56 protein-coding genes, 3 tRNA genes and 1 other RNA gene (1 of these 60 only partly in view) are annotated in these 55,533 nt (G+C 62.5%); 29 read left to right on the top strand and 31 right to left on the bottom strand.

What is annotated here, in order from left to right; all coding sequences use genetic code 11:
• The 5 genes from IV500_RS06805 to IV500_RS06785 all read left to right on the top strand — a co-directional run.
• Window positions 1-797, top strand: the 3' portion of a protein-coding gene (locus IV500_RS06805; RefSeq protein ID WP_196396153.1) for an NAD-dependent protein deacetylase. Its footprint begins 91 nt before the window's first position; only the last 797 of its 888 coding nucleotides appear in the window; its start codon lies beyond the left edge, outside the window; it ends in the stop codon at window positions 795-797.
• A 133-nt stretch (window positions 798-930) separates the two neighbouring features.
• Window positions 931-1,003: transfer RNA gene (locus tag IV500_RS06800), tRNA-Val, on the top strand.
• 387 nt (window positions 1,004-1,390) lie between these two features.
• Complete coding sequence (locus IV500_RS06795) at window positions 1,391-1,675, top strand: hypothetical protein (protein WP_196396053.1); 285 nt, start codon at window positions 1,391-1,393, stop codon at window positions 1,673-1,675.
• A gap of 544 nt (window positions 1,676-2,219) precedes the next feature.
• The gene (locus IV500_RS06790) at window positions 2,220-3,017 is read left to right on the top strand and encodes an IclR family transcriptional regulator (protein ID WP_196396052.1); all 798 of its coding nucleotides are present in this window, start codon (window positions 2,220-2,222) and stop codon (window positions 3,015-3,017) included.
• 208 nt (window positions 3,018-3,225) lie between these two features.
• Complete coding sequence (locus IV500_RS06785; protein ID WP_230854620.1) at window positions 3,226-4,509, top strand: MFS transporter; 1,284 nt, start codon at window positions 3,226-3,228, stop codon at window positions 4,507-4,509.
• A gap of 126 nt (window positions 4,510-4,635) precedes the next feature.
• Here IV500_RS06785 and IV500_RS06780 read toward each other — a convergent pair whose 3' ends face one another.
• Window positions 4,636-5,703 (bottom strand): D-2-hydroxyacid dehydrogenase, encoded by a 1,068-nt coding sequence (locus tag IV500_RS06780; RefSeq protein ID WP_196396051.1) that lies wholly within the window; start codon window positions 5,701-5,703, stop codon window positions 4,636-4,638.
• A gap of 67 nt (window positions 5,704-5,770) precedes the next feature.
• Between IV500_RS06780 and IV500_RS06775 the strand changes: the two genes are divergently transcribed.
• From IV500_RS06775 to gnd, 4 genes are all read left to right on the top strand, one after another.
• Window positions 5,771-6,799, top strand: a complete 1,029-nt coding sequence (locus IV500_RS06775) for an NAD(P)-dependent oxidoreductase (protein ID WP_312875846.1) — start codon at window positions 5,771-5,773, stop codon at window positions 6,797-6,799.
• Window positions 6,796-7,566, top strand: a complete 771-nt coding sequence (locus tag IV500_RS06770; protein WP_196396050.1) for an SDR family oxidoreductase — start codon at window positions 6,796-6,798, stop codon at window positions 7,564-7,566. The genes IV500_RS06775 and IV500_RS06770 overlap by 4 nt, the downstream gene beginning before the upstream one ends.
• A 1-nt stretch (window position 7,567) precedes the next feature.
• A complete protein-coding gene (locus tag IV500_RS06765) occupies window positions 7,568-8,623 on the top strand; it encodes an L-idonate 5-dehydrogenase (RefSeq protein WP_196396049.1) in 1,056 nt (351 codons plus the stop codon).
• A gap of 113 nt (window positions 8,624-8,736) precedes the next feature.
• Window positions 8,737-10,173: an NADP-dependent phosphogluconate dehydrogenase gene (gnd, locus tag IV500_RS06760; RefSeq protein WP_196396048.1), complete on the top strand. Its 1,437-nt coding sequence runs from the start codon at window positions 8,737-8,739 to the stop codon at window positions 10,171-10,173.
• A 120-nt stretch (window positions 10,174-10,293) separates the two neighbouring features.
• On the opposite strand, the gene IV500_RS06755 is transcribed toward gnd, so the two are convergent.
• Genes IV500_RS06755 through IV500_RS21915 form a run of 3 tightly spaced genes read right to left on the bottom strand, consistent with a single transcriptional unit; the run spans window position 10,294 to window position 11,603 of the window.
• Window positions 10,294-10,539, bottom strand: coding sequence for a hypothetical protein (locus tag IV500_RS06755; RefSeq protein ID WP_196396047.1), 246 nt, complete (start codon window positions 10,537-10,539; stop codon window positions 10,294-10,296).
• 39 nt (window positions 10,540-10,578) lie between these two features.
• A complete protein-coding gene (locus IV500_RS21920; protein ID WP_196396046.1) occupies window positions 10,579-11,109 on the bottom strand; it encodes an MFS transporter in 531 nt (176 codons plus the stop codon).
• The gene (locus IV500_RS21915) at window positions 11,067-11,603 is read right to left on the bottom strand and encodes an MFS transporter (RefSeq protein WP_196396045.1); all 537 of its coding nucleotides are present in this window, start codon (window positions 11,601-11,603) and stop codon (window positions 11,067-11,069) included. The genes IV500_RS21920 and IV500_RS21915 overlap by 43 nt, the downstream gene beginning before the upstream one ends.
• A gap of 159 nt (window positions 11,604-11,762) precedes the next feature.
• Between IV500_RS21915 and IV500_RS22485 the strand changes: the two genes are divergently transcribed.
• From IV500_RS22485 to IV500_RS06735, 3 genes are all read left to right on the top strand, one after another.
• Window positions 11,763-11,918 carry a metallophosphoesterase gene (locus IV500_RS22485; RefSeq protein WP_512699634.1) on the top strand — a complete coding sequence of 52 codons (156 nt, stop codon included), beginning with the start codon at window positions 11,763-11,765 and terminating at the stop codon, window positions 11,916-11,918.
• Entirely contained in the window at window positions 11,848-12,339 is a 492-nt protein-coding gene (locus tag IV500_RS06740) for a metallophosphoesterase family protein (protein WP_312875845.1), read from the top strand. The genes IV500_RS22485 and IV500_RS06740 overlap by 71 nt, the downstream gene beginning before the upstream one ends.
• 104 nt (window positions 12,340-12,443) lie before the next feature.
• Window positions 12,444-12,632, top strand: a complete 189-nt coding sequence (locus IV500_RS06735; RefSeq protein ID WP_196396044.1) for a YciI family protein — start codon at window positions 12,444-12,446, stop codon at window positions 12,630-12,632.
• An 80-nt stretch (window positions 12,633-12,712) separates the two neighbouring features.
• On the opposite strand, the gene epsC is transcribed toward IV500_RS06735, so the two are convergent.
• The 3 genes from epsC to msrA form a co-directional block, all read right to left on the bottom strand.
• Window positions 12,713-13,300: a serine O-acetyltransferase EpsC gene (epsC, locus tag IV500_RS06730; protein WP_196396150.1), complete on the bottom strand. Its 588-nt coding sequence runs from the start codon at window positions 13,298-13,300 to the stop codon at window positions 12,713-12,715.
• A gap of 62 nt (window positions 13,301-13,362) precedes the next feature.
• Window positions 13,363-14,298, bottom strand: a complete 936-nt coding sequence (gene cysK / locus IV500_RS06725; protein ID WP_196396043.1) for a cysteine synthase A — start codon at window positions 14,296-14,298, stop codon at window positions 13,363-13,365.
• A gap of 108 nt (window positions 14,299-14,406) precedes the next feature.
• Window positions 14,407-14,931: a peptide-methionine (S)-S-oxide reductase MsrA gene (msrA, locus tag IV500_RS06720; protein ID WP_196396149.1), complete on the bottom strand. Its 525-nt coding sequence runs from the start codon at window positions 14,929-14,931 to the stop codon at window positions 14,407-14,409.
• 131 nt (window positions 14,932-15,062) lie between these two features.
• Between msrA and IV500_RS06715 the strand changes: the two genes are divergently transcribed.
• The 3 genes from IV500_RS06715 (at window position 15,063) to IV500_RS06705 (ending at window position 17,247) form a co-directional block, all read left to right on the top strand.
• Complete coding sequence (locus IV500_RS06715) at window positions 15,063-16,007, top strand: Nif3-like dinuclear metal center hexameric protein (protein ID WP_196396042.1); 945 nt, start codon at window positions 15,063-15,065, stop codon at window positions 16,005-16,007.
• 58 nt (window positions 16,008-16,065) lie between these two features.
• On the top strand, window positions 16,066-16,803 hold the full coding sequence (locus tag IV500_RS06710; protein ID WP_196396041.1) for a zinc ribbon domain-containing protein: 738 nt from the start codon (window positions 16,066-16,068) through the stop codon (window positions 16,801-16,803).
• Between the two features lie 114 nt (window positions 16,804-16,917).
• Window positions 16,918-17,247 (top strand): VOC family protein, encoded by a 330-nt coding sequence (locus IV500_RS06705; protein ID WP_230854603.1) that lies wholly within the window; start codon window positions 16,918-16,920, stop codon window positions 17,245-17,247.
• Between the two features lie 202 nt (window positions 17,248-17,449).
• Here the strand turns inward: IV500_RS06705 and IV500_RS06700 are convergent, their stop codons facing one another.
• Entirely contained in the window at window positions 17,450-18,226 is a 777-nt protein-coding gene (locus tag IV500_RS06700) for a YaaA family protein (RefSeq protein ID WP_196396040.1), read from the bottom strand.
• A 276-nt stretch (window positions 18,227-18,502) separates the two neighbouring features.
• Between IV500_RS06700 and IV500_RS06695 the strand changes: the two genes are divergently transcribed.
• The 4 genes from IV500_RS06695 (at window position 18,503) to IV500_RS06680 (ending at window position 22,002) form a co-directional block, all read left to right on the top strand.
• A complete protein-coding gene (locus tag IV500_RS06695; RefSeq protein WP_196396039.1) occupies window positions 18,503-19,981 on the top strand; it encodes a glyceraldehyde-3-phosphate dehydrogenase in 1,479 nt (492 codons plus the stop codon).
• Between the two features lie 246 nt (window positions 19,982-20,227).
• Window positions 20,228-20,617: RNase P RNA component class A (gene rnpB / locus IV500_RS06690), an RNA gene on the top strand.
• Window positions 20,618-20,794: 177 nt separating this feature from the next.
• Window positions 20,795-21,679: an HNH endonuclease family protein gene (locus IV500_RS06685; RefSeq protein ID WP_312875844.1), complete on the top strand. Its 885-nt coding sequence runs from the start codon at window positions 20,795-20,797 to the stop codon at window positions 21,677-21,679.
• A 134-nt stretch (window positions 21,680-21,813) separates the two neighbouring features.
• Window positions 21,814-22,002: a hypothetical protein gene (locus IV500_RS06680; RefSeq protein ID WP_196396038.1), complete on the top strand. Its 189-nt coding sequence runs from the start codon at window positions 21,814-21,816 to the stop codon at window positions 22,000-22,002.
• An 81-nt stretch (window positions 22,003-22,083) separates the two neighbouring features.
• Here the strand turns inward: IV500_RS06680 and IV500_RS06675 are convergent, their stop codons facing one another.
• The 6 genes from IV500_RS06675 to orn form a co-directional block, all read right to left on the bottom strand.
• Complete coding sequence (locus IV500_RS06675) at window positions 22,084-23,724, bottom strand: peptide chain release factor 3 (protein WP_196396037.1); 1,641 nt, start codon at window positions 23,722-23,724, stop codon at window positions 22,084-22,086.
• A 101-nt stretch (window positions 23,725-23,825) separates the two neighbouring features.
• Window positions 23,826-24,689, bottom strand: coding sequence for an acyltransferase domain-containing protein (locus tag IV500_RS06670; protein WP_230854602.1), 864 nt, complete (start codon window positions 24,687-24,689; stop codon window positions 23,826-23,828).
• 49 nt (window positions 24,690-24,738) lie between these two features.
• On the bottom strand, window positions 24,739-25,311 hold the full coding sequence (gene def, locus IV500_RS06665; RefSeq protein WP_196396036.1) for a peptide deformylase: 573 nt from the start codon (window positions 25,309-25,311) through the stop codon (window positions 24,739-24,741).
• Window positions 25,308-26,462, bottom strand: coding sequence for an acyl-CoA dehydrogenase family protein (locus tag IV500_RS06660; RefSeq protein WP_196396035.1), 1,155 nt, complete (start codon window positions 26,460-26,462; stop codon window positions 25,308-25,310). The genes def and IV500_RS06660 overlap by 4 nt, the downstream gene beginning before the upstream one ends.
• Before the next feature lie 124 nt (window positions 26,463-26,586).
• Window positions 26,587-26,659: transfer RNA gene (locus IV500_RS06655), tRNA-His, on the bottom strand.
• Between the two features lie 169 nt (window positions 26,660-26,828).
• Window positions 26,829-27,431 (bottom strand): oligoribonuclease, encoded by a 603-nt coding sequence (gene orn, locus IV500_RS06650; RefSeq protein ID WP_196396034.1) that lies wholly within the window; start codon window positions 27,429-27,431, stop codon window positions 26,829-26,831.
• Between the two features lie 181 nt (window positions 27,432-27,612).
• Here orn and mptB (IV500_RS06645) point away from each other — a divergent pair, with 181 nt between their 5' ends.
• Window positions 27,613-29,415, top strand: a complete 1,803-nt coding sequence (gene mptB, locus IV500_RS06645; RefSeq protein ID WP_196396033.1) for a polyprenol phosphomannose-dependent alpha 1,6 mannosyltransferase MptB — start codon at window positions 27,613-27,615, stop codon at window positions 29,413-29,415.
• A 172-nt stretch (window positions 29,416-29,587) separates the two neighbouring features.
• On the opposite strand, the gene IV500_RS06640 is transcribed toward mptB (IV500_RS06645), so the two are convergent.
• Both IV500_RS06640 and IV500_RS06635 read right to left on the bottom strand, forming a co-directional pair.
• Window positions 29,588-30,748, bottom strand: coding sequence for a glycosyltransferase 87 family protein (locus IV500_RS06640; RefSeq protein ID WP_230854600.1), 1,161 nt, complete (start codon window positions 30,746-30,748; stop codon window positions 29,588-29,590).
• Window positions 30,749-30,884: 136 nt separating this feature from the next.
• On the bottom strand, window positions 30,885-32,177 hold the full coding sequence (locus tag IV500_RS06635) for a glycosyltransferase 87 family protein (RefSeq protein ID WP_230854599.1): 1,293 nt from the start codon (window positions 32,175-32,177) through the stop codon (window positions 30,885-30,887).
• Window positions 32,178-32,496: 319 nt separating this feature from the next.
• Between IV500_RS06635 and mptB (IV500_RS06630) the strand changes: the two genes are divergently transcribed.
• From mptB (IV500_RS06630) to IV500_RS06620, 3 genes are all read left to right on the top strand, one after another.
• Window positions 32,497-34,083, top strand: coding sequence for a polyprenol phosphomannose-dependent alpha 1,6 mannosyltransferase MptB (gene mptB, locus IV500_RS06630; RefSeq protein ID WP_196396030.1), 1,587 nt, complete (start codon window positions 32,497-32,499; stop codon window positions 34,081-34,083).
• Window positions 34,084-34,228: 145 nt separating this feature from the next.
• A complete protein-coding gene (locus IV500_RS06625) occupies window positions 34,229-34,432 on the top strand; it encodes a hypothetical protein (RefSeq protein WP_196396029.1) in 204 nt (67 codons plus the stop codon).
• 54 nt (window positions 34,433-34,486) lie between these two features.
• Window positions 34,487-35,461 (top strand): NAD-dependent epimerase/dehydratase family protein, encoded by a 975-nt coding sequence (locus IV500_RS06620; protein WP_196396028.1) that lies wholly within the window; start codon window positions 34,487-34,489, stop codon window positions 35,459-35,461.
• Between the two features lie 67 nt (window positions 35,462-35,528).
• Here IV500_RS06620 and IV500_RS06615 read toward each other — a convergent pair whose 3' ends face one another.
• Window positions 35,529-36,389, bottom strand: coding sequence for an NAD-dependent epimerase/dehydratase family protein (locus IV500_RS06615; protein ID WP_196396027.1), 861 nt, complete (start codon window positions 36,387-36,389; stop codon window positions 35,529-35,531).
• Between the two features lie 115 nt (window positions 36,390-36,504).
• Between IV500_RS06615 and IV500_RS06610 the strand changes: the two genes are divergently transcribed.
• Window positions 36,505-37,038 (top strand): SRPBCC family protein, encoded by a 534-nt coding sequence (locus IV500_RS06610; RefSeq protein ID WP_196396026.1) that lies wholly within the window; start codon window positions 36,505-36,507, stop codon window positions 37,036-37,038.
• Between the two features lie 13 nt (window positions 37,039-37,051).
• On the opposite strand, the gene IV500_RS06605 is transcribed toward IV500_RS06610, so the two are convergent.
• Window positions 37,052-38,149, bottom strand: a complete 1,098-nt coding sequence (locus IV500_RS06605; RefSeq protein ID WP_196396025.1) for an SGNH/GDSL hydrolase family protein — start codon at window positions 38,147-38,149, stop codon at window positions 37,052-37,054.
• 127 nt (window positions 38,150-38,276) lie between these two features.
• On the opposite strand from IV500_RS06605, the gene IV500_RS06600 reads away from it, so the two are divergent.
• Window positions 38,277-38,870, top strand: coding sequence for a GNAT family N-acetyltransferase (locus tag IV500_RS06600; protein ID WP_196396024.1), 594 nt, complete (start codon window positions 38,277-38,279; stop codon window positions 38,868-38,870).
• Here the strand turns inward: IV500_RS06600 and IV500_RS06595 are convergent.
• Window positions 38,845-39,060: a hypothetical protein gene (locus IV500_RS06595; RefSeq protein ID WP_196396023.1), complete on the bottom strand. Its 216-nt coding sequence runs from the start codon at window positions 39,058-39,060 to the stop codon at window positions 38,845-38,847. The two genes, IV500_RS06600 and IV500_RS06595, sit on opposite strands and share 26 nt — an antisense overlap.
• Before the next feature lie 284 nt (window positions 39,061-39,344).
• Window positions 39,345-39,998, bottom strand: a complete 654-nt coding sequence (locus IV500_RS06590) for an SDR family oxidoreductase (RefSeq protein WP_196396146.1) — start codon at window positions 39,996-39,998, stop codon at window positions 39,345-39,347.
• 156 nt (window positions 39,999-40,154) lie between these two features.
• Between IV500_RS06590 and malQ the strand changes: the two genes are divergently transcribed.
• Both malQ and IV500_RS06580 read left to right on the top strand, forming a co-directional pair.
• Window positions 40,155-42,338 (top strand): 4-alpha-glucanotransferase, encoded by a 2,184-nt coding sequence (gene malQ, locus IV500_RS06585; protein WP_196396022.1) that lies wholly within the window; start codon window positions 40,155-40,157, stop codon window positions 42,336-42,338.
• A gap of 35 nt (window positions 42,339-42,373) precedes the next feature.
• Entirely contained in the window at window positions 42,374-43,549 is a 1,176-nt protein-coding gene (locus tag IV500_RS06580; protein WP_196396021.1) for a zinc-dependent alcohol dehydrogenase, read from the top strand.
• Window positions 43,550-43,640: 91 nt separating this feature from the next.
• Here IV500_RS06580 and IV500_RS06575 read toward each other — a convergent pair whose 3' ends face one another.
• From IV500_RS06575 to IV500_RS06550, 6 genes are all read right to left on the bottom strand, one after another.
• Entirely contained in the window at window positions 43,641-44,216 is a 576-nt protein-coding gene (locus tag IV500_RS06575) for a DUF3618 domain-containing protein (RefSeq protein WP_196396020.1), read from the bottom strand.
• A 2-nt stretch (window positions 44,217-44,218) separates the two neighbouring features.
• Entirely contained in the window at window positions 44,219-44,701 is a 483-nt protein-coding gene (locus IV500_RS06570; RefSeq protein WP_196396019.1) for a phage holin family protein, read from the bottom strand.
• Window positions 44,698-45,549 carry a hypothetical protein gene (locus IV500_RS06565; protein ID WP_196396018.1) on the bottom strand — a complete coding sequence of 284 codons (852 nt, stop codon included), beginning with the start codon at window positions 45,547-45,549 and terminating at the stop codon, window positions 44,698-44,700. The genes IV500_RS06570 and IV500_RS06565 overlap by 4 nt, the downstream gene beginning before the upstream one ends.
• A gap of 189 nt (window positions 45,550-45,738) precedes the next feature.
• Window positions 45,739-46,860, bottom strand: coding sequence for a YihY/virulence factor BrkB family protein (locus IV500_RS06560; RefSeq protein ID WP_196396017.1), 1,122 nt, complete (start codon window positions 46,858-46,860; stop codon window positions 45,739-45,741).
• A 128-nt stretch (window positions 46,861-46,988) separates the two neighbouring features.
• Window positions 46,989-47,447, bottom strand: coding sequence for a hypothetical protein (locus tag IV500_RS06555; RefSeq protein ID WP_196396016.1), 459 nt, complete (start codon window positions 47,445-47,447; stop codon window positions 46,989-46,991).
• Entirely contained in the window at window positions 47,444-50,128 is a 2,685-nt protein-coding gene (locus IV500_RS06550; RefSeq protein ID WP_196396015.1) for a molybdopterin oxidoreductase family protein, read from the bottom strand. Before IV500_RS06550 ends, IV500_RS06555 begins: the two co-directional genes overlap by 4 nt.
• Before the next feature lie 291 nt (window positions 50,129-50,419).
• Here IV500_RS06550 and IV500_RS06545 point away from each other — a divergent pair, with 291 nt between their 5' ends.
• On the top strand, window positions 50,420-52,564 hold the full coding sequence (locus IV500_RS06545; RefSeq protein ID WP_196396014.1) for a catalase: 2,145 nt from the start codon (window positions 50,420-50,422) through the stop codon (window positions 52,562-52,564).
• A gap of 180 nt (window positions 52,565-52,744) precedes the next feature.
• On the opposite strand, the gene IV500_RS06540 is transcribed toward IV500_RS06545, so the two are convergent.
• The 5 genes from IV500_RS06540 to IV500_RS06520 are packed head-to-tail and all read right to left on the bottom strand — an operon-like array spanning window position 52,745 to window position 55,107.
• On the bottom strand, window positions 52,745-53,395 hold the full coding sequence (locus IV500_RS06540; protein ID WP_196396013.1) for a hypothetical protein: 651 nt from the start codon (window positions 53,393-53,395) through the stop codon (window positions 52,745-52,747).
• Window positions 53,392-53,973: a DUF6286 domain-containing protein gene (locus tag IV500_RS06535; RefSeq protein ID WP_196396012.1), complete on the bottom strand. Its 582-nt coding sequence runs from the start codon at window positions 53,971-53,973 to the stop codon at window positions 53,392-53,394. Before IV500_RS06535 ends, IV500_RS06540 begins: the two co-directional genes overlap by 4 nt.
• Window positions 53,970-54,389 (bottom strand): hypothetical protein, encoded by a 420-nt coding sequence (locus IV500_RS06530; RefSeq protein WP_196396011.1) that lies wholly within the window; start codon window positions 54,387-54,389, stop codon window positions 53,970-53,972. Before IV500_RS06530 ends, IV500_RS06535 begins: the two co-directional genes overlap by 4 nt.
• Window positions 54,386-54,577: a DUF2273 domain-containing protein gene (locus IV500_RS06525; protein WP_196396010.1), complete on the bottom strand. Its 192-nt coding sequence runs from the start codon at window positions 54,575-54,577 to the stop codon at window positions 54,386-54,388. Before IV500_RS06525 ends, IV500_RS06530 begins: the two co-directional genes overlap by 4 nt.
• Window positions 54,574-55,107, bottom strand: coding sequence for an Asp23/Gls24 family envelope stress response protein (locus tag IV500_RS06520; RefSeq protein ID WP_230854597.1), 534 nt, complete (start codon window positions 55,105-55,107; stop codon window positions 54,574-54,576). The genes IV500_RS06525 and IV500_RS06520 overlap by 4 nt, the downstream gene beginning before the upstream one ends.
• Window positions 55,108-55,293: 186 nt before the next feature.
• On the opposite strand from IV500_RS06520, the gene IV500_RS06515 reads away from it, so the two are divergent.
• A tRNA-Arg gene (locus IV500_RS06515) sits at window positions 55,294-55,366 on the top strand.
• Window positions 55,367-55,533 lie beyond the last annotated feature (167 nt).

The following is a 55,533-nucleotide window of genomic DNA, read 5'->3' as shown; positions in this document are numbered from 1 at the left end:
TGCAGGGCGCGAAGCTCGCCGTTTTAACGGGGGCAGGGCTCAGTACCGATTCCGGCATTCCGGATTACCGCGGTCCCGGTTCTGTCCCGCGCACGCCGATGACCTATCAGGAGTTCGTTGGCGACGGTGCCCTGCGTCAACGGTACTGGGCCAGAAACCACCTTGGCTGGCGGCACCTGCGCCACGCAGATCCGAACGCCGGGCATTATGCCGTGGCCGCTCTGGAGCGCCAGGGCCTGACCAGCGGGATCATCACGCAGAACGTGGACCGGCTGCACGAAGACGCCGGCGCGGTGGACGTGGTGGACCTGCACGGGCGTTTCGACCGCGTTGTTTGCCTGAACTGCCGCACCGTCATCAGCCGCAGCCACCTCGCCGACGGGCTCGAAGGCCTCAATCCCGGCTTCGTGGAGCTGGTTGAAGCCGAAGGCCCTATTGCAGCAGCTCCGGATGCGGACGCCGAACTGTCGCAGGAGGAACAAATAGCGCGATTTATTATTGCTGAATGTGAAGTGTGCGGTGGCATGCTTAAGCCGGATTTTGTCTTCTTTGGCGAGAACGTCCCGAAAGACCGTGTCGAACGCTCCTACGCCATAGTGGATGCGGCCGATGCTCTGCTGGTGGCCGGCTCCTCCTTGACGGTCATGAGCGGGCTGCGGTTTCCGCGCTACGCCAAAAAAACAGGTAAACCCGTTGTCATCATCAACCGCGGGCCGACCCGCGGGGATGACACGGCCAGCATCAAGTTGGACGCCGGTGTGAGCCCCGGCCTGCAGTATCTGGCCACACGGCTGTAGGACGTTGCCGGATCCGGAAATAAGCCGGTCAGACGGGTGTCGGTTAGCACCAAGAGCAATGTTTCGGGTACAGTTATTCCTCGTTGGCTGACGCAGGAAATCCAAGTTGGATGGCCAAGCGGCGCTACAAAAGGGGCCTTTAGCTCAGCTGGTAGAGCGCCACGTTTACACCGTGGATGTCATCGGTTCGATCCCGGTAGGGCCCACAGCAAAATCCCCTGACCACCCAAACGGTGGTCAGGGGATTACTTTTTTGTCCGCTTTCAGTGCCGGCCCGTTGAGGTGCTGCCCTGTTTGGGGTGCTGGCCTGTTTGGGTGCTGCCCATGCTGTGGGCCTGGCGTACGCTCAGCGTCACTACGAGTCCGCAGCGCCGGTCATAGTCTCATTCTCCTCGGGGCTCTCGCATGTCAGCAGATCAAGTCCAATCCATCTGCTGACCATCCTAAGAAGCGTTCTCATACCTCACGATAAGCGGCTTGGCCGGGAACTTCATGACGGCTTGCTGCTTTTTACCTGAGTGAGCTTCCGTATCTTTTGCCTCAGGGCCGAACTGAACCGACGATGTCAGACTCTGCGCATATCGTTCAGAACTATGGAACATGTAGTGGTGCGGATGACGACGGCCGGGATGCCTTTGGCGGTGCAGCGGGCCGGGCGCGAGTGGCTGATAGGTGCGGAACCGGTGCGCTGGTACGAGCGGGTGAACTGGTGGGAAAGCAAGCGAAGGATGCCCAAAGGTCTCAGCCGCGTCGATGTGGAGGTATGGCGCGTGCAGGCGCGGTTGGGCAGGAATGCGCGCAGCGATCTCACTACGATGGAGCTGCTCCGGGACCAGCAGGGAGGCGGATGGAAGCTTCGTTCTGAGTCAGCGGCTTGAACTGCGGATGTATTACGTAGGAGCCGACAGTAGCCCTCCCCGGAGTTGCCGACGCAAAAGGCTCTGCACCATCGCTATTGGGGGGTGATGGTGCCGAGCCCGTACGTGAAGATAGCGGCTCCTCGATGAGAGCGCAAGCACCTGGGGCCGATGACTGTCTCCGGTGCAATCGGAACAATCTCGAGGGGGAAGGGGAGGAGCGGCGGGCCAGGATTTAAAGTGGAAAGCCCTCCGCTGCGGCTATTGGGGGATGCAGCAGTGGAGGGCCTGGATCAAATATACATGGCTCCCGGTGGAATTGTAAAAAGGGAGGTTTCACGCCCTCCGGCAGCTCGTGGAAAGACGATGTGCCACTGCGCCGAAGGCGGTGTGTTTCTTGGCTGAAGGCGGTGTGGTTCCGCGCTGAAGGCGGTGTGGCAGGTGCTTCCTCGGTTGGACCGCGCGCTGACCCAAAGAGCCGGGCCGCCGGTAGGGAGTGAATAGGCTGCCTGTGGACAGTATGATGATTTCTGTTCATCAGGATGAACCGAAACAAAGGACCGCCATGACCGAAGCCCGACTCGCCCGCACCGCTGATGGCCGCAGCGGGACTTCTTCGGCGCCTGCGGTCACGCGGGCCGCCGCCGTCCTTGAAGCCTTAGCCGGAGCGCCCGCAGGAGAACTGACACTCAGTGATCTGGCTCGTGAACTAGGCATTCCCAAATCCTCGACCTCCAATTTGTTGCTTGCTTTGGAGGAAGCCCGGTTGATTAGCCGGCACGGATCCGGGTTTTCGCTTGGACGAAAACTGGTGGAACTCGGTGCGGCATACTTGAGTCGATTGGACGAGGTTCAAGAGTTTTACCGCTACTGCGGGCAGGCTCCGACCCTCTCCGGCGAGACGGTCCGGATTGCCATGCTGGACGGCGCGGAGGTAATTTATCTTGCCCGCTATGAAGGACATCCAGCGGTGCGGCTGACGTCCAATATTGGCGACAAGATGCCGGTCTCGCTGTGCGCAGTAGGTAAGGCCCTGATCGCCCGCTTGCATGAGAACGACATCGCGCAGATGTTTCCCGACGATCTGCAGTTGCCGGTGATGACTCCCCAGTCCCTGCGAACCGGCGCGGAGCTGAAGGCCCAGCTGCAGACGATCCGGGAGCAGGGCTTCGCCTTTGAGGACGAGGAGTCAACCACCGGGGTTCTTTGCTTGGGGGTCGCGGTGCCCACACGTGGAGCCCACGGTCCCAGCCTTGGAGTTTCCGTCACTGCGCTGAAAGCGACCTATACCGCGGCGCAGGGCGCCTCTATGGTGGCGGAGTTAAAGGAGCTGGCCCACTCCTTGGGTAATCCAATGGGCTGAACAAGGCGACAAAAATGAGTGCCTCTTTGCGTAACGTTCACTAGACTGTACGCTGTTCACCATAGTGACCAGCATTCCAGTGCTGGCACGGTCAGCCGCGACCAACGAGGGTCGGGCATATTTTGAGGGAGCCTCAGTGACAAGCCACTCCAAGTCAGGCCCAGCAGGACGGCTGCGCCCCGCTGACGACGTTGTCGATCCGGTCCAACTGCGGCGGGCAACGCTGGCCAGTTCCGTCGGTTCGGCCCTTGAGTATTACGACTTCTACATTTATGGACTCGCATCGGCGCTGATTTTCAGTCCGCTCTTTTTTACGCCCCTGGGCGCCAGTGGCGGACTGATCGCTTCCTTCGCCACTTACGGCGTCGGATTCGCGGCACGTCCCTTCGGCGGCCTGATCTTCGGCTACATCGGTGATCGTTTCGGACGCAAGCCGGTACTTCTGCTGACCATCGGTCTGATGGGCACAGCCAGTTTTGCGATTGGTCTGCTGCCCACCTTCAGCCAGGCAGGCCTCCTCGGCGCGGTCCTGCTGGTGATCCTGCGTATCCTCCAAGGGCTTGGTGCCGGCGCCGAGCAGGCGGGTGCAACGACGCTGATCTCCGAGGTCGCCCCGGTCCGCCGCCGCGGATTCTTCGCTGCGCTGCCGTTTGTCGGCATTCAGGTGGGAACTTTGCTGGGCGCGGGGACATTCGCGCTCATTGCCTTGGCGGACAAAAATATTCTGCAGGGTTGGCTCTGGCGGATTCCCTTCCTGGCGGGCCTGTTGCTCGTGGTGGTAGCGGTTTTCATCCGGCTTCGACTCAACGAAACACCTGTCTTCAAGGAACTGGAAAAGCACAAAAACGTCGTCAAGAACCCGATTGGAGAGCTCTGGAGGACCTCGAAGAAGAACGTTCTGATCGGCATTGGGCTACGGATGGGGGAGAATGGCAATTCTTCCCTCTATTCCACGTTGCTGGTAGCCTTCATGAGCGCAAAGATGGGGGTCTTCCCTGGGGACAAGTTCATTGGACCCGCCGGCTTGCTCATCGCCGCCGGATTCTCGGCGGTGCTTGTGGTGCTCTTCGGTGCCCTGTCCGACAGATTCGGACGGGTTCCCGTCTACCGCTATGGCGCCTTGTTCCAGGCTGTGATTGCACTGCCGGCGTTCTACCTGGTCGCGCTGGGGAACGTCGCGCTCATCTGGCTGGTCATGAGCGTGGGCATCGGTCTCGGAGTCCAGGCCATGCTCGGGCCGCAGTGTGCGCTCCTTCCCGAACTGTTCGGTTCCCGGCACCGCTTCACCGGGGTCGCCATGAGCCGTGAGCTTTCGGCCGTGGTGGCCGGCGGTCTGGTTCCAATAGTTGGGGCAGTCCTGCTGGCCATGACAGGAAATTCCTGGCTGGTGCTGGGCATTTACTCACTGGTACTGGCCCTGATTTCCTTTGTGACAACGTTCTTCACTCCAGAGACCAGGGGCCGGAACCTGCTGTTGTTGGAGAACGCCTGAACGGGCATTCGGCCTTTTCAAGGCAGCTGTCCGTAAATGTTTTTAACAACGCTGTGCTTTTAAGGATGCAGCGCTCGGGTGCACTGCAGTGTTGTTAACACTGCAGTGCCGTCAACAACAGTGCTGCTAATAGAAGAGCAGCGGGTCCACTTGGTGCGGCAGTTCTCCACCGGCCAGGAAAATCCCCAAGTTGTCGACAAAGCGTTCGGCGATCAGCCGGTTCTCCGCCGCGCTGAGTGCGGAGGTATGCGGGGATACTAGGACGTTCGGGTGTTCCCAGAGAGGGCTGCCGGCAGGCAGGGGCTCGACGGCGAACACATCAAGGCACGCATAGGAGACCTGGCCATTGTCCAGCGCTTCCAGCAAGGCATCCTCAACAACCACCGTGCCGCGTCCGACGTTGACGAAAACTGTACCGGGTTTCATGGCACTGAAGATCTTCCGGCCGAGCAGTCTGTCCGTGTCCGGGGTGCCGGGCAGAGTATTGACTACCGCGTCAGCGGAAGCGAGCAGCTCGGAAAGACCGCTGTTGCCCACCACTGGGTCAATGCCTTCCAGCGGTTCCACCGAGCGTTTGGTGCCGCAGACTGTCATCCCTAAAGCGCGGGCCAGCCGTGCGGTCTCCACACCGATTTCGCCGAGGCCGGCGATAACAAGCCGGGAACCATTGACGAGCCGGGTAGGTGTCCGCAGTTGGGGCCAGTATTTAGTCTGCTGGTCAGCGGCGAGTTCGCCCGTGCGCTTGAAACCATTAAGAATGCCCAGCATGGCGAATTCGGCCAGTGGAAGCGCGTGCACCCCTGCAGAGGTAGTGATTTTGATTCGTTGCAGCGTCGTGGTGTTCAGCCCGGAGGCTTTGACCGCACCGCCGGCTCCGGCGGCCATTGCCTGTACCCATCGCAGCCGCTGGTTGCCGTCGCCTATGGCGGCCAGACCTGCGGGGGTCTCGTTCGGGAAACCGTAGAGAATGTCGGCGGCACGGAGCATCGACCAATATCGTTCCTCCTGCGCCGGGGTGCGTTGGAAAGCCGGGTCGCCGGCATGGTCCGCAGGGTAGCGTTCCGGCGGTAATAAATCCGGTTCGTACAGCACCTCGACGCCGGGGTGGGCCGCTCGAATGCCGTCCACGTATTCGGCGTCAAGGGGAACGGCAATGGCCACAGTTAGGTCTTCGGAGCTCATGGTGTTCATCATACTGAATCGTGGCTAGGATGTTGAACAAAAGTCTTTCCATTTCACCGCGTGATGAGGGGAACCAGCCGTGCAAAGTCCGGAATCCGCCGACCAAATCGCTGACCCCACAGCCGCCCGGACAGTCGGTTTCGTCGGACTGGGCCTGATGGGTGCTCCGATGGCTGCCAACCTGCTTCGGGCGGGTTGGCAGGTCACTGCCTGGAACCGGTCCGAGCCGGCATTGGCGGATTTAGCCGCTCAAGGTGGTCATCGGGCCGCTTCTGTCAGCAGCCTTGACGGGGAACCCATCATTATCTTCATGCTTCCGGATCTGAACTACATTGCAGACGCCGCCGTCGGGCTCCTGGATTCCTGGCGTTCCCGGGCACCAGAGCCCGGGACCGCCGTCGTCGTCATGAGCAGTGTTTCCCCGGCAGGCGTGCGTGACTTCAGCCGTGCGGTGCACAGTGCCAGCGCGGGGAACGCCGTGGTCATCGATGCACCCGTTAGTGGGGGAGTTGCAGGAGCGCAGGCTGGGACGCTGGCCATCATGGCCGGTGGGCCTGAGCCGGATTTCAACAGGCTGCGTCCGCTATTCGAGGCCTTGGGCAGCACGGTCCGGCGGTTGGGGGAGGTTGGCGCGGGGTCGCTGGCCAAGGCCTGCAACCAGTTAATTGTCGGAACGACGACGGCGGCACTTGCCGAAGCGGCCGAACTGGCCGAACGCTCCGGGATGGACGCAGCGGCCCTATTCGACGTCCTCGCGGGAGGACTGGCCGGCAGCGCAGTGCTGGAGAGCCTCGGGCCGCGGCTGGCGGCTAAGGACTACCGGACTTTGGGGCCGGCGAAGTTCATGCACAAGGATCTGACATTCGTGCTGGAAAGCGCACGGCAGAGCGGCACGGCCGTCCCGCTGGCCACGGCCGCCCACGAAGTATATGCAACCGTGCAGGATCAGGGGTTGGGCGAATTCGATCTGGCCGTGGTGCGGCAGGCCATTGCCAATCTCAGCGGTGCTCAACTCAGCGGTGCTCAACTCAGCGGTGCTCAACCCAGCGGTGCTCAACTCAGCGATGCTCATCAAGAGGGCGACCGGAATCCAGGAGGAAATGCATGAGCGGGTTATTCGGACTGGACGGGCGGGTGGCTATGGTGACGGGGTCCAGCCGGGGGATCGGTAACGCATTAGCCAGGGGACTGGCGGACGCCGGCGCCACCGTGGTGCTGCACGGTGCCAACCCGGAACGGTTAGCGGCCAGTGCGGCTGAGATGGCAGCGGACTTTCCGGCAGGCCGGATCCACTCCTGCGCCTTTGATATTACCGACGCAGCCGCAGCGGCTGACGGTGTCCGGTGGGTTGGTGAAAATGTCGGGGAGCTGGAAATTCTGGTCAACAACGCCGGTATCCAGCACCGCGTTCCGATGCTGGATCTCGATGTGAAGGACTGGGATAGAGTCTTGGCCACGGATCTGACCAGTGCATTCCTGGTCGGCAGGGAGGCTGCGCGGTCAATGATTGACCGTGGCCGCGGCAAGATCATTAATATTTGTTCCGTCCAGACAGATCTGGCCCGTCCGACGATTGCCCCGTACATTGCTGCCAAGGGGGGCCTGCGGAATCTTACCCGGGCCATGACTGCAGAGTGGGCCGCCAGCGGTCTTCAGATCAATGGCATTGCGCCGGGTTATATTCATACCGAAATGACACAGAATCTGGTGGATGACGTGGACTTCAACTCCTGGATTCTTGGCCGGACTCCGGCGCGGCGCTGGGGCACGGTTGCGGACCTGATCGGGCCGGTGGTCTGGTTGGCCTCGGATGCCTCCAATTTCGTGAACGGGCAGACAATATTCGTTGACGGCGGCATGACGGTGGTGGTGTGAGATGACTGAAATCCAGGCCCTGCCGGCGAGCGCTCCCGCCGTGGTGGCTCACGGTGCCGGGGATCTCCGAATTGAAGACGTGAAGCTGAGGCAGGCCGCCGCCGATCAGGCCGTAGTGGAGATTGTTTATGGTGGTATCTGCGGTTCGGACCTGCATTATTGGTTGGATGGGGCGGCGGGTGAGTCGATTCTGCAGGCGCCCATGATCCTGGGCCACGAGGTCGTGGGGGTGGTCGCAGCATCCGCGGCCGACGGGACCGGTCCGGCCGCAGGGACACCGGTGGCCGTTCATCCGGCGACTCCTGCACCGGGCACGGCCAGATACCCCGTGGATCGACCGAACCTCTCCCCTGGGTGCACCTATCTGGGCAGCGCCGCCCGGTTTCCGCACACGGATGGAGCGTTTAGCCGCTACGCCAATCTTCCCTCGCGGATGCTGCGGCCGCTCCCCGCCGGACTCGGCCTGCGCCGCGCGGCCCTGGTTGAGCCTGCCAGTGTGGCGTGGCACGCGGTCGTGCGGGCCGGCGAGGTAGTGGGCAAAACGGTCCTTGTAGTGGGTAGCGGGCCCATCGGTACCCTCGCCGTCGCCGTGCTAAAACGTGCGGGTGCGACCCGCATAGTTGCAGTGGATATGTACGATATACCGCTGGAGATCGCCCGGGCCGTCGGCGCCGATGAGACCTTGCTGGCTTCCGATGCGGAGGCCATCGCAGCGGTGGAGGCCGACATCGTCATCGAATCATCCGGCAGCCAGCAGGGGCTCGCCTCGGCAATCAAGGGAGCGGTCCGCGGCGGCAGGGTGGTGCTGGTTGGGCTGCTGCCGTCCGGGCCGCAGCCGGTGGCCATCTCGCTGGCCATCACCCGCGAGCTGGAGCTGGTCGGTTCCTTCAGGTTCAATGATGAAATTGACGAGGTGATCAAGGCGCTGGCAGACGGCTCGCTCTTCATCGATCCGGTGGTGACCCACGAGTTCCCCCTGACCGCAGGCCTGGAAGCCTTTGAGGTGGCGCGCAATTCCGCGATCTCCGGCAAGGTGCTGCTGAAATTCACCCCCTGACGATATGGCTCCAGTAGGCCATATTCGGAGCCCCCAACGAAATAGCCCTTCTGGCTGCGCGGACTCGCCGCTAGGCTGGAGGAAACACGCCCGCAATCAATCCTGGAGGATGTATGTCTGCACAAATCGGTGTCACAGGTCTCGCCGTCATGGGTGCGAATCTTGCGCGCAACTTGGCACGCAACGGGTTTACCGTTGCCCTGCACAATCGCTCCGTCGCAAAGACCGACGCGCTGTTGGAAAAGCACAGCGGCGACGGAGAGTTCATTCGTACCGAGACCCTGCAGGAATTAGTGGACTCGCTGGAGAAGCCGCGCAGGGTGCTCATCATGGTCAAGGCGGGGGGCCCAGTGGATTCGGTCATCGATCAGCTGGTCCCGTTGCTGGAGCCGGGGGACATTGTCATCGATGGCGGAAACTCGCACTTCCAGGACACCCGCCGCCGCGAGGCTGCGCTGGCGAAGAAGGACCTGCACTTTGTCGGCATCGGAGTCTCCGGCGGCGAGGAGGGCGCATTGAACGGCCCGTCCATCATGCCGGGAGGCTCCAAGGAGTCGTACGCCGCCTTGGGACCGCTGCTGGAGAAAATCTCCGCCCATGTGGACGGCAAACCCTGCTGTGCATGGATCGGCACCGATGGCGCCGGCCACTTCGTAAAGATGGTGCACAATGGCATTGAATATGCGGACATGCAGGTTATCGGCGAGGCATTTGACCTGCTGCGTTCCGGCGCCGGCATCGAGCCGGCCGAGCAGGCCAAAATCTTCACCGAGTGGAACCAAACCGAGCTGGCATCTTTTTTGATCGAAATCACTGCCGAGGTGCTCGGCCACACGGACGCGCGGACCGGCAAGCCCTTTGTCGACGTCGTCGTCGACGCCGCGGGCCAGAAGGGTACCGGACGCTGGACTGTCATTTCGGCTCTCGAACTCGGTTCGCCGACGTCGGGCATTGCAGAATCGGTCTTTGCGCGCGCCCTGTCCTCGCAGGCTGCACAGCGTGCGGAAGCCCAGGAGAAGCTGGCCGGCCACGAGGAGAAAATCGCCGTGGGCGAAGGATTCGTCGACGACGTCCGGCAGGCATTGTTCGCGTCCAAGCTGGTCAGCTATGCGCAGGGGCTGGACATGCTCACGGGCGCAGCAAAGGAATACAGCTGGGATTTGAGGCTGGACGAAATTGCCGGTCTTTGGCGCGGCGGCTGCATCATCCGCGCCGAGCTGCTCAAGGACATCACGAAGGCCTATTCGGCCCAGGAAGAGCCCGCCAACCTGCTGTTCGCCCCGGCCTTTAGCGAAGCCATCGCGGGCGCGCTGCCGGCCTGGCGCCGCGTCGTTGCCACCGCTGTACAACTGGGCATTCCGGTCCCCGTGTTCTCCTCCTCCCTTGCCTACTATGACGGCCTGCGGCGCAAGCGGCTGCCGGCGGCACTGACGCAGGGGCTGCGGGATCTGTTCGGCGCACATACCTACCACCGGGTGGACGACGACGGCACCTTCCATACGCTCTGGGGCGAGGACAAGTCCGAGATCGTAGCGGAGGACACGCACTAATCTCGCACACCGATCGACAAACCCGGCTAGAGCCCAAGTTTTGCAAAACACTTGTTTTGCAAAATTTGGGCTCTAAGTGGTTGTCCCCGGCTGCCAGCACGCCCGGACAATAGATAACGCTCAGGGTGTACCGCCGGCAGCGGCGTCCGGATGACGTGCCCGGCGAAAAGGTGAGGCCATCAGGATGGCTGCGCAGAAGACGAAGCCGGCAATGGCAATCCAGAGCGTTGGCCGGTAGCCGATCGCCTCGGCCAAGACACCGCCCAGTGGCGCGCCCAGGATGATGGCTGCCCGGTTGAAGGAGCGCATGGTGGTGTTGGTCCGTCCCTGCAGCGCATCCGGTGTCACCGCCTGGCGGTAGCCCATTTCATTGGCGTTGGAGGCACCGAGGGCGAGCCCGAAGATTTACTGCCCCAGGGCCAGGACGACGATGGTTGCCGCATGTGCGGTGCCCGATGCACCGGACGGTGAGAGCGCAATGACGGCCCATCCGATGGGCTGGGCGGCGGAGCAGGCGATGACGGAGGGACCGGCTCCCCACCGCAGGCCGAACCGGGTGGCTAAAAAGCTTCCGATGAGTCCCCCAGCGCCCGCGGCCGACAGGGTCAGTCCCAGTTCAAAGGCGCTCAAATGCCGGTCCAGGAGCACGAATGGGACAAAGACTGTTCCGAGCATGCCGCTGAAGAGGAACCAGAGGTGCCCGGAGATCGCGATGGGCGCGAGCGTCTGGTGCGTGTAGACCCAGCGGAGGCCTTCGCCGATGTCACGCCGAAGGTTCGGCTTCGGTTGCCGGTTGTCGTGAAGCTCGACGACGGCGACTTGACTGATCGAAATAGCGGAGAAGAAGTACGAGGCCGCATCGACGAGGACCGCGACCGGAGCGCCGAGCAGCGTCACCAGTGCGCCGCCGATGGCTGGTCCCGTTGTCTGCGCCACCGAGGCGTCTGCGCCACCGAGGCGCTTTGGTCGATTCTGGCATTGGCTGCCAGGAGCGAGGCTCTGGGCACGAGGCGGGGAAGAAACGCCTGGATCGCGGAGTCGTTCACGAGTGAGAACAACCCGAAGACGCCGACGAAGGCCATCAGGCCAAGGACACTGAGCTGCCCGAGAAAGGCAAGGAGCGGGATCAGACCGAGGAGGATGCCCCGGCCCAGGTCCGCCCCGACGAGGAGGGGTTTGCGTCGTCGATACTCGACCAGGGCTCCGGTGAGGAGGCCGAACAAAAGGTAGGGCACCCACCTGGAGGCGTTGACCAGACCGACGTCAATGGCTGTGCCCTTCAGCGTCGTGATCACCAGAACCTGGAGCGCGATCGTGGTGATGTAGCTTCCGAACTCGGAGACGGCACCGGCGGCCCAGAAGGCCGGAAAGCCACGCAAACGGAATACATCGTACCGCAGCACGTCATCGCCGCCCCTCGGTCGCCTCATTGAGCCTAAATGGAGGCCGCCCTGGCTCCCACGCTGCAATCATCTGTCGATCCGGATCGGAATGCCACTGACGTCCGCAAATGGAAGGCGATGTCAATCGGTCGGTTCCGGACTGTGGGATGAACGTCGGCGTCCCCTTGTCCTCCCTGATGCTGAACGGTGGTGCGAAGCGTTGCGGTTTTATCGGATATTCACGGCGTGTTGCCGGTCCTTGAGGCGGTGTTGGCCGAGCCGGCAGTAGCCCGTGCTGATCTTGTTGTCGTGGCTGGTGATCATGCTCGCGGCCTTGGAGCCGACGGTCACCGTCGACATTGACGGGTTTGGGCCTGTGCTGTTCTGCCATGCTACGCCGCGTGCTGACGACGAGGTGGTACTTGTCGATAGCCGGCGGGAGCGGTGGGCGGAAGTCTTCGCAGGACTGCCCCAGCTGGTCCGGGCTGTCGTGTGCGGGCATACGCACATGCCGTTTGTCCGGCTCGTTGACCGCTGTCTGGTGGCCAATCCCGGCAGCATCGGAATGCCTTATGGCCGGCCGGGAGGCAATTGGGCGCTGCTACAAGACGGTGCCGTCAGCTTGCATCGAACCATCATCGACATTGAAGCAGCCATCGCACGGGTGGTTGCGGAATCGGACTACCCGGACCGGAGGGAGTGGGCAGATTACTTCATCCGGGCCGCTGCCAGTGATGCCGAATCACTGACCGCCTTCGCCACTGAAGACGGCCGTCCCGTTTGAGGAGGTTCTTGATTTCCGGCGGGAGTGGGGAGGATCGTTGGATCTGGCCGGGTACGTGAGGCCGCAAGCGTCCGGAGAAGGCCGCCGGGACAAGGAGTCATGAGATGACGCAGTACCTGATTTCGTTCGATGAAGGCGCCATGACCTTTTCCGAACAGGAGCTGCCCGATGTGGCCCACGCCGGGCAGACCGTGGCCACACGCGAGGAGGCGTTGGAAGGGGCTGCCAGGATCGCCGTCGCCCGCCGCTGCGCCCAAGAGGTCCGCGAGTTGGTCCCCGACCCTGCAGTCTGATCGAAGGCTACCGGGCCACCTGTCAGGAGGCCACGCCCACGCCGCGGGAGCTTGGCGCCGGGCAGTCCGCAGTTACGGCATCAGATCCACATGGCCGGATCGATATACTCGGCCGGGTCCACTGCGGGTGCGGTTTCCCGCGCGGCGTCGCGGTGCCGCCATCTGGCCGGGATACCGGTAAGGATCGAATCCTCCGGTGCGTCCTTAACGACGACGGCATTCGCACCGATGGCGCTGCCCGCACCGATGGTGATGGGACCGAGAACCTTGGCGCCGGAACCGATGGTGACGCGGTCCCCGATCGTCGGATGCCGCTTGACCTTCGCCAAGGATCTCCCACCCAGGGTCACACCGTGGTAGATCATCACGTCGTCCCCGATCCGGGACGTTTCACCGATGACTACGCCCATGCCGTGGTCAATGAAGAATCGCCGGCCCACGGTGGCTCCCGGGTGGATCTCGATGCCGGTGGCAAAGCGGGCGAACTGGGACAGCAGGCGGGCGGGGAACCGAAGCGACGGGTATTCCCACATTTGATGCGTCAGTCGATGAACCCAGATCGCATGCAATCCGGAGTAGACAAAGAAATTCTCGAAAGAACCCCGGGCCGCCGGGTCATGCGACCGGGCGGCTTCGAGGTCCTCACGCAGGCGGCTCACGGCCCGAATGATCAAGGTTAGGGGCTTCGTTTGGTCGTGGCCTCCGCGCGCGGCTGCAGCATCCAACCGGGTCAGCCCCGAATGTCGTCGTACAGGATGGTGGAGATGTAACGCTCGCCGAAGTCCGGAACCACGGCAACAATGAGCTTGCCGGCGTTCTCCGGGCGCTTAGCCAGCTCCAACGCACCCCACACCGCAGCACCGGCGGAGATACCGCCCAGGATGCCCTCGCGTGTACCCAAGGCGCGGGCCACCCGTACGGAGTCCTCGATCGTGGCATCCAGCACCTCGTCATAGACCTCACGGTCCAGCACCTCGGGAATGAAGTTTGCTCCCAGGCCCTGGATCTTATGTGGTCCGGGAGCGCCACCGTTGAGGATGGCAGAGTCTTTCGGTTCCACGGCAACCACCTGGACGGACGGCTTGCGGCCCTTAAGGACCTGCCCCACTCCAGTGATGGTCCCGCCGGTGCCAATCCCGGCAACAAAGATGTCCACGGCGCCGTTGGTATCTTCCCAGATTTCCTCCGCCGTGGTGGTGCGGTGGATCTCGGCATTGGCCGGATTAGCAAACTGCTGGGCCCAGATGGAGTTCTCCGTGTTGGCCACGATTTCCCGAGCCTTGTCGACGGCCCCGCTCATACCCTCCGAACCTGGGGTGAGCACAATTTCGGCGCCAAAAGCCCGCAGCATTACCCGGCGCTCGGTGGACATCGTTTCCGGCATGGTGAGGATAACCTTGTAACCCCTTGCTGCGCCCACCATCGCCAAGGCTATTCCGGTATTCCCCGAGGTGCCTTCTACAATTGTGCCGCCGGGCCGCAGCTCCCCGGCCTCTTCGGCCGCATCAACAATCGCCACACCAATCCGGTCTTTGACGCTGTTGGCAGGGTTATAGAACTCCAGCTTCACCGCGATCGTGGCGTCCAGGCCCTCGGCAAGGCGGTTAAGCCGCACCAGCGGTGTGCCGCCAACCAGCTCGGTGATGTCGTCGTAAATGCGACCCATTTGATATATACCTTTTCTCTAAATTCTTTTCAGCAGACTTTTGCCAAAAATTTTCGGCAGCGAAAAACCGCATACCAATATCAGCCTACGGAATGCCCGGACCGGCTGCTATGCGGCAAGCCACGCGGAGTAATATTTCCGGGCCTTAGCCAGCTTTGGATTGATAATCACCTGACAATAACCCTGTTCCGGATGCTTCGCGTAGAAGTTCTGATGTTCCTCGTCTGCGGTGTAGAACTCAGGAAGCCTGTTGACGACTGTGACAATCGGCTTGTCCCAGTGCGCCTGATTCCGTTCGATGGCGGCACGGAAGGCCTCTTCCTGCGCAGCATCCGTGTAGAACATCGAGGAACGGTACTGCGTGCCGACGTCGTACCCCTGCCGGTTCAGCGTGGTCGGATCGTGGGAGACGAAGAACATATCCAGTATTACGTCCCCGCCAATGATGCTCTCATCAAAAGTCACCGCCACCACCTCGGCGTGGCCGGTCGTTCCATTGCAGACGGCGTAATAGTCAGGGTTGCGCACATGGCCGCCGGTATAGCCGGAAACCACCTCCGTGACACCACGGGTCTGCTGATACAAAGCGTCCAAACACCAGAAACAACCTCCACCGAGCACAAATGTCTTCATACCAGTATCAATGTCCGGGGGTCCCGGAAGATTCCCGTGCAGGGAAATTAACTGCTGCATCCGGGCGTGCTACGTCGGACAGGAGTCCTTTGCTGGACATCGACAGCCGGACCTAGGGAAGAATGGGATGTATGGAACCGGTGGAGAAGACGGACGACGGCGGCAGGCAGATCGGTGACGACGTACAGCAGGGCGACACCCGGGCAGTGCCGGGCCGGCCCACCTTGGCACAGGTGCTGCTGGCCGCGGCAGAGCTCTGGCCGGAATCCCTCGCTCAGGAGTGGGACGCCGTCGGGCTGGTGGCCGGACGCCCCGCGGCGGCTGTACAGCGGATCATGTTTGCCGTTGACCCCACCCTGGAAGTTATCGAGGAAGCACTGGATTGGGGAGCGCAGCTGCTCATCACCCACCACCCGTTGCTGCTTAAGGGCGTCACGTCGGTCGCAGCCAGTACAGGCAAGGGCCAGGCGGTGCACCGGTTGATCGAGGGTAGCTGCGCACTGCTCACGGTGCACACCAACGGCGACAGCGCCGTCGGCGGTGTGTCCGACGTGCTCGCCGATGCCTTAGGCCTGACGGATGTATCGCCGCTGAGCCCGGCTCCGTTGGGGCTGCCCGAGGAAGGCATCGGACGGGTGGGGCAGCTGCCGGGCGTGATGAGTCTGGGAGATTTCGCTGAACGTGTCTTCGGGGTGCTTCCCGCCGTCGCCGGAGGAGTTCGCGTGGCGGGGGATCGGCAGGGCCTAGTGCGCCGGGTCGCCGTGTGCGGTGGCGCAGGTGACAGTCTCTTCGACGAGGTCAGGGCCAGCGGGGCGGACGTTTACGTCACCGCGGATCTGCGCCATCATCCTGCGTCGGAAGCGCGGGAATCCGCCGTCAATGACCGCCCGTATCTGATTGACTTCTCACACTTCGCCAGTGAATGGCTCTGGCTTCCAGCCGCCGCCCAAGCGCTGGGCAACGTCCTCACGGACCAGGGATTCGACGTCGAACTTACCGTCAGTCAGACGAATACGGATCCGTGGGATTTCATCCTGACACCGGGGCTGGGCCGCGAAGGCACGGGATGGACGTAGCCTAGGACGTAGACGGGCGGCCGCGTTTGGCGGACGCCGGCACACCGAGAGGATTTCGATGGCAAAGGCAGCACCCGCGGAGCAGTTACGTTTGCTGGATTTGCAGGCACTGGATGCAAGGATTAAACAGCTGGACAACCGCGCCAAAGTCCTGCGCGAGGATCCACGCCTAACCGATCTGCACGCCGGTCTGGCCGTGGCACAAAGCGATCTGGTGGTTCGGACCACCGAGGCCGCCGATCTTGCGCGCGAGCTGGCACGGGCCGAGACAGACGTGGAGCAGGTTGCCACCCGCATGAGTCGGGAAGAGGCCAGGCTCAATAGCGGTACCGGACTTTCCAAGGATCTGGTGGCCCTGCAAAAGGAACTCGAGTCGCTGGCCAAGCGACGTTCCACCCTGGAAGACATCGAACTCGAACTGATGGAACGGATGGAGAGCGCATCGGCCCGTGCCGCCAAGCAGCAGGGCGTGGTGGATGACATCAGCGGGTCTCTTGGGGCCATCCGGGACGAGGTCGACGCACGGTTGGCTGAGGTTTCCGCGGACCGGGAAGCCGTCGTCCGGGATCGGAGGACCCTTGCGGATTCCTTTGACGCCGCACTCCTGGCCGTCTACGAGCGTGCCCTGACCAAACGGGGGATAGGGGCCGCCCGCCTTTTCCACGGCACATCGGAAGGCTCCGGCATGCAGCTCAGTCCGGGTGATCTGGCGGAGATCCGCAAGTCCCCCGAAGACGACGTCGTCATGTGTCCGGACGCGGGCTGCATCCTGGTCCGCAGCACGGACTGGAACTAACCGGGCGGGACGGGCATTTTTGACGGATCGGTGCAGCCCGGGAAAGGCCGTGGGCTGCACCACCTGGAAATATGGGTTGCTGATTATCCATGAGCCAAGGGCTCGCTTGGCTGGATGTTGGAACGCCTGGGGTATTCACTTCTGGATGAGTGGGGCTCCGGGCCAACGGGCGGTACCTGGCAAGGGGAGCACAAATACATCGTGCTTGAATCCGGCCCGGACGTTACGGCCGGCCGCCATGATCGTCTGCGCCCGGGCTTAAACCATTTGGCTTTCAACGCCGGGACCGTCGCCGACGTCGAGCACCTCGCCGCGGACTCGGTCGGTCATGGCTGGACACTGATGTTCGCCGATAGGCATCCCCATGCAGGCGGTGCAGCAGATTACGCGGTTTATCTCGAAAACGTGGACGGGTTTGAGGTCGAATTGTGTGCACTCGTGTAGATCCGGATGAAGCTGCACAGCCCTGGCGTGCTGGACTGCGCAGGAATGCAGCCCGCGCAGGGCCGGCGCCTTTCGGTGCGCAGAAGGAAGCGCCCCTGAACCTGCGGCGGGCGATCCGGGCCGCGAGAGGACCCGTCAATGCAGGATGAGATTCAGTGCCGGAGAAATTCAGTGCAGGATGAGATTCAGCGCAGGTGAACAATCAGTGCAGGATGAGATTCAGCGCGTGGACCTTCCGCTGCGTTCCCGGGACCAGTTCGGCCTCCCAGCGGTCGTGAAACTCCGGAGCTGACACGATTGTCAGCAGCTGCGCCGGAGTCCGCGGGGCTTTGCCGGGTCGAATCAGCAGCTCGCGGGCCAGCTCGCCGCGGGTGTGCTTAGCAAAATGGGATACCACGGTGCGCTTCCCGTTCCGCTCCTGAAACACATTCACGGCCACGGTCTGCGCTGCCGGGGGAACCCATGCCGCGGCATAAGTGCTGGACCGGCAGTCAATCAGCAGCTGCCCGGCGGTAAAGTCCGCCGTTGCTGCGGCCAGCCGGGGTCGCCAGTAGGCGGCCAGCCGGCCCAGACCCGGCAGATTTACGGCCATCGAAAGGCGGTAGGCCGGGATCCGGTCTGCGAAACCGATCACGCCCCACAGCCCGGACATTACGACGACGGACTCGTCTGCTTTCCTGCGCTGTGCAGCTGTGAGCGTCCGGTAGCCCAGAGCATCGTAGAGCACGCCGGAATACACCGAGTGTGCGGCCGCGGCAGGTTCGGTCCCCAGCCGAATATTGCGGGCTACCTCAGCAGCCAGCGACGCCCCGACGCCCAGGTGTGTCAGGGCATTCTCCGTCGCCGAGACTTCGGCCAGGGCGTTCATGATCTCTGAGCGTGCTGCGTTCAGCACCGGAAAATGCAGCTCGGCAAGCCGGAGGGGAGCACCGGTGGAAACAGGAGTCTTGCCCTCGGAAGGCGGAAGCAGGATGCGCACCCGTCGAGCCTAGCGGCTTGAATGACACCGCCGCACGTGGTGATCCTGCACACGTTAGCCCCTCCCGCGGGTTTGGCCGCAACCATCTCGTTTAGAATGGCTTGTAGACCGGGCGGCCAACCGCCCTTCTAATCCTGCGGATGCCCGTGGGATTAACTTCCCTGGAACGTGCGGCAATCCGCGCCGCAGCCCAGGGTGCCGCGCTTGCCAACAAGTGAAGCCCGGCGAGCGACCGGCACCGAAGGCGTTTCCGGTTGGGACAGGAAAGGGAAATCTGTGAAGCAGAACGTCGATGAAACTCTGGATGTCTGGATCAAGCGCGAGGCCCTAGCCGAGGACATGATCTCGCTGATCGGCCGCCTGTACCGGGAAAACAATGTGGTCATTTCGGTCCATGGTCGCTCGATGATCAACCAGTCCGCGATCAGCGTCCTCAAGGCCCACCGCTTCGCCCGCCATGTGGATAACGTGGAACTGCGCCCGGAGGAAACTCTGCCGCTGCTGCAGGCCCTGTATGCACTAAAACTTGGCCCCGCGTCGATCAATCTAGCCAAGCTGAACCTGCTCTATGCGCAAGAGGGCGCCGGCCGGACGCGGGAGGAATTCCTGCGGGAAGAACTCGCCGACGTCGTCGACCGCCAGGGCATTGACGAACGCACCAGCACCGACGTCGTCCTCTATGGCTTTGGCCGGATCGGCCGGTTGCTGGCACGGATCCTGATCGAGCACGCCGGCGGTGGCGACGGACTTCGGCTGCGCGCCATTGTAGTCCGGCGCGGCTCCGACCAGGACCTGATCAAGCGCGCCAGTCTGCTGCGACGCGACTCCGTGCACGGACCCTTCGAGGGCACCATCACCGTGGATGAGGAGCAGAATACGATTCTGGCCAACGGCACCTTGATCCAGGTCATTTACTCGGATAATCCCGCCACTATCGATTACACCGCCTTCGGTATTCATGACGCGCTGGTCGTGGACAATACCGGCCGCTGGCGCGATGCCGATGGGCTGTCCCAGCACCTGCTCAGCCGCGGCGTTGCCCGCGTGCTGCTCACGGCGCCCGGAAAGGGCGAGCTGAAAAACATTGTGCACGGCATCAACCACGAGGCGATCAGCGCAACGGATAAGATCATCACCGCCGCTTCCTGCACCACCAACGCCATTACGCCGGTGCTCAAGGCAATCAATGACGAGTTTGGGATTGTGCACGGGCATGTGGAGACTGTGCACTCGTTCACGAATGACCAAAACCTGACGGATAACTTCCACAAGGGGGATCGCCGCGGCCGCTCCGCCGCGCTGAACATGGTGTTGACCGAGACCGGTGCGGCCAAGGCCGTGGCCAAGGCGCTGCCGGAGCTGGCCGGGAAACTGACCGGCAACTCGATCCGCGTCCCCACTCCGGACGTATCGATGGCGATCCTGAACCTGACGCTGGAGCGCGGGAGCAACAAGGAAGAGATCAACACTTACCTGCGCGACATATCGCTGCATTCAGACCTGCACAAGCAGATCGACTTCATCGATTCGCCGGAGGTAGTGTCCACCGATTTTGTTGGTTCGCGTCGCGCCGGCATCGTTGACGGTCTGGCCACGATCAGCACGGACAAGCATCTGGTCCTATACGTCTGGTACGACAACGAATTCGGTTACAGCTGCCAGGTGGTGCGGGTTATGGAAGAAATGGCCGGAGCACATCCGCCGGCCTTCCCCGCCGTGGACCGTGCCCGCCCCTTGGCCGACTCCGTCCGCTAGGGATACCTCCGGGTCGCGGCTGTCGACCGCCCGGACCGGTGGACGACGGCGGCGGCAGCGCCCCGCCGTCGTTGAAAGCTGCGCAGTGCCGGACGCCGGCGAAAGCTGCGCAGTGCGGTCGTTTTCGGTTGCGCAGGTATGTTCCCTGCGCAGCGCCGGGCCCGAAGCGTGCGCAGAACGCTCCGCCCTGGGGACTGGCAGCAGTGTCCGCCAGACCCCGGCGGGACAGTAGACTGTATAGCTGGATGGGTTGGCTAGGCGGTCGCGCGTCACGAAAGTGGCTCGAGGAACGTCCGGGCTCCGCAGAGCACGGTGGTGGGTAACACCCACTCGGGGTAACCCGCAGGAAAGTGCCACAGAAAACAGACCGCCCGCCCGCAGCATGGAAACATGTGCGCAGGCAGGTAAGGGTGAAACGGTGGTGTAAGAGACCACCAGTTCCCTGGGTGACCAGGGAAGCTAGGTAAACCCCACCGGGAGCAAGGCCAGACAGGGCATGTTTGAGGGCTGCTCGCCCGAGTGTCCGGGTAGGCCGCTAGAGGGCGTCGGCAACGGCGTTCGTAGATGGATGGCCGCTACTCCCGCGTCGGTAACGGCGCGGGATGACAGGACCCGGCGTATCGGCCAACCCATCCAGCCGGCAATGTACTGTGCTGCGCTGACTGGAGTCAAGAGGCCGACGCCGCCGCATTTGGCGCCCTTCCTGCCGCATCTGGCGCCCTGCACATGCCGCCTGTGGATATATTTCCGGCCGTGTCGGCGCTGTGCCTTAGGGTTGGTGGCAGTCCACCACTCCACCGACAGGCAACGGCGATGTCACCACGAAACATGTTGGCCCGCTCTCCACAGCCGCGGCTGGTGGCCCGGTCACCGCGGTTGTGGCCGTTATCCCGGTCCACACGGTCGGTGCGCGCTCAGCGGCGCACCAAGCGGCGGCGTCCCCGCGTGCTTGTCATGGTTATTCCCGTGTTCGCCGCGATGGTGGCACTGCTCGCCGCCCTCTACGCATGGGGACCGCTAAACCCGGTCTCCGCGGCGCTGGCGGGCCAGGGACCACTGGTTATGGAGCCGGGGTGGTCCGGGTCAGGGAGCCCGGTGGTCCGGGTGAAGCCGGCACTGGCGCTGAGCGTACTTGACGTCCTGGAGGTGAAGGGCAGGGCACCGCGGAACAGCTACGACCGGCTCGCGTTTGGTGTGGCGTGGCTGGACGTGGACCGTAATGGCTGCGATACCCGCAATGATATTCTGGCGCGGGATCTGACCCAAAAGCAGCTGGTCAAGGGAGCCGGATGCCAACTGGGATCGGGTAAATTGTCCGATCCGTATACGGATCGGGAGCTGGATTTCAGCAGGGGGGCGCAAAGCAGCAAAGCCATCCAAATCGATCACGTGGTGGCGCTGGGTAATGCCTGGCAGACCGGTGCCCAGCAGTTGACCGACGGACAGCGGCAAAGCCTGGCCAATGATCCACTGAACCTGCTGGCGGTGGATGGGCCGACAAACGTGCAAAAGAGCGACGGCGACGCTGCGACTTGGCTGCCGCCGAACAAGGCGTTCCGCTGCCGCTACATTGCCCGTCAGGTCTCGGTGAAGGCGGCGTATAGGCTTTGGGTGACGCCGGCGGAGAAGGATGCGATGAAGCGCGTGCTGACGTCCTGTCCCCGACAGCCGACGCTGGAGTCCGGCTATGTACCGTGAGACTGGCTGTGGCGGGCAGGAAGGAGAGCTGGGGCGGCAGGCCCGGGCGGGGCGGCCGGCGGCAAGGCTGCCGCGGGGCAAAATAGCGGCGTGACAAAATGGCGGCGAAACAAAAACGATGGAATGATGCCTGTATGAGCAATATTCAGTATGTCGACCCCGTCAAGACCGCCCAGGACAACCTGGATGAGGCGAACCGCCAGCTCGCGCAGGCCCAGCGTGACCACAGTAAAGGGGCCATTGATCAGCATAGGCTCACGCAGATCGAGGATCTCCGCCAGACCGCGGCGCAGGATCTGCAGCGGGTGATGAAGGAAAGCTAACCGAACGGTCACATCCGGCGGAACCGACAGGGCCGCGCCCCCTTGCCAGGCACTCCGCATGGCAAGGTCCTTCTGCAGTGATTAGTAGCCCTGCATCGCGCTGCGGCTTTGCGTCCCGATCACGGCCAGCGCCAAATCAGGATTGTTCTTCTCCACCCGACGCAGGGCCCAGACGTCATTGAACAGCGCCAGGTATTCCCCGTCGGAGCGGAGCAGGACCTCGGCACCGTGCACCAGACCGAGCGTCGCGATGGCATCAACTGTCGTGAGCCGTGCCAGCGAGTACGGCAGGCGTTCGAACCGCATGGGCGCATTAAACTCGTGCGTCATTCTGTCCTCCACCACTTCAAACTGCATCGGGCCGACGGCGGCGAGAACTGGCGCCTGGTCACCGCGCAGGTCCGAGCGCAGGACCTGAATAACGCCCTCGTGCTCCAGTTGGTCGATGCCGCGCCGGAACTGCTTGTACCGGCTTGGATCCTTGGACCTGGCCACCTGGAAATGTTCCGGCGCAAAGAGCGGGATAGCCGGGAACTCGACGGAATCTTCCAGGTAAAGACTGTCTCCCACTCGCAGCTCGGATGCATTAACGAGGCCGACGACGTCCCCGGGGAACGCTTCGTCGATCACCTCGCGCTCACGCCCGAAAACCTGCTGGGCGTATTTGGTCGCAAAGGACTTTCCGGTGCGGGACTGGGTGACTACCATGCCGCGTTCGAAAATCCCGGAGCAGACGCGGACGAACGCCACGTGGTCCCGGTGCGCCTGGTTCATTCCGGCCTGGACCTTGAAGACAAAGCCGGAGAAGGGGTCAGCTACCGGCCGCAGCTGACCTGCAACGTCCGGGCGCGGGGCGGCCGGCGGAGCGAAGTCCACCAGCGTATCGAGGATTTCCTTGACGCCGAAGTTCAGCGCGGCGGAGGAGAACAGGATAGGGGTGCCTTTGCCGGCGTAGAAACTTTCCGGGTCAAAGGGCAGGTTTGAATCCTTGACCAGGCCGGCCTCGTCTACCGCGTCTGTCCAGACATCGCCCTCGCTGGCTGCGGCTTCTTCCGGAGTGTAGTACTCGGTTAAAGCGATGTTGGCGCCGCTGTTGTTGCGGGTGAAGCGGACAAATCGGTCCCGCTGCAGGTCCCAGACGCCTCGGAAATCGCCGGCAATGCCGACGGCCCAGGTCAGCGGCATCGGCAGCAGGCCGGTGCGCTCGGTGATTTCGTCCATCAGCGCCAGGGTGTCCAGCCCGGGCCGGTCCCATTTGTTGATGACAGTAATGATGGGCAGGCCACGCTGGCGGCACACCTCGAACAGCTTCATGGTCTGGGTTTCCAGCCCCTTGGCGGCGTCCACCAGCATGACGGCGCAGTCGACGGCGGCGAGCACGCGGTAGGTGTCTTCGGAGAAGTCCGCGTGCCCGGGGGTGTCCAGGAGGTTGATGACCGTGTCCCGGTAGGAGAACTGGAGGGCCGCCGAGCTAATGGAAATGCCGCGGTCCTTTTCCATCTGCATCCAGTCGGAAATCGTATCTTTGCGGTTCGATTTTCCGTTGGTGGCTCCGGCCGTGCCGATCACCTTGGCGTGCAGGGCCAGGGCTTCGGTCAGCGTGGACTTACCGGCGTCCGGGTGGGAAATCACAGCGAAGGTGCGCCGACGTGCGGCCTGCCCGTTGATCTTCGCGGCGCGGATCTCGTGGGCGCGGTCGGGGGAGATGACGTCTTGGGACACTGTGCTTCTTTCACGGCTCGGTTGGTGTGGCAAGGTGCCGCCCAAACAATCAAGTTTACCGCAGTCCCCATACTCTGCTCTTGGGCCGCGTCAGTACGGCATTAGGGCAGCGTCAAGTAGCCGAACCCCAGCTGCCAGCAGCCCCCGTCGTCGATCCTCTCCAGCACCATCCGCTGCAGCGAAGTCCGGCGCGGCAGTGAAGCCAGCTTCGTCATACTGCTGCGGGTCCGGAAGGTGAAGTAGACGGCGTCAGTGGGGGTATCGAGCGGGTGGCCGTAGGGTGTGAATCGGCTGGCGAACCTGACAATGTTTGAGTCCGGGGGCAGCCGGCCTGGAATGTAGGGGTCGAGCAGCCAGGACGCGCAGTCGGCAATCCGCACGGGGTGGTCCGGGAAGTGCCGGGAAAAGAACGGCCGGGCCAGCTCCAGGCTTGCCTGCACGGTTTCCGGGCCCAGGCCGCCGGATTCAGGAATATGGATTCCCAGCAGCCAGTCGCAGGGCCCGGTACCGGGAATCCCGCCTCCCGCGGCGGCCTCCGGCCCGCGGTGCAACAGGTACTGCAGCCGGCCAAGCTGGTAGAGGCGTCCGGTAAAGTGATGGATCAGCCAGGTGTGGGTGTCCATTCCGAAGCGTCCGTGAACCCGGCGGTTGATCTCCAGATTGCGGCCAACATCGGCCAGCGTCGCGCGAGTGATCTCATCGGCAATGCCACATTCGTTATGCCAACTAACGAGCTCCGGGGTAAACCTGAGATAAGCCTCTATCCACGCCGTTTCGCCCGCCTGCGCCCGAACCGGAGTTTCGGCGGAACCCGCGCTGAGGTTTCCACGCAGTGCAGCGAGGACCTCGACGGCGGCGCTGCTGGGCGGGCCTTCCAGCAGCTGCGTGCAGGCCCCGCGGTCCGCTGCTCCCACGGCCAGATAGGTCAGGATCTGTTCGGTAGTCAGCAGCGGAGCGTCCATCATGCTCTCCAGCCTAACCGGCGGTTCATTGGCTCATCGCGGCGCGCAAATCTCAGTGCCCGAACGGGTCCGGATCCACCCCGGGCAGCCAGCTCAGCCCGGGGATGCCCCAGCCTTGGTCCTTGGACAGCCGCCTGGCCTTGCGCCGGTAGCGGTCGTTAAGCCGGTCCACGTAGAGCTTTCCGTCCAAGTGATCGTATTCATGCTGCATGCAGCGGGCAAACCAGCCGGTCGCCTCGAATTCGAGCAGGGCCCCGTGCGCATCAAAGCCGGTGAGGCGCGCCCAATCGGCGCGTTTGAGCGGGAAATGCTCGCCGGGGACGGAGAGGCAGCCCTCGGTTTCCTCCTCCGGATCAGGGGCCTTGCCGGAGATTTTACCGAGTGAAATCGAAGGGTTCACCAGCACGCCGCGGTCGGGGACGCCGTCGTCGTTCTCCATCTGATAGGTGAAGATGCGCAGTCCCACACCGATCTGCGGGGCTGCCAGGCCCACGCCGTTCGCAACGTCCATCGTTTCAAACATGTCCGAGATCAATCTCTGCAGGTCGCCGTCAAAAGACTTGACCTCCTCCGCGCGGCGATGCAGCACGGGCTCGCCCCAAATGGTGACGGGATGAACGGTCATTGGGCAATACCGCGGCCGATTACGTCGCGCATGATTTCGTTGGTCCCGCCGAAGATGGTCAGCAACCGGGACGCCAGGAAGGCCTGCGCCACCGGGTATTCCAGAATGTAGCCGTAGCCCCCATGCAGCTGCAGGCAGCGGTCCGTGATGGACTTGACCCGTTCGCTGGCCCAGAGCTTCGCGCGGGCGGCCGAGACGGCGTCCAGCCGGCCGTCGTTGAACGCCAGCACGGCACGGTCCACGTAGCCCTCGGTGACTTCAACTTCGGTCAGGATGTCCGCCAGCACGAACCGGCTGTTCTGGAAATCGATGATCCGCTCACCGAAGGCGTTGCGCTCCTTGGTGTAGGCTACGGTCGCTGCATAGACGGAACGGGCGACGGCGGCCGACGCCACGGCGATGGCCAGCCGGCCCTGCGGGAGCTGCGCGGCACAGTACTCAAGGCCGCTGCCCAGCTCGCCAACCAGGTCGGCGGCAGGGACGCGGACGTTGTCGAAGAACAGCTCCGCCGTATCGGAGGCCTTCAGCCCTATCTTGTCCAGCTGCTTGCCGGTGCTGTAGCCGGCACCCTTGGCGACCATGAACAGAGAATAGGACTTGTGCGCACCCCGGCCGGTGCCGCCGTCGGTCCGGGCCAGTACCAGTGCTGCGTCACCGGAAATCCCATTTCCAATGAAAGTCTTCTGACCCGAAATCAGCCAGTCATCCCCGTCCTGCACGGCCTTGGTACGCACCCCGCGCAGATCCGAACCGGCGCCGGGCTCGGTCCAGGCAACCGAGGTGACAATTTCGCCGGAGGCCATGCCCGGCAGCCACCGGCCCTTCAGGTCTTCCGAGCCGTAAGCCAGCAGGTGCGGGAGGACCATGTCGTCGTGCAGATGAAAGGCCAGGCCGACGGCGAGATGGTTGGCTTTGGCGAACTCCTCGTCCATGACGGCGCGGAACCGGTAGTCCGTCATGCCCATGCCGCCGAATTCCTCGGGCACTGCCAGCCCCAGCAGTCCCTGTTCACCCGCTGCGGTCCACAGGTTGCGGGGCATCATATGGTCGGCGTCCCACTGCGCATAGTGCGGAGCAACCTCGCGGGAGTTAAACTCCTGTGCCACCTCGCGGAACAGCTCGTGGTCTTCCTCATAGAATTTGCGCTGCATGCCGGAGGCTCCTGTCGAATATTGACGGAAGCTTCGCTTCCGTGCGGGTACGCTCATGTCCATTGAACATGACGAAGGCCGCACCGGATAATTCCAGGGCGGCCTTAGTCGTTACTTTCCTCGGGGTGAGATACGGGGGTTGAACCCGCGACCTCCTGGACCACAACCAGGCGCTCTGCCAACTGAGCTAATCCCACCATGTGCCTGTACAGTTCCGGCGGACCGGAGTGAATATGGCAACGGCAAACAGTCTACCTGCTCCTGGAGGGTGCTGGTGACACGGACCCGAAATCAGGGCGTGCCTGCACCCGAGAGCGGCCGGGATTCTGCCAATTTTCGGGCAAAAAAGTCCGCAAAATCCTCCCGTCAATCGCGGTATTGCTGCGAAATCTTTTTTGCGGTGGCCGAATCCGGGCCCGGTGCTGGGACGAAGACTGCCTCGCGGTAGTACTTGAGTTCGTTAATCGAATCCTGAATGTCACCCAGTGCGCGGTGGCCGCCGGTCTTGGGCGGCGACTGGAAGTAGGCGCGGGCGTACCAGCGGCGGGAGAGTTCCTTGATGGTGGAAACGTCGATGACGCGGTAATGCAGATGTTCGACGACCTCAGGCATATCGCGCGCAAGGAACATCCGGTCCGTTCCCACGGAGTTCCCGCCCAGCGGTGCCTTGTTCGGCTCCGGAACGTATGTTTTGATGTACGCGAGTACCTGTTCCTGCGCCTCGTCCATGGACAATCCATGCGGGAGTTCATCGAGCAGCTTCGAGGTGGTGTGCATGTCGCGGACAAAGTCACCCATTTGGGCCAGTGCCTGCGGCTCGGGGCGGATAATGACGTCCAATCCCTCGCCAAGGATGTTCAATTCTGAATCTGTTACCAGTACTGCCACTTCAATGAGGGCATCCGCCGCCAGATCCAGACCTGTCATCTCGCAGTCAATCCATACAATGCATTCGTTAGTTATAGGCACCAGTCAAATGTACAGTCTTGCCTAAGCGGTCCTGCCGCCGGACGGGACCGGCTACATGGAACGGTTTCAACCCGGGTGCGTCGACAACCCGGTGCTAAAATAACTAATCAATTCACGTTACCGGAACTCCCATTTACCAGCTGCGGACAATCGCCCTCGGGCACCAGAGGATTTTAGACAGATGACGGCAGGCGATTCGCGGGTGGGCACGAGCGGCCAGCGGTCTGCCACTCGGGCACCTGCGGACACAGCGGCCGGCGCGTCCCACCCCGGCCCGAAGGCATATGTCGCCACCGTCCAGGGGTTCATCGGATCCGTAATGATGTTTGTTGGTTCCATCGGTGCCGGCTGGATCGCCAATGGATCGCCGATGATCCGCAATCCACTGGTGATCGCTCTGCGCACCGAGGGCTGGGGGGTAACCACTTCCACCCTATTGCTGACGCTCGGAGCCATGCTGCTGATGCGCTCCTGGCTTCGGTTAGGTCAGCGGCTGCATCAGTGGGACCCTGGCGCGTTGCGCTCGGTGATCATTGCCGTCGCGGCCTGGTCCGCGCCGATGCTGTTTGCCGTGCCGATCTTTTCCCGCGATGTCTACGCCTATACGGGGCAGGGCCGGCTGATGCTGGAGAACCTGAACCCCTACACTACGGGGATTTCAACCCTCAGCAATTGGTTTTCCCTCGGGGCCGATCCGGCGTGGGCGGAGGCCAAAACACCATACGGGCCGTACTTCCTCTGGCTCGAGCGGGCAGTAGTGCAAATCACCGGAGCCCAGCCGGACGCCTCGGTTTTCCTGTTCCGCCTGCTGGCTGTGGCCGGCGTCGGCCTTTGCATCTTATACGTGCCCAAGTTGGCCAGGCTGCACGGGCTCAGCGGCGCCCGTGCGCTCTGGATTTCCGTCGCCAATCCGCTCTTTCTCATCAGTTTCGTCGCCAGTGCTCATAACGATGCGCTGATGGTGGGGCTCGCGGTCGCCGGCACCTACTTTGCTGCCACCAGACGTCCCGTATGGGGTATTTTGCTGGTGACGGCTTCCATCGGTGTGAAACCGATAACGGTGCTGCTGCTGCCGTTTATTGGCCTCTTGTGGGCCGGTCCGGCTGCGTCACTGGGACGGAAGTTTTTCTATTGGGGCGCGACGGCGGCGATCAGCTTCGGCGTGCTTGCCGTCAGCGGCATCCCCTACAACCTCGGACTCGGCTGGGTCTGGGCCATCCTGGATCCCACCCCGGGGTTCACCGGCTACTCGCCGTCGGGTTTCCTTGGGCAGTGGTTGGCCGGGCTGGCCAACCTGCTGGGGCTGCACGGGGGAATGCTGGCATCCCTGCTGCGGACCGTGCTTAAGTGGGCCGGTGTGGGCATAGTGGTCCTGCTGATGTTCCGCGGCGACTACTCAAGGCTTATCCGTCGGATGGCCCTCGCCTTCGCCGCCGTCGTCATGCTTTCCCCCATTATTCAGCCGTGGTATGTGCTCTGGTTCATCCCCTTCCTGGCCGTGACCGGTATCCGCAACGACTGGCAGATCAAATCGCTGTATGTGGTCATCACGTTCTTTGTGGTGTTTGGCGCACAGGATCAGCTCTCCGTCTGGTCTTTTGTCCAGCTTCCGGTCCATGCGTCCACGCTGGCCTACGTGGTGGCACTGGCGTTCATTATCTACTTGTTGTTCGTCGACGTACACACTAAAAAGCTCCTGCTGCACAGGGGCCTTAGGGGATTACTGAGCGGCCGGAAGGGAGCCGGTGACCAAGCCGGCCTCGGGAGCGCCGCCTCCGGCGGCAGAGAAGCCGTGGGTGGGGAAGCACCGGCCACGGCGGCCTTACCGCTGGTTCGCGTCCAGGTTATGCCCACGGCCGGGACCGGGGCAGTGGCCGGTTCCACAGCTGCGGCAGGGCCCGTCAACGCGCCGCCGGCAGTGCCAGCGGCCGCGCCGATGCCCATCGACGGGACGGAGCCTGCCGCCGGCAAGACCCCGGACTGAGTTGGGTCCGCAACTGGCTGCGAACCAGCACACCTGCTGAAGCACCAGCGCTGGTCCACGGCCGGTGCGGCAAATTGGCAGCGAACACCGGGAGCAGCGACCGGCTCAGCCCGCGTTCAGCCTGCGGGCAGCGACCAGCTCAGCCTGCGTTCAGCGACCAGCTCAGCCGGGGTCAGCCTGCGGGAGCGGAAACGGTTCCGGTCACGGGCCGGGGCCTTCGCGCCAGTTCCACTGTCCGCCGAATGGACCAGTACAGCAGAACCACCAGCAGCACATTGCGGGCAGTCAGCACCGCCGCCATCACCGGATTCGCGTGGATCAGTGGAGTGTAAAACAGCGGATAAATCACGAACGTGGTGACGGCGATTGCCATCAGCAGCGCCGCGGGAACCTTCCACCGGTCCCAGTCATGCGTCAGTCCCGCAATGATGACGGGGGCCAGCCAGATAATGAACTGCGGTGAGCCCACTTTGTTGAAGACAATGAAGGCGGTCGTCATCATCAGCGCACCCTCGAGGAACAGTTCCTCGCGTTCGGCACCCTTACGCAGCGCCCACACCAGCAGCAGTGCCGCCACCGCCGCCGCCAGCAGGAACAGCGGCTGCATCATCACGGCCGCCGTCGCCGCGCCGGGGCCATAGACCTCAGTTGAATTGATGGCGGGATTGTCTGCAATCTTTGCACCGCCAATGCGAAAAACGCTCAACCAGACCCAGGGCGTAGAGAACGTGGCTTCCAATTGCATGCCGCGTTCGCCCTGGTTGGTGAGGAAATCGAACAAATGATTCCCGCCGCCGGCCAGGAATGTGCCCAGCACCACCACCGCGCTGACCAGTGCGCCGGTGGCCAGGATTTTCACCCGCTTCCTGCTGACAATGACAATGGGTGCGATAACCGCCGCAGGCCAGACCTTGATCCAAGTGGCAATGCTGAGCAGGACGGTGGCCACCAGCGGTCTTTTGGCGGCGAAGAGCAGCGCGACCAGGACGATCGGGGCCGTAATGCCCTCCACACGGGCAAAGCTCAAATAACCCATAAAAACGGTGAAGACGAGCCACCACCACGCCGGAGCGATACCGCTGACCCGGCGCGTGCCGCGGGTCAGGTACAACATGGCGCCGGCATTGAGCACCGTGATGATGAGCATCCAGATCAGCAGGTAGACGTCCGGGCCGGCAATGTTGGCCAGGAAGATGGGAATCTGGGCCAGTACAGGGTAGACCCAGGGGCTGATGTTCCCCTCCAGATCCGGCGGATTAAAACCCTCCAGCGCCCACTGCCGGTACTGTTCAGTGTCGCTGAATGTTGTGCCGTGGATGACGAACGACATCATCCAGGCAAGATAGTACAGATGGACCACGGCAAAGCCCCACCAGATACTGCCGGGCCGTGCGAACCACGCCACTGCTGCCGGTGGTAAAAGCGCACCGCGGACGCGAAGCAGCAGCGCAAAGAATTTTACCGAAATCTTAGGACTCCTTGACGACGTCAACAGGCTCGTCGGCCCGTTTGCCCAGCACATAGAGGCGTCGGACTGACCAGCAGAAGAGCACTACCAGAAGGACATTCCGGATGGTCAGCACCAGCGCCATCAACGGGTTGTTGTGGCTCAGCGCGTCATAGAACAGTGGATACACAAAGAACGTGGCTACGGCAATGCCGATCAGCATGGCGGCAGGCACGCGCCATTCCTTCCAGCAGTGCGCCAGCCCGACGGCGACCGCCGGGGCCAGCCAGACCATGAACTGGGGCGAGCCGACCTTATTAAAGACGACGAACGCCGTCGCCATTGTCAGCGAACCGGCCAGCAGCAGCTCGGTGCGGTCCACGCCGCCGCCTTGTCCGCGATGGCGGTTGCCGTTATGCAGCGCCCAAAAGATCAGTCCGGCCACCAGGAGTGCGGCAACAATGAGCAGCGGCTGCATCAGGTAGGACATCAAGGCCGTACCGGGCCCATCGACCTGCATGGAGTTGATGTCCGTATTCATGTACATCCGCGTGCCGCCGGCGTTCAGTACGGACAGCCAGAGCCACGGCGTGGTGAACGTCGCCTCGAGCTGCATGCCGCGGTCGCCTTGTTCGGTCAGGAAATGGAACAACTTGGGCAGGACACCCAAGGACAGTGCCGCGACTGCCACCGCAGCGGTGACCAGAACGCCGGCAGCCAGTACGCGAAGGCGCGCCTTCGCGACGGTGAAGAGCGCCAGCACGACGGCGGCGGGCCAGACCTTAACCCACGTCGCGATGCTCAGCAGCACGGACGCCACAAACGGATTGGCGACGCCATAGACGAGCGCGATGAGCACGATCGGGGCCGTCAGGCCGTCCACGCGGGCAAAACCCAGCCAGCCCATCAGGAAAACGAAAACCAGCCACCACCACGCAGCCTTGATCGCAGGGCGGTTCTTTCCCCAAGCGGTGAGCTTGCCCACCGCCAGGCCGTTAAGGACGGTGATCATCAGGACCCAGATCAGCAGAAAAAGACCCTTGCCCGCGATGCCGGCGATCGCTATCGGCAGCAGCGCCAGGATTGGATAGACCCATGGGCTGGGACCGCCGGAAAGGTTCTCATCCCGGAAGCCAGCGGCGGCCCAGTCGCGGTAGATGAACGTGTCACTGAAAGCTTGCCCCTGGACCACCCAGATCATCATGAAACCGATAAAAAACAGGTGGATAGCGATGAATCCCCAGAGTAGGCCGCGGGGACTGTTTAGCCGCGCAGCCTTTGCATCGGGGAGGATCCGTTGCCGGGACCGCGTCAAGGCGCCGAAAAATGAGTCGGTAGAAATGTGAGCAGTCCTTCTCGGAGGTGGCTTGTCAGATACAGCGTGCCGGCTAATGCCGCAGATGCAGCCCGCAAATGAGGCGGCAGAGGTTTGTTGCACCTTGATATTACCGCAGGACGCCGCCGTGTCCGTGATCGGGTCAGCCGCCGGTGTTAGAATCGCCGTAGTCCAAACGGTATCTTCGGATGGCGGGATCAGCGGCAATCTGCCAGCCGATTGTTGCCTGTTGTGAGCAACTGACAAGGCAGAGCTTTTCAAAACAGCGCATTTCCTGACCGAAGAGGACTGTTCTTTCATGTTGACCGACAAACCGCGCCGGGACCGCTCAGCGGACCCCGCGGAAGCCCCGGTCAGTGGCGGCCTGGTAGGGATAGCAGGTCGTCTGGCGGCGTGGTCGCACAAGGGCGACGCCGGCGCTCCCGGGTCCGTGAAGATTGCTTTGTGGCAGGGATTTGTCGCCTCAATGTTGATGTTGCTCGGTTCGATTGGTGTCGGCTGGCTTGCCAAGAGCTCGACGCTGATCCGTGTTCCGGTTTTCATCGCCGCGCGGACAACTCCGGTAGGTGTCATTACCTGTACGGTGCTGCTTTGTTTCGGGGCGCTCTTGCTGGTCCGGTCGTGGCTGCGGCTGGCGCAGCGGATAGGTTCCTGGGACAGGTCGGCCCGGCCCGTGCTGTTCAAGGCCCTCTTGCTGTGGGGACTCCCGCTGATGCTTGCCCTGCCGCTGTTCAGCCGGGATCTCTACGCCTATATCGGCCAGGGCCGGCTGATGAGTCAGGGGCTGAATCCTTACACCAACGGGATATCGGCGCTGAATAACTATTACCAGCTGGGCCCGGATACGCTCTGGACCGAAGCGCCCACGCCTTACGGGCCGCTCTTTCTGTGGATTGAGCAGTTCGCCGTGTGGGTCGGGTTCGGTATCCCGGAAATTTCTTTGCTGACATTCCGGCTGGCGGCCGGAGCCGGGGTGGTGCTGCTGGCAGTTTTTGTCCCCAAGCTGGCGGCGCTGCATGGGGTCAACCCCGAGCGGGCCCTCTGGCTGACCGTGCTGAATCCGGTCCTGCTGATTAACTTCGTCGCGAGCGCGCACAATGATTCGCTCATGCTTGGTCTGGTCGTGGCCGGCGTGTATTTCGCCGCCACCGGGAAACCACTGGTGGGAATTGTGCTGATCACCGCTTCCATCGCCATCAAACCGATCACCCTTATCGCTCTGCCGTTCGTTGGCCTATTGTGGGCTGGTTCCGGCGCCGGATGGCGACGAAAGTTCACTTGCTGGGGTGCGACGTTGGTTCTGTCAATGGGCCTGTTATGGATCGCGGGTGCGGTTAATGGCCTTGGATTCGGTTGGGTGGCGGCCCTGCGTACCTCCTCAACCGTATGGATCTGGTATGCGCCGATCGGTTCGCTGGGCGCCATATTGGGATTCTTCACCGACCTTTTCGGCGGTGCGGGGGAGGCAGCGACTTCCGTCGTGCATCTGATCGGGACGGTACTGTCCGTTCTCGCCGTCCTCTGGCTGGCCTTCCGCGGCACAACCGGACCTAACTTCAGCACCACCATCCTGCGCCGGATGGCGTGGGCGTTTGCCGCCGTCGTCCTGCTGGCCCCGATGATCCAGCCGTGGTACATGGTTTGGCTGCTCGTATTTTTCGGCCTTACTGGCATCAAGGAGAACTGGCAGCTGCGCATGGTGTTGTTCCTGACCGCGTTTTTTGTGCTGGTCGCGCTGACCGACCAGCTGAGCGTTTTCCAATGGATACCGATCGGCGTGGTCCGCGCGGTGGCAATTGTCGTAGGAGTGTCCTTCGCGCTGTACATGGTTTTCATTGATCGGAAAACGCGCGTGCTGTTCCTTCGCCCTGTGGACCTGCCCTAACCCCGCCTGCCGGATCGGAGCCTGCGGAGGGTTGACGGCACCGGGTGGCCATGATGTGCTGGGCCATACCGGACAGTCAAGCAGCAGGCTGGCACCGGGCCACGCAGACAGCACCTTTCGTCTCGTTCACGGTTGGAGACACCTCATGGCATCCGAAATGACAGACCGCACGCCCCCCACTGCAGAGCTTGATTCCTTAACGGCTAAGGCCACACGCCGATATCTCCCGCCGGGTCATTTTCGCGACGATGACCCGGCCGATGATTATGCCGACGTCAGCGCAAAAGAGGTTGACTGGGACATGGAAGATGAATTCCTGGACGGCGAAGAGGTCGTCGTGCGCCGCTAACGGCGTGTCCGCGGGACCTCACCCTATCGGATTCCGGACCGTCTGGAGGTGAACATGAGAATTGTCGTCATCGGCGCCACCGGGCATGTGGGCGGGTACCTGATTCCCCGGCTCGTCGGGGCAGGGCACGAAGTACTGGCGATGAGCAGGGGACTGCGGTCCCCATACCGCCAGGATCCGGCATGGCAGCAGGTGGTGCGGATTACCGCAGACCGCGAGGCAGAGGACGCGGCCGGCACCTTCGTCGGCCGCATTGCGGATCTGAAAGCCGACGTCGTGGTCGATATGGTGTGTTTCACCGCTGAGTCGGCCCGGCAGCTCGTGGAACCGCTGCGCAGGAGCGGGACCACGCTGCTGTCCTGCGGGAGCATCTGGGTGCACGGGCCGGCGGTGGAGGTGCCCGTCACCGAGGACGCAGCACGCCATTCCCTTGGGTCCTACGGCATCGGCAAGGCGGCTATCGAAGCGGTTCTGCACGACGAGTCCCGCAATCGGGGCCTGCGCTCGGTGGTCCTGCATCCCGGGCATATCAGCGGGCCGGGATGGCCGGTGATTAATCCTGCCGGGAATCTGGATCTCGGAGTCTGGCAGCAGCTCGCAGCGGGGGAGCGCGTCACGTTGGCGAACTTCGGCCTCGAGACGGTGCATCATGTCCATGCTGACGACGTTGCCCAGGCTTTCGCGCTCGCACTCGATCCGCCGCCATCGGCCATCGGTGAAAGCTTCCATATCACTTCGCCGCGGGCGCTCACGCTTCGGGGCTTCGCGGAGGCAGCGGCACGCTGGTTCGGGAAGGAAGCGAACCTCGAATTTGTGCCGTTTGAGCAATTCCGGCAGCTGACCGCCGCGGGGCACGCCGACGTCAGCTTTGAGCACATCTCGCGCAGTCCATCCATGAGCATCGCGAAAGCCGCGCAGATACTGGGCTATGAGCCGCGATACACGTCCCTGCAGGCGGTCGCCGAGGCGGTTCACTGGCTCCGCGACGCCGGCCAATTAGTCCTGACTCCGGGCGCGGGAAGCCACTGACAACGTCGTATCAACCATCCGTCAGGTAGCGGGCTCAGGTTCACGCGCTCCATGTCCGGAGCGGATGTCAACGGTGCCGGGTTCCCTGGCCGGCCAGTATGGCGCGGTATCCTTCGCGGAAGCTCGGGTAGGCAAACTCAAAGCCCGTGCTGCGGAGCAGCGCATTGCTGCAGCGTTTGTTGGCGCGCGGGGCGGCACCGGGGGCACCAGCGGGACCGGCTTCCTTCGGCGGCATCCGCTGCCCAAGTTCGGCAGCCAAAAACCCCAGTACGTTGCCGAGTTCTGCCGGGCAGTCATCGACGCCGATATACATGTTCGCCGGCTCGCTCACGCGCGTGGTCAGATGGACAATGGCGGCTGCCGCGTCGTCGCGGTGGATACGGTTGGTGAACTGCGGCTGGTCCGGATGCCTGGCCGTGCCATTGCGGACCTGGTCTATCAGCATCGTCCGACCGGGTCCGTAAATCCCGGCTAGGCGAAGTACGACGGCGTCCGGATGCCGTGAGTGCAGCAGTTCCTCCGCCGTCCGCAGCACTTTAGCGGTCGCCGTCGTCGGTTCCGCCGGTGTGCTCTCGTCGATGGAGTCGCCGCCGGAATCCCCATATACAGCGGTGGAGGAGATGACAAGAATCCGTTCGGGCCGGACGCGGTCGCGGTCCAGTGCATCAAGGACATTGGTCAGCACATCCACGTAGGCGGCCCGGTAGGCGTCCACCGTCCGCTGACCCGCAGCAGCCGCGACGACGACGATGCGGGTCTCCGGCGGGACCGGCGGCAGGGCACGCGTCAGGTCCACAGCCGATCCTTCGATGCCGGCGGGAAGGTTTTGCGGGCGGCGGCGCCAACCCAGGACGCGATGTCCGGCGGCGGCGAAGCGCAGCCCTGCCTCGGTGCCCAAATCGCCGCATCCCGCCATTAGCACCGTCATGGATGACAGTCTACTAGGGTGGCGCGGGCGGCAGCGCGACGGGCCGGCACGCGCCATCCTGGGTCCCTTTGACGCTGTAAGGTGACGCTAAATGGTCTATCGAGAGAGTCCCCGCATGAAGCGCACGTTTATGGTTTCGGAAAGCATCCTCATCCGTGCTGATCCCTTGTCCCTCTATGAACGGATCAGCGACGTCACGCGGATGGGAGAGTGGAGCCCGGAAAACCTGGGCGCGACCGTCCACAACGGACGGACCGGCCGTGGCGACGCCGGACGGGAAGGCGGCGCAGCTGAGGCATATGTGGGGATGGTCTTTGACGGGCGGAATAAGCGCGGACGTTTTGGCTGGACCACGCGGTGCACCGTCACGGCGGCTGAACCCGGCCGCCGATTCGCATTTAAGGTGCACGCCATCGGGGCGAAAATTCCCCGCCTGCGCGGACGGATCGCTACCTGGGAGTACAGCTTTGAAGCCGCTGATACTCAGACACGGGTTACGGAAAGCTGGACTGACGATAGGCGCGCATGGCCCAATCTGCTGGCAAGGGGCTTTGATGCTGTGGTCACCGGCGGCCGGACGTTCGCGCAGTTTCAAAGCGGAAATATCAAGAAGACGCTGAAGACCCTCAAGGCCGCTGTGGAGGGCTGATTCCGGCTGAAGCCTATGCTGTGGCCGGCCGGAAAGGCCGAACCAAGCGGCGGACCCGGCTGCTGGATCGGCCGGCGGTCCGGGTTCGCACGGCAACGCTGCCGCCGTCGGCCGCTTTGACGGCGCTGACCTCAACGCCGGCGCCGCGGGAGGCTTTGAACGCAAACCACGCCAGTGGGCGGCGTTGACTCTTGTTGTAGATCCGGTGCGGCACCCTCCCCGACGCTTCAACACCGTATCCGGCCGCGGCTATTACACTCGGCAGCAGGACACGGGTCGCCTCAGCATAACCGCGCGCGGACGGGTGCAGCCGATCGGTCGAAAACATCAGGACAGGGTCCATTCGAAACGCCGGCCCGACTAAATCACCCAGCGAGACCGTCCGACCCCCGTTGCGCAGCACCACTATCGTCTGGCCCGTTGCCAGCATCCGGCTGACCCAATGGGCCAGGAACCTAAGTGGTTGGAGGATTGGACCCACGGTGCCCATATCCGGGCAGGTGGCCACCACCACCTGGCAGCCAAGCCGCCGCAGTTCCCGCACCGTATCCGCAAGCGCCGCAAGCGCCGCATCAATTCTGCGAAGATGCATGACGTCATTGCCGCCAATAATAATGAGAGCTACCTTCGGATAAATGCCGGCTTCGCGCATCTGCCCAAGCTGGGCCGGAAGGTCAGTCGATTCGGCGCCGAGAACAGCGAAATTCTGTAGCTTCACTGGGCGGCCGGCAGCCGTTGCCAACCCGTTGGCCAGCAGGACGCCCACGGTCTCCTCAGGCGTCCCGACCCCAAACCCCGCTGCCAAAGAATCACCGAGCAACGCAAGCGTGATCGGATCCTCACCGTCTCCGCTACCGAATAGTTCCGCTGGACTGAGAATATTTACTGGTCCCCTTGGCATAAGCCGTCGAGCGGCGAGCAGTCCTTCGGCAGCGGTCAGGATTCCGGCCGCCGACACGGCTACCAGTGCTGCAAGGCCTGCCGCGCTGACGGCCTTCAGCACGGACCTACCGCTGGCGAGGGGCCACCCAGCCTGCGCTTGGGACCAGTCTGGCCGCGGCTGGACGGGTTCGCCGTCGGTGGCCTTTGGCATCATCCGCAGGATATTCATAATCGCTCTTCCGCAAGGACAGCAACAGCAAGCATGCAACAGCTTTCAGCGTAGCGGCTGGACTGCGCCCCTGCATCCGAAAAATGAAAGGAATCCCGTTCTGTCCGCGCCCTGTACGCTGAAGATTATGGCTGAATACCCCTTGCCGCCGACCACCGAACGTCTAAAGTTACGTCGTTTCACGGGAGCGGACCTCGACCCGTTTTTCGCATACCAGTCGCTCCCGGAGACTGCCCGTTATCTGCTGAATGAACCACGGACCTATACCGAATGCATGGCGCGAATCGCGATGTATGTAGACTCCAGCTTCGACAAACCGGGGGATTGGGCGTCGTTCGCCATCGAAAGAGCGGACACACCAGGCTTCCTGGGCGAAATCGCGCTAAAATGGGACCTTAGCGCGGAAGGCGCATCGAAGACAGGCGAAATCGGCTGGACCCTTATCCCCGATGCCCGCGGCAAGGGGTTTGCCACGGAGGCGGCTGCAGCCGTCCTTGAGCTGGCGTTCGGGAAGCTGAACTTCCACCGCGTTCAGGCGCGGCTGGACGAGCGCAATACAGCATCGGCGGCAGTTTGTGAGCGTTTGGGTATGCGACGGGAGGCACTCTTAGCCGAGAACTATTTCTTGAAAGGCGAATGGACCAGCGAACTGATCTATGCCCTGCTGATCAAGGACTGGAGACAGTCCGGTGCAGCTACCAGGCGTGCTTTTCCTGCGTAGTGCCATAGGGAACTTCTTCGCTGACGGAGACCGTGAACAAATCCGACGCGTGCCGGGTGATCAGAACGCCGTGGCGTGCGTGCATGGCCTTCTCGCGCGACATCTCGACCGCGGCATTAAGCTCGGCATCCATGGTGGCCTTGTCTGTAACCGTGACCCGTAGGCTCAGATCATTGGCTGTTTCAATCATTGTTACTTCCGTATTCGATGGCCGTCCCAGCATAGATAGCTGGTCCGTGAAGCCGATTTTTCTGTGTCCAAGACGACGCTGTCGAAGGCAAAATACGCCCGCTTCCAAACGGGCAATTACGAGTATGGGGCAGACAGACAGCGAATGCAAGTACAGCAGCGTTTAGTGATCAGCAGCACGGTGCGGCTGGGGATTCAGAGACAGCCCAGTCACTGCCATAAGGACTCAGCAAGGAGCGAACGATGTTCCGCTTCCACACTGCAGTTTGTTGGCCAGCCCGTTTGTCAGTTTGTCGCATCCAGCGCCTGATCGATCGGCGTGCTGCCATTGTTGAAGGGAATAACCTTTCCGGTCGTGTGCGGGCGGATAAGGACTCCCGCGGCGACGTGGGCCACGTCCTGGCGGGCGACGTTAGTGCCCGTCAGATCGGCACCAGTTTCAATTTGTCCGGTTCCTTCATCCATGGTCAGCGTACTGGGCGCCAGGATAGTCCACGCCAGATCCGTCTCCTTCAGGTAACTATCTGCAGCGGCCTTGGCCTCCGCGTAAGGGAAGAAACTGTTGTCCTCCGGTACTCCATGATCAGGTTTGGCGCCAAAATAGGAAATCATCACGTAGCGGCCAACTCCGGCAGCTTTGGCGGCATCCATTGAGCGGATCGCTGCATCCCGATCCACAGAATAGGTACGCTCGGCTGAGCCACCGCCGGCTCCGGCCGCAAAGACGACAGCATCGTGGCCCTTCATCTTGCTGGCCAGCTCGGGCGCGGTGAGCTGTTCGATGTCCGCGACGACGGTGGTGGCGCCCGTTGCGGAGACCTCGGCAGCATGGTCGGGATTACGGAAAAATGAGCTGACCTGATGCCCTGTAGACGTGAGGATGCGCGCCAGTTCCAAGGCGACTTTCCCGTGTCCTCCAATAATGGCGATACGTGCCATAACGTTTCCCTCCATAGTCTTCCTTTGTCAGATGGTCTTCCCTACCACTGTAGACATAAGCATCCGGTCAGGACCACCGGGAGTGCCAGGCGGGTAGGGGTTCTGCTTCGGCTCTATTGTGCCGGGCCAAAGCGGTGCAGCTAATAGAGTGGGGCCATGGATGATGCACAGAAATCTAGCCAAATACCGCGCGTTCCCGAGGCGCTGCTGAGGCTGGCTCGGGCCCACGGCGTCGGAACTTCCTTTCGTGGCTGGGATGGGGCTGAACGTGACGTATCGGAAACGACCTTGCGGCAAGTTCTCGCGGCCATGGACGTCCAGACCGGCACCGTTCAGGACATTGAGGGGTCGTTGCTTGCCGCAGAGACGGGCCCCTGGCAGCGACTACTGCCGTCCGTCGTCGTTATTCATGAAGGGCAGCAAAAGAATGTTACTGTCCACGCCCGCGCTGGCAGTGACGTTCAGGTGTGGATTATCGCGGAGGACGGTAGCCGGTATGAAGTGCGCCGGCCCGCAGGGGACCCACAGTTACGCGTTGTTGCCGGCGTCCCGACTTCACGGCTGCTCTTCGCGGTCCCGGAGCAGTTGCCGCTGGGCTGGCACGTTCTGCACGCGGGGTACGACGACGTCACGGCCGAATGCGGACTGGTGGTCACGCCCGCGCGGTTGGCTACTGCCTCCTCGAACGGTCAGCGCAGTTGGGGCTTGATGGCCCAGTTGTATTCCGTGCGGTCTTCGCGTTCCTGGGGGATCGGCGATTTCGCGGATATGGCCGATCTTGCGGCGATATCAGGTGCGGAATACGGTGCCGGTTTCGTGCTGGTCAACCCCCTGCACGCGGGCGATCCGGTACCGCCGGTGGAACCGTCGCCGTATCTGCCCAGTAGCCGGCGGTTCTTTCACCCGCTGTACATTCGAGTTGAGGACATCCCCGAGTACGCCTACCTTTCTGCTGGCGACCGGACCGAGGTGGAGCGGTTGGCGGCGTCCCTGCACCCGGCCAATTACAACGCCGGGATGCTGGACAGGGACACGACCTACACGGCAAAGCTCGCTGCTCTGGAACTCATTCATACCGTGAAACTGGGGCCGGCGCGTTCTGTGCAGTTCAATGCCTTCCTTAATTTTCATGGCCGGGGATTAGACGATTTTGCTCTCTGGTGCTCTTTGGCCGAGAGGTTTCCGGCCGATGCTCCGCAGTGGAGCACCGAATTCTCCGGTCCGGATACGCCCGGTGCTCGGGCCCAGCGGGAGGTGCTTGCAGACCGGATTGGGTTTTACCGGTGGCTGCAGTGGATCTGTGACCAGCAACTGGAGGCGGCGCAGCGGGCCGCGAAGGATGCGGGCATGGGCATTGGCCTAATGCATGATTTGGCCGTGGGGGTCGACACTCATGGCGCGGATGCCTGGATGCTCAATGATGTGCTGGCCTGCGGGGTTACCGTTGGAGCGCCGCCGGACATGTTTAATCAACAGGGCCAGAACTGGACACAGCCACCGTGGCATCCGTCCGCGCTGGAAACAGCAGGCTACGCACCGTACCGGGATATGCTGCGTAATCTTCTGCGGCATGCGGGGGGCATTCGAGTGGATCATATTCTTGGCCTTTTCCGGCTCTGGTGGATTCCGGAAGGTGCCGGCCCGGGCGAAGGGGCGTACGTCTACTATGACCATGAGGCACTCATCGGTATTCTTGCGCTGGAGGCTCAGCGGGCCGGGGCAGTGGTGATCGGCGAGGATCTGGGAGTATTTGAGCCTTGGGTGCGGGATTATTTGGCGGAGCGGGGCATCTTCGGCACATCGATTTTGTGGTTTGAAAGCGAGAACGATGGGCCATTGCCGCCGGAAAAATACCGCCAGGCGTGCCTGACGAGCGTAAATACCCATGACCTGCCACCGACCGCGGGTTACTTGGCCGGCGAGCATGTGTCGCTGCGCGAGTCCTTGGGTTTGCTCAACCGGCCGGTTGAGCAGGAGCGCGCGGCGGATGCCGCTGCGCAGGGACACGTCTTTGAGCTGCTGCGCTCCCGGGGGTTTTTGGCTCCGGGCCACCCTGCCCCGGATGCATCGGGGGAGCTCAACGAAAACGAGGTTCGCAGCACCGTGGAAGCGCTCTATGAGTTCACTGCTGCGACGCCATCGTCCCTCCTTGGAGTCGCGTTGGTGGATGCGGTGGGAGAGACCCGCACGCAAAACCAGCCCGGCACCAGCGATGAGTACCCGAACTGGCGTATTCCACTGGCCGGTCCGGACGGAAAGGTGGTTTTGTTGGATGCTCTCCCCGGGAACGAGCGCCTGGCCTCCTTGGTTGCGGCCATATCGGGACGCCAGCATACTTAGCAGCTAAGAATCCGACCCGGAATGAGGTGGCTTTGGTGAAAGCTTTGACATGGCAGGGAAAGCGTTCGGTGAGCGTGGAAGAGGTGCCGGATCCGATTATCCAAGAACCGACGGATGCCATAGTCCAGGTCACCTCCAGCGCCGTCTGTGGTTCCGATCTGCATTTATACGAGGTGCTGGGTCCATACATGCACAAGGGCGATGTCCTTGGACACGAACCGATTGGCATTGTGGCGGAAGTGGGATCGGCTGTCACCGGACTGCATAAGGGTGATCGTGTTGTCATTCCCTTCAATATTGCCTGTGGCCACTGCTACATGTGTTTGCGCGGGTTACAGTCGCAATGCGAAACGACGCAGGTAAAGTCAAAAGGCACCGGAGCGGCAATATTCGGCTACTCGGAGTTGTACGGTTCCGTCCCGGGTGGCCAGGCTCAGTACTTGCGCGTACCGCATGCCGATTACGGACCGGTCAAGGTGGGGCATGAACTTCCTGACGAGCGATATCTGTTTCTCTCGGATATCCTGCCCACAGCCTGGCAGGGCGTGCAGTATGCAGACGTACCAGACGGCGGCACGATGGCCGTTTTCGGTCTGGGTCCCGTTGGCCAGTTCGCATCCCGGATCGGCCGGCACCTGGGTTATCGGGTGATCGGGATCGATCCGGTGGCTGAACGCCGGGCTATGGCGGACCGGCACGGTGTCGAAACAATGGAGTACGCCAAGGACATCGGAGAACAGTTGCGGGAACTGACAGATGGAAGGGGACCCGACTCGGTAGTCGACGCTGTCGGTATGGAGGCCCACGGCGCACCGCTCGGTGCCCTGGCCCAAAGTGTCGTTGGTTTCCTGCCGGACAAGCTGGCGCAGAAGGCCATTGAGACCGCGGGCGTCGACCGCCTGGCTGCCTTGCATGCCGCCGTTGACTCCGTCAGGCGTGGCGGTACTGTCTCAGTGAGCGGCGTCTATGGTGGCGAGGTCAGCCCGATGCCTTTGTTGTCAATGTTCGACAAGCAGATCCAACTGCGGATGGGGCAATGCAACGTCAAACGGTGGGTGGATGAGCTGATGCCCTTGGTCGAAAATGACGCCGATCCGCTGGGAGTGATGGACCTGGTCACCGACACTGTGGGTCTGGACCAAGCGCCGGCGATGTACCAGAAGTTCCAAAAGAAGGAAGACGGTTGCATCAAGGTGGTGCTGAAGCCCTGACCCGCGTCCACCGGCGCCGCCGGTAAAAACCGGTGGCACCGGTGGACGCGGGAGGCAGCTGAGGAATGCTCAGCTGCACCAGGACCATCAATCAGCTGGATTTCACGTTCTGCTGCGCTTCCTTTGCCCGGCCACCAACATCTGAGGCAGCTGAGGTGGCTTCCGATTTCACGGATTGCGCCGATTCTGCCGCACTGTCTTTGACTTCGTTCACAGCATTCTGGGCCGGTTCCTGCATGTGGTCGGCGACCTGCTTCGCAGCCTGCCCAACCTCATCAACCAGGGGCTGGGCTTTGTCCTTCACTGTCGAGGCCAGCTCTTTCTCCTTGTCGCTGGCCGGGATGAGCGCGGAGAGCAACCAGCCGGCACCAAAGGCAATCAGACCGGCGGCCAGCGGATTGCCCTGCGTTTGGCTGCTGATTTGTCCGGGAACCGAACGAATTGTCTCGCCGGCGTCCTGCAGTGTCGGCTGTGCCGAGTCTGAAGAGTTATCGGTAGAGCCCATAATCCGCTCCTTTGTCTGGCGCAGCGTGCTGCGTACCTTTTCCGTCTGCCGGTGCGCAACGCTGGCTGGATTGACCTTATCTGCCATCGCATCGACGTCCGTGCTTAGCCGCCCACGGGTGTTGTCAATTTCCCGGCGAATTTCCTCTGGTGTCTGGCTCATGACTAGTCCTTTCCGGGCTTTAGCGCCGCGGGGATTTCCTGCATGGTTTCGGTAGTGCGGGAAAGCCCGCGAATGGCTGACAGCTCACGCTTGCCCACAAGGCCCAGAATCGTGGCAATGATGGCCCAAATGACGGCAACTATGACGGCAGACCATCCCGCGCCAAGCGGAATGGCCAAGGCAGCCCACAGTGCCACGGAGAGGAAAAGCAGGCAGAAGCGGGCAGCTTCGGAGGCACCAGCCAGCATCCCGGCGCCCTTGCCGGCTCGCGTAGCCGACTCGCGCAATTCCGCCTTGGCAAGTTCCACTTCCTGTCTCATCAGGGTGGAAATATCAGAGCTGACTTCACCGAGCAGTTCGCCGAGGGACGTTGACGCGGCGCGTTCTTCGGCGCTGTCCCTCTCCGGCACGAATTCGCTCGATGCGCCTGGGGGAACTGCACCTGAAGGCACTGTCCCTGAATAGGAGTTCACCGGATCGGTCATGGCAGCCGCCTCTCATCACCATCAGCAATGTCGTCAGCATTCTCGCCAACGCGCCCGGGGACCGGCGGATACACCGTTGGCGGGACACCTCCCGACGCCGCATCGTAGCCGATGGTTGCATCGTCGCCGGTGTAGGTGTCAAGGGAAGCATCGGACTCGTATAGCCCGGCATCGGCCGTTCCGGCTCGCCCGCCGGTACCGCTCGCTTCCGCGACGGAGCCTGACGCCAAATGATATTCGGGTGTTGGCGGTAATTTAGCTGGCTCCGAAGGGCTGGTATATGGGGCAGGCGGAAGCGTTGTGCGCAGGGAGCCGCTGGTTCCTCCCTGGGGCGCCGCTGACGTTGTCTGTCCGCCGGAGTCTCCGGTGAGTCCGCGCGTCAAGCGGCCGGCGAGCAGTCCTGCGCCGGCGGCTATGGCCAGAAAGGCGCCCGGCCGGCGACGGGCAAAGCGTTTGACCTCGTCAACCAAGGACCCGGGATCACGTTCGTCCAGCCAACCCGCTGCGTCTCCCGTCCGCCGGGCCGCCTCGTGGACCCAGTGGGTAGCCGTGCCAGCGTCCTGCTGATTGTTCTCGGCCATGCCCTTGAGTTCCTCGCTGATGGACCGAAGCCCCTCTGCAACCTTCTGCTGTTGCGCCCCAGCCTGGGACTTGAGGTCATCGCCAAGCTCTCCAATCAGGTTCTTGGCCTCGCGTCCTGCCGTGTGTGCAACGTTTTTGGCTTCAGCCCCAGCAGCCTGGGCGACGTGTGCGCCGGCTTCGGCACCCTCACGGCCAACTTGCTTGGCTTCGTCCTTGGCCTTGGGGGTTGTCGAGGTTGAATCGTCCGGCCAATTGCTAGTGTTCATCGTGATTCCTCCATGGGAGTGAGCCGACGCCGGCGGCCGGTTGGCTGCCGTGCGGCGGGCCGAGGTGGCTCGACGGGTGATTTGGTGGTGGGGCGGGAAGCTATTCGTCTGTCGATCCCGTTCGGTCCTACTCTCAAATCTTAACCATAAGGCTGCTTATGAAAGCAAGACGTTCAGCAGGAAAAAGCGTCATTTCCCCGTAGACCCGGAATCCGGCTCGGCGGGCTTTCCCGTGGACGTGCTCCTTTCTTCTTCCCCCTCCGCGGATTGGCGCAGTCGGCGGCCCTTGATAACTTCTTTGTCCGCCTTTGCCTGCTGCTTATCGCTCGCTTCGGTGTCCCGCGGGGGGAGCTGGATGGCTTCTTCAGCAGCAATTCCGGCCTGCAGCTCTCTGCCGCGTTCCAGTTCAGCATCAAATTCAGCTCCAAAAAGCAGTGACATATTCAGAATCCAGAGCCAAAGCAGGGCCACTATGACGCCCGCAACCGTTCCGTACGTTTTGTTGTAGTTGCTGAAGTTCGCCACATAAACGGCGAACCCCAGTGAGGCGAGGATAAAGACGACCAGGCTGATCAGCGAACCCATACTGATCCAGCGGAACTTGGGTTGCTGGACGTTGGGGGTGGAATAATACAGGATTGCTATCACGATCACAACAAGAATCACCAGCACCGGCCATTTCACGATGTTCCACACCAGTACGGCCGTGCTGCCGAGTCCGATGACATCTCCCACGGCCTGGGCAATGGGACCTGTGAGCACCAACATCAGGCCCATTAGCGCCACCAGTACGATCGCCAGGGCGGTCACAGCGAGCATAATTGGCCGCAGCTTCCAAAAAGGCCGGCCCTCGTCAATCTCATAAATCCGGTTCATGGCCCTGCTGAATGCGGTGACATAACCGGACGCCGACCATAATGCGACGAGAATTCCCACGATCAAAGCAAAACCAGCACTGGAAGAGTGGGTCAGTTGCTTCAGCGGGCCCTCAATGAGGTCAACCGTAGATTGCGGTGCCAGTTTCCGCAGGATTTCCAGGGCGGCCGCAGTAGTTTTTTCGGCCTGTCCAACAACGCCCAGCAGTGAAACCAGCGCCAACAGGGCAGGGAAAACGGCCAATACCCCGCGGAATGTCAGGCCAGCGGCCAGGTCCGGACACTGGTCCTTGATGAACTCCCGGAGCGTTTTCCCCGCAATGTACTTCCACGAGGGCTTGTCTATCTGCTGCGGCGTGTCCGGTTTTCGGTCATCGTCGGGATCCGGCGCCGTGCTGGCTTTTGCGGTGCTGGATTCTGCTCCGTGTGAGCCCATTTGAGTCCTCCATCTGGCCGGGGCCGGATTCACTGTCTACCGTGGCCAGGATCAGGCCGTCAGTCAACTGCTAAGCCTACTGAGTGCCTGCTGGCCTCGCAACGCCGCGAAAACGGTGCCGACCGCTATTAGGCTGCGATCAGCGCCTGCGGAGCGGCCTGCTTCATCCGCGTGCGCAGCCACCCCAACTGGGTTTCAGTTTCCTGGTCGCAGCGGCTGACCACCTCCAGCAATTGCTCATCGCGCAGTCCCGCTCCCGCCTGCTTCACCATGGTCCAGGTGACGTCGACCAGGCTGGCCAGCAGATAGAGGTCCTGCAAATCCCGCAGCAGGCCGAGCGGGCCGCTGCGTGTTTCGGACAGACCCTCCGCGTGCAGCCGCTCCGGCTCATCCTCTGGCGCTGATTCGCCGTAACGGTCGACGACGGCCTGCAGCGTCTGCTCGTGCGCGTCACACTGCTTGGCGAGCGTCAGGCAAAGAAAATGGACGTCGGGTTCCTCGCCGTGGCCGTTGGCAACCTGCCGGTAGGAATCTGCCAAGATAGCCTCTGCCTTGCGCAGTAGCCCAAGATACACCGGGAGTTTCATGACCGGTCTCCGTTCTTGCCGTCCGCACCAGGGAGTGGGAACGTCTCCTGGACTTCTGCGTCCGGTCCTCCAACTGTGGCTGGAATCACTGTGGCTGGAATCGCTGTGGTTGGAATCGCTGTGGTTGGAATCCCTGTGGTTGGAATCCCTGTGGCTGGAATCGCTGTTGCCGGAATCGCCCCGTCTCCAGCAGAGCCGTCCTGGCCTGTATTGGCGCCGTTGCCGTAAGCGGATCTGCTGTCAGGGGATCCGTGGCGACCGGCGCCGTCGTGACCGGCACTGCCGTGACTGGCACCGTAGGCGCCCGTTCCGGCGGGTCGTGACGCCGTCGTCGTCGGAGCAGGGGACGGCCCGGCGCCGGCAGCGACTCGCTTGACCTGCACTGCGGCGTTCTTGAAAACCGGCTGTTTCGAGACCGGATCCCACTCGGTCATGGTCAGCTCATTGGCTGCCCGAGGATGCCCGTCCGGGCTGCCGCCCGCGTCCCAGTATCCGTAATGAAAGGGAGCGAAGACGGTTCCTTCCCGAATATCTCCGACCCGGACCGGGACCACAATTTCGCCGCGGCGTGAGCGCACCGAGACGATGTCACCCTCGAGTACGCCCATGCGGGTCGCGTCGGGCGCCGACAGTTCCACCCACGCATCCGGCGCAGCACGATTCAGTGGCTTGGACCGGGCAGTTTTGGTGCGGGTGTGGAAGTGGTAGGCCGTGCGGCCGGTGGTGTACCGGAACGGGTAGTCGCCATCGGGTTCCTCGTGCGGCGGCGCATACGATGCGGTTTTGAACACCGCTCTTCCACCGGGAGCCATCGCACGGTAGGCCTGCGGACCTACGGTGGCGCCGGTCAGCAGATCGTGCCCGTAGCTTTCGCAGTAATCCGGGTCCGTTGGGAAATCAGCGTCCGCGTATAGCCGCTCCGTACCATCGGGGCGTTCGTCATTGCATGGCCACTGGATGCCGCTGCCGCCGCGCAATTTCGCATAGCTGATCCCGGTGTAGTCACAGGGCCGCCCTCGGGTGCACTCCTGCCAGGCCCGGTACGCGTCTTCCGGACCGGCCCAGCCCAGCAGTGGTTTACCGTCCTTGTTCCGGAAGTCCATCCGCCGGGAGTAGTCAAGGAAGATGGACAGGTCGCTGCGGGCCTCGCCCGGTGGTTCTACTGCCTTTTCAGACAGATGAACCGTCCGGTCGATATTGGTGAAGGTGCCGGTCTTTTCCCCCCAGCCCGCGGCCGGAAGAACCACATCGGCGTATTGGGCCGTCTCGGTCATGTAGAGGTCCTGCACCACGACGAAGAGCTCCTCGCGGGCGAGAATTTCCCGGATCCGGGGCAGTTCGGGCATCGAGACTGCGGGGTTCGTCGCGGAAATCCACAGGAAACCGACTGATCCCTGCTCCGCGTAGCGCATGATCTGCATGGCATGGGTGGGTGGCGCCCAATGGGGAATAACCGCCGGATCCACATTCCACAAAGCAGCGAGCTCATTGACATGGTCCGGGTTTTCCCAATTCCGGAAGCCCGGAAGATCGCCGTCGGCCCCGCATTCCCTGTTGTTTTGCGCGGTTGGCTGCCCATTCATCTGCAGTATTCCGCAGCCGGGGCGCCCGATCATGCCCCGCAGCAAATGCAGGTTGTTCACCTGGCAGGAGGCGGCCGTTGCCTGCGAGGACTGGTAAAAGCCCTGCAATACGGTGGAGAGGACACGCTCCGAGGTGCCGAAAATTTCCGCAGCGCGACGGACGTCCTCGGCCTCCACCCCGCAGGTTTCCGCTACAGCCTCCGGCGTCCACTTCTCGACTGCGGCGGACAGATCTTCCACCTTGAGCGTGTGCGCGGCAATGAACTCCTCATTGATCCAGCCATGCACAAAGAGCTCACGGATCAGGCCATGCATCAGAGCCAGATTCGTTCCCGGCCTGAGCGCGAGGTGCACGTCCGCCAATTGGGCAACTTCGGTCCTGCGAGGGTCAACGCAGACGACGGCGGGCCGGTCCGGGCCGCCGAGCCGGTCCAGTATGCGGGACCACAGGACGGTCTGCGTTTCAGCGACGTTGTGGCCGAACAAAAAGATTGCATCACATTCGTCGACGTCGGCGGCAGTGCCGGGCTGGCCGTCGGAACCGAAGCTTTCCTTCAACGACGCAGCCGCGGTCGCGGTGCAGAGTCTGGTATTGCCATCCATGTGTGGCGTGCCGATACCGGCCTTGCCAAGCACAGCCAGTGCATAATATTCCTCAAGGAAGAGCTGTCCGCTGGTGTAGAAGGCGTGCGAGAGCGGACCCTTCTCCGCCAGCAGCTTGCCGCTGCGCTCCACAATCCGGTCCATGGCGGTGTCCCAATCGGTTTCCACGAGGGTTCCGTTTTCGCGAATGAGCGGCCGGGTTAATCTTTCCTTGGTTGACACGCCCTGCCAACTGGCGAAGAGGCCTTTCGGTCCCAGGCGGCCGTGGTTGACCAGGTCGGCCGCCCTGCCGCGCACGCCCACCATGGCGCCGTCCTTGACAGCTATATCCAGACCGCAGCCGTTGCTGCACAGTACGCATGCCGACTGAACCCAGCGATCCACCTCACTCTCAATGACGCCGTCGGCCAGCAGTTGGTCTATTCGGTCCGGCCAGTGTCCGCCACGGGCATACGGCGTTCGTGTCCCCCAAATATCAGCAATACGATCAATCATCGGGCTCGCCTTTCCACCACCGTGACCAAGCTGTTTCCCAACAGGGTATACCTACGAGGTATACCTACGAGCCTTGCGCTCTGCCTCTGGCCTCGCTGCGGATGTTCTTCCGCACTGTGAACGTGAGCCGAATACGCCAGGCGGAGGTATTTCCCAGCGGCTCCCAGCGGGAGTACGGGATAGTCCTCCGGCGTTCCTTGAATCTGCCCGGGCGGGAGCCGTAGGGTGATAAGCACGCTGACTGTAGCGGGGGTCAGGCAGCGCCCACGTGGTAAACGTCGAGGAGGAAATATGTCGTCATCCAAGAAGCCCATTCCCGGAGCGCCGGCAGCCCAGCCGCCGCAGGTTCCAGAACAAACCGTTCCGCACAGCCCGCTGCCGCCGAAGTCTGACCAGCGCGGACCGGAGATGGTTTCTCCGACGGGGGTCCCTACCGGTGCTCCGGCAGGTTCGGCGTCCCAATCCGGGGCTTATCTGACCACGGCTCAGGGCCTGCGTCTTAGCGACACTGATCACTCACTCAAGGCCGGAACCCGGGGGCCCACCCTGCTGCAGGACCACCACCTGCGCGAAAAGATCACCCACTTCGACCACGAGCGTATTCCCGAGCGCGTGGTCCATGCCCGCGGAGCGGGGGCGCATGGCATTTTCCAATCCTACGGAACCGGAACACGCATCACGCGGGCGGGGTTTCTGGCTAAGGATGTTCAGACTCCGGTTTTCGTGCGTTTCTCCACGGTAGCCGGCTCTCGCGGTTCGGCGGACACGGTACGGGATACACGAGGATTTGCCACCAAGTTCTATACCGACGAGGGCACTTTTGACCTGGTCGGTAACAATATTCCGGTGTTCTTCATCCAGGACGGCATTAAGTTCCCGGACGTGGTGCATTCAGTCAAACCACATCCGGACCGTGAAATCCCGCAGGCACAGAGTGCTCACGACACGTTCTGGGACTTCGTCTCCCTCCATACCGAGGCCCAAGCACACACCGTGTGGTTCATGGCGGACCGGGGTATCCCGCGCTCATTCCGGACCATGGAAGGCTTTGGCGTCCACACTTTTCGTCTTGTCAACGCGGATGATCAGACGTCCTTAGTGAAGTTCCATTGGAAGCCCCGTCTGGGTGTGCATTCGCTGGTTTGGGAAGAAGCGCTAATGATCAACGGCGTAGACCCGGACTTTCATCGGCGCGACCTTGCCAACGCGATTGAGGCAGGTGCCTTCCCTGCCTGGGAGCTGGGTGTGCAGGTGTTCCCGGATACCGACGATGAAATGTTTGAAGGTATTGACCTGCTGGATCCTACAAAGTTCATTCCAGAGGAACTGGCACCGGTCCAGCCGTTGGGGCTTATGACATTGAACGCCAACCCTAAGAACTACTTCGCCGAGACGGAGCAGGTGGCCTTCCACCCCGGCCATCTGGTACCCGGCATCGATATCACCAATGATCCTTTGCTGCAGGCCCGAATGTTCTCCTACCTCGACACCCAGATCAGCCGATTGGGGGGCCCGAACTTTGCCCAGATTCCTATCAACCGGCCGCAGGCCCCGGTCAACGATATGCTCCGCGACGGGATGCACCAGAGCGCCGATTACGCCGGCGTCGCCCCGTACCGTCCGAATTCCCTGGACGGCGGCTGCCCGTTCCACGCCGGCAGCCAGGACGGCGCCTTCATCGACATCCCGCAGCCCGTGGCCGAGGGGGTGAAGATCCGCGATGCAGCGGCCACCTTTGACGATCACTACAGCCAGGCCACACTGTTTTACCGCAGTCTGAGCACAGTGGAGCAGTCCCACGTCATTGAGGCATACACCTTTGAACTTGGAAAGTGCTACGAGACGGCTATCCGGGAACGCCAATTGAAATCGCTGGCGAACATTGATGCTGGGCTCTGCTCCGGTGTCGCCGCTGGCCTGGGTCTGCCGGTGCCCGAACCGGAGCAGCAGCCGGGTAACCCGCAGCCGAGCCCGGCCGTATCCCAGGTTGGCCGGAAATGGCCGACGGACGGGCGCGTAATCGGCATAGTCACTGACAGCGGCACCGACGCGGACAAAGTTCTCACTGCCCGCGACGCGATAACGGCTGCCGGCATGGTGCCGCTGGTCATCGCTCCAACGGGTGGGATGCTGACGGATACCGATGAGCCGGTGCAGCGGAGCTACGCAACCGCACATTCGACGGAATTCGATGCTCTCCTGCTGGCCACATCAGAGACAGGGGAGCCAGTGGATCCTCGGATACTCCTGATGGTTACCGAAACCTTCCGCCATGCCAAAGCGATCGGCGGCTGGGGAAGCGCGGCAGCAGTTCTGGCAGCGGGCGCCATTGACCTATCCGCAGCAGGGCTGGTACTCGGGGAGCCGGAGGACGTGGTGACCAGAGTCGGTGAACTGCTCACCGAACATCGAGTCTGGAAACGGTTCAGCGCGTGACGTTGTGTTCCCTGGTGTTCTGACGCGTGACGTTGTGCCGGGCGGTGTCGGATAGGACTCCATTGTGTCCTCTGGTGTTGCATCAGGCTGCGCCCTGGGTGCGGAACTCAAAGACCATCATTTCTATTCTGGGCGCACCGGAGGTTCCGGGGGAGGCAGGCCAACGGCATACGTGTCCGCTTACCGGACCCTTCCCGCGCCGGCGAACCGACTCCGCAGCCCGCTGTGAATGCGGATCAAGACCGGGACAGCGACTCCGAGCAACTCGTCAAGGCCATGAACCGCTTCCTCCGCCAGGTCTGCAATCTCCTTTGGCGAGGAGCCTTGTCGCGTCTGGATGCCAAGCCTTAGTGCGTCCGTTCCCCGGACATTCCAGGCCGAGACGGACGTCGAAAGGATTCTGTCGTCGGCTTTCAGTGCTGCACGGATGCCATGACCGGCTACGGAGCTTTCCACTGTTGTGGTGCCGTGCACTGTCTTTGAACCAGGCGTGTCCTGACTCCCGGCACTGGCGGTACTGCCCGCCTCAGCGGTGCCGATCCGGGCCAAGTGGCCGCCGCCCTGTGAAAATATCCAGCAAAACGCCAGAACAATGCCGATGAGCAGGACCGCCAAAACGGCCAGTGTCCACCAGCTGAAATCGAGGGTGCCAACGGGAGCGTTGCGGAAAATCTTCAGCACCGAGTTCCATGCTGCGGTTGTGGTGCTGGTCCACTGTGCACCCGCCGCTGGCACCAACGCCGCTGCTGCAGTGACGCCGCCGATGGCCATCAATAAAAGGCCCAGCACGCCCAGCAGAATACGGTTCAGTCCGCGATGAGTGCTGCTCATACTCCCACTGCTCCTCGAGTGCTGACGGTGATCTTTACGGTCGGGGCGGGTTGGAGAGCGTAGCGGGAAAGTTCCTCCTGCACTGCTGCCCGGATGGACTCGCAGTCAACGCGGACGCCGGAGGTGGGATACACCATGACCTCGAGCCGTCGTCGGCTGATCCGTGTGTTAACCTGCTCCGGCACCAGGGACGCGCTGCGGCGTGCGGCGCGGGAGATCGCGGCGGCGACGACGTCGTCATCGACCACCACGGCGCTCCTTTCACTCAGCAGCACATGCCGTCCCCTGCTGCCAGGAAGCACCGCCAGCAGGAAGAGTATCAACCCCACTACCGCAATCCCGGCCCCGGCGGCTGCCAGCCCACTGGGTACGGTGGCTGTCGGCAGACCCGAAACCCATCCTCCGATGGACAGAGGTGATACCAGCAAGGGTGGCCGTCCTAACAGGGAAAGAATGGTTTCCGTACCCAGCCAAGCCAGCACCAGGATGATCACCACGGCTGTGATTACGGCGGCAACGGCGCGTGAGGAATGCATTTCCCGCCGGGTGAGACGACGCGTGTAGGTTGGTGGGTTCACCGGACTTTCGCCTGCCCCTCTTGCCGAAGTCCAGTCAGCCGGATATCGATCCGCCCCACCGCTGAGCCGGTAAGCTCGCGGACGCGGGCCGCCACTGCGGACCTGCCGGCGTCCGCCCTGTCATACATTGTGCCGCCGCCGGCACGAACGAGATCGGGCCGTCGGGCCGCCTCGGTAAAGGACGGAAGAACTATCGGAAGGCGAAGGTCGATGCGGAGCCGGCCGCCGTCGTCGCCCACCGAAGCTTTAACATCGGCAACCGGAATACTGAAGGCCTCCGCCGTCACGGCCGTGATCGTGCGGATTAAGGCGCCCGCGGTGATTCTGGTATGGCCGGCTCGTGTGCGGACCGTAGATGGCGGACGCGGGCTGCCCAACGTATCGGAGGAATCCGACGTAGGAACCGCGACACTCATGAGGAGGAGCGCTTGCCGCGCAATGCGTCTACGACCCCGCCGAAATCAAGCCGGCCCTCCGCGATCCTGCCGAGAACCGCTCCGATAATCATGAAGATGGCGACGAGCAGGAAGCCCCAGAATCCGAAGACCAGGCCGGTGATCGCCAATGTCGCGCCGATTGCGACACCTGCCACGGTGGTACTCATGAGACCCGGGCTTCTTTCTGTGTATCCTGATGCGCGTCATTGGCGTTCCTGTCATCGTCCGTCGGGATATGAACGTCGGTGATGCTGATGTTGACCTCCGTCACCTGCAGCCCAACGAGGTCCTCAACTGCCGTGTAAATGGCATCCCGGACGCTGCGTGCAACGTCCTGTAGGGGATGCGGGTACTCCACTATGAGCGTGACGTCTACGGCGGCCTGAGTTTGGCCGACCTCGACGCTAATGCCCTGCGCTACATCGCTTTGCCCGATTGCGTCCCGTAGCGACCCAAGGGCACGTGCCGCGCCACCACCGAGAGCGTAGACCCCCGGGATCTCACGGGTTGCGATTCCGGCGATTTTGGCAACGACCGCGTCAGCGATCGTGGTGCTGCCCCGACCCTGGCCTGGCTCGGTGGAAAGGGTCGTGGAACCCACCGGAGGGCTGGTTCTCACCGGGCTGTTCTTCGCGGGGTTGCTCTTTGCCGGGGTGTTGTTAGCAACGGTGGACGGGGTCTGCGGTTGATTAGACAAGGCACTCACTCCTGAATCGGTCCGTGGAACATCGTGGTGATGCTCACACTAGTAGGACGCTGGAGCGGACTCCACCCGCACGGCGCCAGCAGAGTGATTTATGTCATGCCTTTTGATGCATGCGGGGTGGCTCCGGCGGAGAGCATTCGGGACCGGGCGTTCTCGCGTAGTACTATTTCATTCGTCGCCCCCGTAGCTCAATGGATAGAGCAACGGCCTTCTAATCCGTAGGTTACGCGTTCGAGTCGCGTCGGGGGCACACGGGGAGGCTGGACCCGCGGAAAACACAGACCGGAGCTTCAGGACTCCGGATATAGCGAGTTAATTTTTTCGAGATGATGCTTTGTCTTTGACTTGATAACGCAGGATGAGATTGGTGCCGGGATAGCGGGTTTTGGTGGTGGTGAGGTGGTTGCAGAGCTCGAT

The organism is Arthrobacter terrae (assembly GCF_015708085.1).
In the GTDB taxonomy this organism is placed as follows: domain Bacteria; phylum Actinomycetota; class Actinomycetes; order Actinomycetales; family Micrococcaceae; genus Arthrobacter_M; species Arthrobacter_M terrae.
Note: the sequence above shows the minus strand (reverse complement) of the source record. Positions and strands in the feature narration are given on the sequence as shown.

Excerpts from the sequence above, each read along its gene's own strand:
- IV500_RS06795 (WP_196396053.1), top strand. The coding sequence starts at position 1,391 with ATGGAACATGTAGTGGTGCGGATGACGACGGCCGGGATGCCTTTGGCG.
- IV500_RS06790 (WP_196396052.1), top strand. The coding sequence starts at position 2,220 with ATGACCGAAGCCCGACTCGCCCGCACCGCTGATGGCCGCAGCGGGACT.
- IV500_RS06780 (WP_196396051.1), bottom strand. The coding sequence starts at position 5,703 with ATGATGAACACCATGAGCTCCGAAGACCTAACTGTGGCCATTGCCGTT.
- IV500_RS06770 (WP_196396050.1), top strand. The coding sequence starts at position 6,796 with ATGAGCGGGTTATTCGGACTGGACGGGCGGGTGGCTATGGTGACGGGG.
- IV500_RS06765 (WP_196396049.1), top strand. The coding sequence starts at position 7,568 with ATGACTGAAATCCAGGCCCTGCCGGCGAGCGCTCCCGCCGTGGTGGCT.
- gnd (WP_196396048.1), top strand. The coding sequence starts at position 8,737 with ATGTCTGCACAAATCGGTGTCACAGGTCTCGCCGTCATGGGTGCGAAT.
- IV500_RS06755 (WP_196396047.1), bottom strand. The coding sequence starts at position 10,539 with ATGGGCTACCGCCAGGCGGTGACACCGGATGCGCTGCAGGGACGGACC.
- IV500_RS21915 (WP_196396045.1), bottom strand. The coding sequence starts at position 11,603 with ATGAGGCGACCGAGGGGCGGCGATGACGTGCTGCGGTACGATGTATTC.
- IV500_RS06735 (WP_196396044.1), top strand. The coding sequence starts at position 12,444 with ATGACGCAGTACCTGATTTCGTTCGATGAAGGCGCCATGACCTTTTCC.
- cysK (WP_196396043.1), bottom strand. The coding sequence starts at position 14,298 with ATGGGTCGCATTTACGACGACATCACCGAGCTGGTTGGCGGCACACCG.
- msrA (WP_196396149.1), bottom strand. The coding sequence starts at position 14,931 with ATGAAGACATTTGTGCTCGGTGGAGGTTGTTTCTGGTGTTTGGACGCT.
- IV500_RS06715 (WP_196396042.1), top strand. The coding sequence starts at position 15,063 with ATGGAACCGGTGGAGAAGACGGACGACGGCGGCAGGCAGATCGGTGAC.
- IV500_RS06710 (WP_196396041.1), top strand. The coding sequence starts at position 16,066 with ATGGCAAAGGCAGCACCCGCGGAGCAGTTACGTTTGCTGGATTTGCAG.
- IV500_RS06705 (WP_230854603.1), top strand. The coding sequence starts at position 16,918 with ATGTTGGAACGCCTGGGGTATTCACTTCTGGATGAGTGGGGCTCCGGG.
- IV500_RS06685 (WP_312875844.1), top strand. The coding sequence starts at position 20,795 with ATGTCACCACGAAACATGTTGGCCCGCTCTCCACAGCCGCGGCTGGTG.
- IV500_RS06680 (WP_196396038.1), top strand. The coding sequence starts at position 21,814 with ATGAGCAATATTCAGTATGTCGACCCCGTCAAGACCGCCCAGGACAAC.
- IV500_RS06670 (WP_230854602.1), bottom strand. The coding sequence starts at position 24,689 with ATGATGGACGCTCCGCTGCTGACTACCGAACAGATCCTGACCTATCTG.
- def (WP_196396036.1), bottom strand. The coding sequence starts at position 25,311 with ATGACCGTTCATCCCGTCACCATTTGGGGCGAGCCCGTGCTGCATCGC.
- IV500_RS06660 (WP_196396035.1), bottom strand. The coding sequence starts at position 26,462 with ATGCAGCGCAAATTCTATGAGGAAGACCACGAGCTGTTCCGCGAGGTG.
- mptB (WP_196396033.1), top strand. The coding sequence starts at position 27,613 with ATGACGGCAGGCGATTCGCGGGTGGGCACGAGCGGCCAGCGGTCTGCC.
- IV500_RS06640 (WP_230854600.1), bottom strand. The coding sequence starts at position 30,748 with ATGATGTCGTTCGTCATCCACGGCACAACATTCAGCGACACTGAACAG.
- mptB (WP_196396030.1), top strand. The coding sequence starts at position 32,497 with ATGTTGACCGACAAACCGCGCCGGGACCGCTCAGCGGACCCCGCGGAA.
- IV500_RS06625 (WP_196396029.1), top strand. The coding sequence starts at position 34,229 with ATGGCATCCGAAATGACAGACCGCACGCCCCCCACTGCAGAGCTTGAT.
- IV500_RS06620 (WP_196396028.1), top strand. The coding sequence starts at position 34,487 with ATGAGAATTGTCGTCATCGGCGCCACCGGGCATGTGGGCGGGTACCTG.
- IV500_RS06615 (WP_196396027.1), bottom strand. The coding sequence starts at position 36,389 with ATGACGGTGCTAATGGCGGGATGCGGCGATTTGGGCACCGAGGCAGGG.
- IV500_RS06610 (WP_196396026.1), top strand. The coding sequence starts at position 36,505 with ATGAAGCGCACGTTTATGGTTTCGGAAAGCATCCTCATCCGTGCTGAT.
- IV500_RS06605 (WP_196396025.1), bottom strand. The coding sequence starts at position 38,149 with ATGAATATCCTGCGGATGATGCCAAAGGCCACCGACGGCGAACCCGTC.
- IV500_RS06600 (WP_196396024.1), top strand. The coding sequence starts at position 38,277 with ATGGCTGAATACCCCTTGCCGCCGACCACCGAACGTCTAAAGTTACGT.
- IV500_RS06595 (WP_196396023.1), bottom strand. The coding sequence starts at position 39,060 with ATGATTGAAACAGCCAATGATCTGAGCCTACGGGTCACGGTTACAGAC.
- IV500_RS06590 (WP_196396146.1), bottom strand. The coding sequence starts at position 39,998 with ATGGCACGTATCGCCATTATTGGAGGACACGGGAAAGTCGCCTTGGAA.
- malQ (WP_196396022.1), top strand. The coding sequence starts at position 40,155 with ATGGATGATGCACAGAAATCTAGCCAAATACCGCGCGTTCCCGAGGCG.
- IV500_RS06575 (WP_196396020.1), bottom strand. The coding sequence starts at position 44,216 with ATGAGCCAGACACCAGAGGAAATTCGCCGGGAAATTGACAACACCCGT.
- IV500_RS06570 (WP_196396019.1), bottom strand. The coding sequence starts at position 44,701 with ATGACCGATCCGGTGAACTCCTATTCAGGGACAGTGCCTTCAGGTGCA.
- IV500_RS06565 (WP_196396018.1), bottom strand. The coding sequence starts at position 45,549 with ATGAACACTAGCAATTGGCCGGACGATTCAACCTCGACAACCCCCAAG.
- IV500_RS06560 (WP_196396017.1), bottom strand. The coding sequence starts at position 46,860 with ATGGGCTCACACGGAGCAGAATCCAGCACCGCAAAAGCCAGCACGGCG.
- IV500_RS06555 (WP_196396016.1), bottom strand. The coding sequence starts at position 47,447 with ATGAAACTCCCGGTGTATCTTGGGCTACTGCGCAAGGCAGAGGCTATC.
- IV500_RS06550 (WP_196396015.1), bottom strand. The coding sequence starts at position 50,128 with ATGATTGATCGTATTGCTGATATTTGGGGGACACGAACGCCGTATGCC.
- IV500_RS06545 (WP_196396014.1), top strand. The coding sequence starts at position 50,420 with ATGTCGTCATCCAAGAAGCCCATTCCCGGAGCGCCGGCAGCCCAGCCG.
- IV500_RS06540 (WP_196396013.1), bottom strand. The coding sequence starts at position 53,395 with ATGAGCAGCACTCATCGCGGACTGAACCGTATTCTGCTGGGCGTGCTG.
- IV500_RS06530 (WP_196396011.1), bottom strand. The coding sequence starts at position 54,389 with ATGAGTGTCGCGGTTCCTACGTCGGATTCCTCCGATACGTTGGGCAGC.
- IV500_RS06525 (WP_196396010.1), bottom strand. The coding sequence starts at position 54,577 with ATGAGTACCACCGTGGCAGGTGTCGCAATCGGCGCGACATTGGCGATC.